At 61.0% G+C, this 57,671-nt stretch carries 31 protein-coding genes (1 of these 31 cut by a window edge); 21 read left to right on the plus strand and 10 right to left on the minus strand.

Translation table 11 applies throughout. From position 1 onward, the window contains the following. Nucleotides 1-304 carry the 5' portion of a decarboxylase gene (locus tag AO388_RS22390; protein WP_058417153.1) on the minus strand. It extends 812 nt beyond the left edge of the window, so 304 of the gene's 1,116 nt are visible here — the first part of the coding sequence; it begins with the start codon at nt 302-304; its stop codon lies beyond the left edge, outside the window. A gap of 554 nt (nt 305-858) precedes the next feature. Here AO388_RS22390 and AO388_RS22395 point away from each other — a divergent pair. The 16 genes from AO388_RS22395 to AO388_RS22470 are packed head-to-tail and all read left to right on the plus strand — an operon-like array spanning nt 859 to nt 16,623. Continuing rightward, complete coding sequence (locus AO388_RS22395) at nt 859-1,929, plus strand: DUF6001 family protein (RefSeq protein WP_058417195.1); 1,071 nt, start codon at nt 859-861, stop codon at nt 1,927-1,929. After that, entirely contained in the window at nt 1,926-2,483 is a 558-nt protein-coding gene (locus AO388_RS22400) for a DUF6031 family protein (protein ID WP_058396942.1), read from the plus strand. Before AO388_RS22395 ends, AO388_RS22400 begins: the two co-directional genes overlap by 4 nt. Further along, nucleotides 2,480-3,733 (plus strand): aspartate aminotransferase family protein, encoded by a 1,254-nt coding sequence (locus AO388_RS22405; RefSeq protein ID WP_058417154.1) that lies wholly within the window; start codon nt 2,480-2,482, stop codon nt 3,731-3,733. Before AO388_RS22400 ends, AO388_RS22405 begins: the two co-directional genes overlap by 4 nt. A gap of 12 nt (nt 3,734-3,745) precedes the next feature. Next, on the plus strand, nt 3,746-4,213 hold the full coding sequence (locus AO388_RS22410; RefSeq protein WP_005732080.1) for a type II toxin-antitoxin system RatA family toxin: 468 nt from the start codon (nt 3,746-3,748) through the stop codon (nt 4,211-4,213). A gap of 1 nt (nt 4,214) precedes the next feature. Continuing rightward, complete coding sequence (locus AO388_RS22415) at nt 4,215-5,324, plus strand: SDR family oxidoreductase (protein ID WP_058417155.1); 1,110 nt, start codon at nt 4,215-4,217, stop codon at nt 5,322-5,324. 34 nt (nt 5,325-5,358) lie between these two features. Continuing rightward, entirely contained in the window at nt 5,359-6,375 is a 1,017-nt protein-coding gene (locus tag AO388_RS22420) for a fatty acid desaturase family protein (protein ID WP_058417156.1), read from the plus strand. Nucleotides 6,376-6,379: 4 nt separating this feature from the next. Continuing rightward, nucleotides 6,380-6,892, plus strand: a complete 513-nt coding sequence (locus AO388_RS22425) for a dCTP deaminase (protein ID WP_004667600.1) — start codon at nt 6,380-6,382, stop codon at nt 6,890-6,892. 2 nt (nt 6,893-6,894) lie between these two features. Further along, nucleotides 6,895-7,572: a dCTP deaminase gene (dcd, locus tag AO388_RS22430; RefSeq protein WP_005732083.1), complete on the plus strand. Its 678-nt coding sequence runs from the start codon at nt 6,895-6,897 to the stop codon at nt 7,570-7,572. After that, the gene (locus AO388_RS22435) at nt 7,562-9,457 is read left to right on the plus strand and encodes a PEP/pyruvate-binding domain-containing protein (protein WP_058417157.1); all 1,896 of its coding nucleotides are present in this window, start codon (nt 7,562-7,564) and stop codon (nt 9,455-9,457) included. The genes dcd and AO388_RS22435 overlap by 11 nt, the downstream gene beginning before the upstream one ends. Beyond that, a complete protein-coding gene (locus AO388_RS22440; RefSeq protein ID WP_058417158.1) occupies nt 9,454-10,632 on the plus strand; it encodes a hypothetical protein in 1,179 nt (392 codons plus the stop codon). Before AO388_RS22435 ends, AO388_RS22440 begins: the two co-directional genes overlap by 4 nt. A 24-nt stretch (nt 10,633-10,656) precedes the next feature. Beyond that, on the plus strand, nt 10,657-11,793 hold the full coding sequence (locus AO388_RS22445) for a hypothetical protein (RefSeq protein WP_058417196.1): 1,137 nt from the start codon (nt 10,657-10,659) through the stop codon (nt 11,791-11,793). After that, nucleotides 11,790-12,836 carry a hypothetical protein gene (locus AO388_RS22450; RefSeq protein ID WP_058417159.1) on the plus strand — a complete coding sequence of 349 codons (1,047 nt, stop codon included), beginning with the start codon at nt 11,790-11,792 and terminating at the stop codon, nt 12,834-12,836. Before AO388_RS22445 ends, AO388_RS22450 begins: the two co-directional genes overlap by 4 nt. A gap of 14 nt (nt 12,837-12,850) precedes the next feature. Next, nucleotides 12,851-13,438, plus strand: a complete 588-nt coding sequence (locus AO388_RS22455; protein WP_058417160.1) for a hypothetical protein — start codon at nt 12,851-12,853, stop codon at nt 13,436-13,438. Continuing rightward, the gene (locus AO388_RS22460; RefSeq protein WP_058417161.1) at nt 13,435-15,018 is read left to right on the plus strand and encodes a hypothetical protein; all 1,584 of its coding nucleotides are present in this window, start codon (nt 13,435-13,437) and stop codon (nt 15,016-15,018) included. The genes AO388_RS22455 and AO388_RS22460 overlap by 4 nt, the downstream gene beginning before the upstream one ends. A 38-nt stretch (nt 15,019-15,056) precedes the next feature. Beyond that, entirely contained in the window at nt 15,057-15,854 is a 798-nt protein-coding gene (locus AO388_RS22465; RefSeq protein WP_058396932.1) for an HAD-IIA family hydrolase, read from the plus strand. A 28-nt stretch (nt 15,855-15,882) separates the two neighbouring features. Then, on the plus strand, nt 15,883-16,623 hold the full coding sequence (locus tag AO388_RS22470; protein ID WP_058417162.1) for a GntR family transcriptional regulator: 741 nt from the start codon (nt 15,883-15,885) through the stop codon (nt 16,621-16,623). 106 nt (nt 16,624-16,729) lie between these two features. Here the strand turns inward: AO388_RS22470 and dhaL are convergent, their stop codons facing one another. The 7 genes from dhaL to AO388_RS22505 all read right to left on the minus strand — a co-directional run bounded on the left by dhaL (nt 16,730) and on the right by AO388_RS22505 (nt 24,049). Next, nucleotides 16,730-17,380, minus strand: coding sequence for a dihydroxyacetone kinase subunit DhaL (gene dhaL, locus AO388_RS22475; RefSeq protein WP_003434015.1), 651 nt, complete (start codon nt 17,378-17,380; stop codon nt 16,730-16,732). Nucleotides 17,381-17,383: 3 nt separating this feature from the next. After that, nucleotides 17,384-18,385 carry a dihydroxyacetone kinase subunit DhaK gene (locus AO388_RS22480; RefSeq protein ID WP_010202455.1) on the minus strand — a complete coding sequence of 334 codons (1,002 nt, stop codon included), beginning with the start codon at nt 18,383-18,385 and terminating at the stop codon, nt 17,384-17,386. Nucleotides 18,386-18,425: 40 nt separating this feature from the next. Beyond that, nucleotides 18,426-19,541 carry an erythritol/L-threitol dehydrogenase gene (locus tag AO388_RS22485; RefSeq protein ID WP_003369582.1) on the minus strand — a complete coding sequence of 372 codons (1,116 nt, stop codon included), beginning with the start codon at nt 19,539-19,541 and terminating at the stop codon, nt 18,426-18,428. Between the two features lie 28 nt (nt 19,542-19,569). After that, entirely contained in the window at nt 19,570-20,325 is a 756-nt protein-coding gene (locus AO388_RS22490; RefSeq protein WP_003369584.1) for an SDR family oxidoreductase, read from the minus strand. Nucleotides 20,326-20,533: 208 nt separating this feature from the next. Further along, nucleotides 20,534-21,544, minus strand: a complete 1,011-nt coding sequence (locus AO388_RS22495) for a substrate-binding domain-containing protein (protein ID WP_003434012.1) — start codon at nt 21,542-21,544, stop codon at nt 20,534-20,536. A gap of 43 nt (nt 21,545-21,587) precedes the next feature. After that, entirely contained in the window at nt 21,588-22,565 is a 978-nt protein-coding gene (locus AO388_RS22500; RefSeq protein ID WP_003369589.1) for an ABC transporter permease, read from the minus strand. Then, the gene (locus tag AO388_RS22505; protein WP_003434011.1) at nt 22,562-24,049 is read right to left on the minus strand and encodes a sugar ABC transporter ATP-binding protein; all 1,488 of its coding nucleotides are present in this window, start codon (nt 24,047-24,049) and stop codon (nt 22,562-22,564) included. Before AO388_RS22505 ends, AO388_RS22500 begins: the two co-directional genes overlap by 4 nt. A gap of 278 nt (nt 24,050-24,327) precedes the next feature. Here AO388_RS22505 and rpiB point away from each other — a divergent pair, with 278 nt between their 5' ends. The 3 genes from rpiB (at nt 24,328) to AO388_RS22520 (ending at nt 28,282) form a co-directional block, all read left to right on the plus strand. Continuing rightward, a complete protein-coding gene (gene rpiB / locus AO388_RS22510; protein WP_003434010.1) occupies nt 24,328-24,789 on the plus strand; it encodes a ribose 5-phosphate isomerase B in 462 nt (153 codons plus the stop codon). A gap of 67 nt (nt 24,790-24,856) precedes the next feature. Continuing rightward, nucleotides 24,857-25,837, plus strand: coding sequence for a sugar-binding transcriptional regulator (locus AO388_RS22515; RefSeq protein WP_003369595.1), 981 nt, complete (start codon nt 24,857-24,859; stop codon nt 25,835-25,837). A gap of 69 nt (nt 25,838-25,906) precedes the next feature. After that, complete coding sequence (locus AO388_RS22520) at nt 25,907-28,282, plus strand: glucose/quinate/shikimate family membrane-bound PQQ-dependent dehydrogenase (protein ID WP_058417163.1); 2,376 nt, start codon at nt 25,907-25,909, stop codon at nt 28,280-28,282. 89 nt (nt 28,283-28,371) lie between these two features. Here AO388_RS22520 and AO388_RS22525 read toward each other — a convergent pair whose 3' ends face one another. Continuing rightward, nucleotides 28,372-29,145: a helix-turn-helix transcriptional regulator gene (locus tag AO388_RS22525; RefSeq protein ID WP_058417164.1), complete on the minus strand. Its 774-nt coding sequence runs from the start codon at nt 29,143-29,145 to the stop codon at nt 28,372-28,374. Nucleotides 29,146-29,434: 289 nt separating this feature from the next. On the opposite strand from AO388_RS22525, the gene AO388_RS22530 reads away from it, so the two are divergent. Continuing rightward, entirely contained in the window at nt 29,435-38,932 is a 9,498-nt protein-coding gene (locus AO388_RS22530) for a non-ribosomal peptide synthetase (RefSeq protein WP_058417165.1), read from the plus strand. After that, nucleotides 38,929-56,709 carry a non-ribosomal peptide synthetase gene (locus AO388_RS22535; RefSeq protein ID WP_058417166.1) on the plus strand — a complete coding sequence of 5,927 codons (17,781 nt, stop codon included), beginning with the start codon at nt 38,929-38,931 and terminating at the stop codon, nt 56,707-56,709. The genes AO388_RS22530 and AO388_RS22535 overlap by 4 nt, the downstream gene beginning before the upstream one ends. Nucleotides 56,710-56,826: 117 nt before the next feature. Here AO388_RS22535 and AO388_RS22540 read toward each other — a convergent pair whose 3' ends face one another. Then, complete coding sequence (locus AO388_RS22540; RefSeq protein ID WP_003434001.1) at nt 56,827-57,495, minus strand: helix-turn-helix transcriptional regulator; 669 nt, start codon at nt 57,493-57,495, stop codon at nt 56,827-56,829. Nucleotides 57,496-57,671 lie beyond the last annotated feature (176 nt).

A 57,671-nucleotide genomic window follows, 5' to 3' on the forward strand; every position in this document is an offset into this window, starting at 1 on the left:
ACCGATAGTAGGCCTCGTGCAGGCAATGGCGGGACTTCACTGGGTTCATCAGGTATTGAACTGCGGTGGGCAGCGTGTTGTGTACCGTCTGCACCTCTGCAAGCGACGCTACGTCAAAATGATTGATACCACCCTGGCTCAAGGCTTCAAGTACTTGCTCAAGTGGATTGGCCTTCATTGCATACAGCACGGTACCTGGAAAACAGCCACTAAATTGCTGCGCATTCCGGGTGATCCAGCGCGGGTCAACGGTATAGAAAGTGTCGTTGGTGTCGTCGGCTAATTGTGCAAGAAGTGTGTCCACGTTGAACTTCCCTGGCTTCGAAGTGTGAGCAGTGCTTGAGCAAGCTTCGTGCCACTGCTTTATCAGGCGGCTGAACAAACTTAACGGCAGTGATTTAATAAACATGTATACAAGACGATAAACCAAAACAGTGCGATTTCGACGCTATCGAGTCGTCGCGGTGCAGTTGCTTACGTGCCCTGAAATAATAAACGTGGATAGCACTTTGCTACTTTTAATAGTGGCTTATACATAATTTGATACATATATTAAAGTTGTCATATTTTGAAAGCTTTCGTAAAAAAATCATTTAATTTAAAGGCTTGCCGATCCTTCAGTCACGCTTCAGGCCAGCGTTGGCGATTATCTGGCACCTTGCCAATACACGATGATCAATAACGGTGGCACGCCACTTGCTGGGTACAACATCGTGAAGTAATGGGGGCTTGTTCCATTGCATCAGCGCTCGCGTTAACGACGACAAAGTAATTCATGGTCATGGATCAGGCAGGGGGTTGCTCGGCAAGCCGAATAGCAGCCCCAATGAAGTCACCGTTATCGAGTGGAAGGTGTACATGGATTTTCGTGCTTTTTATTCAGGCAACGCCCTGCAGTTTCTGGCCTCGCGCCAACTTGCTTTTTCTGAACTGGAAGAGGTTGTGAAACGTCAGTATGCCGATGCACAACTGGCGCTGATCAGCAGCTCTCCCGTTCATGGCATCGCTAATGCGGCCAGTGATATAGACCTGATATGTGTGACCGATGATCGGCAGTCCGATCAATCGATGGCCTCGCAGATTTACCACAATGAACACCATATGGAAGTGGTGGCATTTGCCCGCGAAGAAGTTCACAACGCGTTCTCCCAACTGGCGACGGACGCACACAAAACTACCGCACAGAAACTCGTTGCGTTCAAGCAGTGGGACAAGCAGCAGGCGGTATCGCGAAAGTACCTGGAGCGCTTGGTCTGCGCGGTGTCGACCGATCAGTCGCTTCCTTATCTGGACAGTCAGAAGGACTTGAGTTCGATCTGGTCGGTGGCAGCGTTCGACGACTTCCGCCAGAGCGCCTGCTTTTCAATGCTGGCCTGGCGCAGTGGCGAATACCGCGCGGCCGCCGCCTATGCCTGCAACGCCGCACTGTTTCTGATGAACGCGACGCTGGCCAGCCATGGCTGGGTCAACTCCAATCGCAAGTGGACACTCCTGCGATGGGACCGCGCGCTCAACAGGCACGGCATGCTGAATGACGACGGCCTTGCCCGTGCCATCGGGCAGCTGTGGCAACGCGCCTATCCTGCCTGCCGCAATGGATTGCAGGGGGCAGGCCTCATGCAATTGTGTGAATTGACCCAGCTCGCCGAGCAAACCTTTGCCTGCGAAGCGGACTATGCCGCGTTAAAACCAGGTATCGAGCGTTCCGCCGCCAGTGCGTTTTTGCCGGGGGTCGACTTTGTGCTCACCGACGATCAACAGGCGACGCTATTGGCACGTCTGGATGTGCCAGAGCTGTCCAGCACCCGCCCGATCGATCTTGCCGAGCAATCCCCTGAGGCTGCCGCCTGTCTTCTGCGCGCTGCGCGTGCCGGACTCGTCAGCTTCTCACTCAAGGATCACAACCCGATGCAGGGAGCACACGCATGACTGCAATTTCAGCACAGGCAGCCGGTCGCCAGTGGTTTCCCCGGCTGAGTGGCGGCTATGTATACCCGGCAGGGCCTTACGCGCAAAAGCTGATATCGGTGGCCTGGTTGCTGATGACCGAGCTTGAAGCCTATCTGGAGGACCTCGAAGGCGCGGCGAACGAGCCTCAAGTGGTGGATGCGCTGAGAATCAAGCTGGCTGAATTGATGGTCGACATTGACTGCCGACTCGCCGGTGCCGACACCCCGAACGAGTTGCACCAGTTCGCCTTGTTCAGTGAATACGGGCTCACAGACGTCGTTGCTCACTCCGGGCCAGTCGCCGTCGAATGGCTGGGCGTCCCCACGGATACCGATGCCGACCGCAGTGATGAGGCGAGCCGGTTGATCCAGCTGTTCAAGGAAGTTCTGCAGGCCTTTCCCGGAAAGCTGTTCAACCCGTTGCTGCCGGGTACTCAGGGCCAGGTCCTGCGGACCCTGCGTGACTGGGACCGCTCCTGCCGCCTGGCAGGACGCGATGCTGCCTTTCTGGCTCCTTTGATGAGGTCTCTATGAACAGTCATGTCATGACCGCGCCTGCAGTGCCGGTGCGCAAATCATCGTTTGTCGAGCGTTACGGGGCGGTATTCGGCCGAGAGCAAGGCCTGATGCTGCGAATGGCAGGGCTTACCGCAGCCGAGCACTCGGCCCAGGGTTCGTGGATAACCGATGACACCGGCCGGCGCTGGCTGGACTTTGGTTCGTTCGGCCTGCACTTGCTGGGCCATCGGCACCCCGCGGTGGTTGCTGCTCTAACGCGGCAAGTGACGTCGCTGGGCCTTTCCAGTCGGATATTGGCCAACGAACCCAGCCTCAGCGCAGCCGAGCGCCTGGTGGCCTGTGTCGGTCGGCCGGGCAATGGTGTGCTGTACGGCAACAGCGGTTCGGAGGTCATCGAAGCGGCGCTCAAGCTGGTGCGCATGCAGACCGGCAGGCGGCGAATCATCGCGTTGACTCATGCTTATCACGGGCGCACGAGTGGCGCGCTGGCGGTCAGCTATGGCTACAGGGGCCACGCCTCGCTGATGCATGCCGAAGATGTGGTGTTCATCGATGCCGGTGATCTGGACGCTGCACGCAAGACACTGGCAGAAGGCGATATTGCAGCGGTCATCGCCGAGCCTGTTCAGGGAGAGGGCGGAATCAGGCCGGTGGACCTGAGCTTTCTGGGAGAACTTGCCGGGCTATGCCGCGAGCATGACGCGTTCATGATTCATGACGAGATTCAGTCAGGTCTGGGGCGCAGTGGTTCGTTGGTTTGCGGCGCGCCAGCCGACATCATCGTGTTCGGCAAAACCCTGGGCGGTGGCGTGTTCCCGGTTGCCGCCGCCATTTACGACAGCAGTCGGTTCGGTGCGCCCGCGCGTGATCCTGTCGTGCATGCCTCGTCCTATGCGGGCAGCGCCCTGGCCGGGGCAGTGGTCAACGCGGTGCTCGACGTGGTTAGCGATCCCGCATTCTGCGAACGCGTCAATGAGCTTGGGCAAGTGGCCATGGAAATCCTGCGCAAACGTCTGCAGGACTGCCCGGCAGTGGCTGAAGTACGCGGTAGTGGCCTGATGATCGGTGTGGAGTTCACCTCCAGCAACTATGTGGCGCAGACCCTGATCGAGGCCGCACACCGCAACGTGCTGCTGGCTTTCTGCCTGAGCGCAACCCGGGTACTGCGGGTTTATCCCGACGCGACCATCACCCGGGACGACCTCGAACACGGCATCAACAGTTTCTGTGATGCCGTCGATGCGGCCTATCGTTCCATCCAATGACGGAGAGTTCCTATGCCTGATGTATCAACCAGTGTGCTTCTTGGTGACTTCGAGCCTGGCGAAGTGTGGCCGATCCTCTCGGACTTCGCCCGCTATCCCGACTTCATGAGTGATGTGCTGGAGGTGATCGTTCACCCCCGGCAGAGTGAATATGTCTCCAGTACGTGGCGCGTGCTGATCAATGGCAGCGAGCTGACCTGGACCGAGCAGGACTGGCTCGTGACCAACGAGCGCATCGAGTTCAAGCAGACCGATGGCGACCTTGAGGTCTGGTACGGCGAGTGGCTGCTGATACAACGCGCCGATGGCTTGCATGTGGACCTGAATGTCACCTTCGACCTTGGCATCCCGTCGCTGGCCGAGGTTTTGCACCCCATAGGCGAGCGCGCGATTCGCGCCAATAACATCCAGATGCTCGACGGTATACGCAATCAATTGCTCGCTCGCCGTCATCAGCGGGTTGCGGCAGGGGGCTGTTGATATGCGTTCGACACTGATCATCACCGGTGCCAGCGGCGCACTGGGCTCCTGGTTCGTGCGCGACTGGCTCAGTCAGCATCCGGAGTCGCATGTCATAGCCTTGTGTCGTTCCGGGCAAGCTGCCAGTCGCTGCCTGCAAGACTTGCCAGTGGACAGTCGCTCGCGACTGGAGTGCCGGATCGCCGACCTTACCGACGCAGCTTCCCTGAATGCGCTGGTGGACGCCATGCCAGCCATCGAGTGCGCCACGGCGGTCCACCTCGCTGCCGATGTGGCCTGGGACAAGACGTTCGAGGAGATGCATGAGCTGAATGTCGAAGGTGCGCAGCTGTTCTGCAGTTTTGTTCAGAAACTGGTGCGTAAGCCTCACTTCATCTACGTGTCCACGGCTTTCACGCAGTGTGAGGGCTGGACCTATCGAAACGGTTACGAGGAAAGCAAGGCAGCGGCTGAGCGTGGTTTGCGTGAGACCTTCGGCGCGCACATGCCGATTTCCGTGTTCAGTTGCAGCCTGGTCATCGGCGCTACGAGCGACGGTGCGATCAGCCGTTTTCATGGCCTGTATCCGTTGATTCGCTTCATCAATGCCTTTGCGCCGCCGTTTCTGGTCGGCAATCGCCAGGGGCTGTTCGATCTGGTGCCTATCGACTGGGTGGTCGACGAGTTGATCCACCTGGTCAGTCATTGCGTGGCAGGTGGCGACGCGCGCGAGGTTGTGGCGTCGGCAGGAGATGCGCGGCTGCCTTATGAGCAGGTGATCCGCATCATCGAGTCGCGTGTCGACCGGGCGCGCCAGGCAGCAGGCGTTGCGCCGCTTACCCCGGCACCGATCCTGCGCAGTCGGCAATGGGCGTTCCTCAAGCGCTCGCTGGTTGCATGGCGGCCGGAGGGTATTTCAACCAGAGATTTCCGCTATTTCGAGCGCTTGTTACAGATCTATGGCGTGTACGCCGAAAGCGATCTGGTCAGACCCCCGTTGAATGTCCGGCACCCGGCACCCAGCGCAGAAATATTTTTACCCAGAGCGGTGGATTACTGGCTGGCTCATGCGCCCGATGCGCGGCTCAGCCTCGACAGGCTTGTCGCGAAGTCAGCGGCAATGCACGGCTAGCAGGCCCTTTCAACGATTGAACGGGAGATGGAAGATGGAAGACACAATCGAACTCGACACGATGGACAGTGGCGCTTACGACCGACGCTCGGAGCGCGCCAGGTTGGCACGCGACAACCTGTCACTGACCTCGGATCTCAAGCAACTCAGCAACTGGCGGCAGGCATTGCAGATAGGCGTGCAGTGGGCGGTTATCGTCGCCGCAGTCACGCTGTCTGAAGTCAGCGATTCGACGCTGGTTTGTATTATCGCCGTTGTCGTCATTGCGACGCGACAGCACGCGTTGCTGGTACTCATGCACGACGCGGCGCATTTGCTGATCAGCCGTGGCAAGCGGCGTAACGACCTGATCTCCAACGTCTTTCTGACGTTTCCTCTGACATTGAGCACGTCACGTTATCGGGCTCACCATATTGCCCATCACAAGCACCTTAATACGCCTGCCGACCCGGACTACGCCGATGCGTTCGCACCACCGAGTTCGATGTTGTTCTGGCAGGCCTTGCTGCGCGACATCAGCGGTTTGTCGACCCTGCAATCGTTACGCACGATGGACAGTTTCAGCGTGATCGGGCTTTTCACCAGCCCTTCACCCGCGAACCGCATCGAGCGTTATCAGGCTTTGGCTTTTTATGCCTGTGCAGTGCTGCTCATCAGCGCTTTCAGTGCCTGGCCGGGCGTGCTGTTGTACTGGCTGGCACCGCTGGTGTTCTTTCTTCCGCCGATTCTGCGCATTCGCAGTCTGTCGGAGCATGCCGGGCTCTCGACCCGGAGCGTGAAGCGCGATGCACGCAGCGTCAGCCCGGGCTGGCTGGAACGAGGGTTGTTTGCACCGTGCAATATCAACAGGCACTGGGAGCACCACCTTTTTCAACAGGTGCCCAGCTATCACCTGGGCACCTTGTCGCAACGCCTTGCTCAGCGCCTGCCAGGCTCGGCCGCCGCCTGCAACACCGAAGGCTATCTTTGGGGCGCGCGCAGCATGCGGGCCGAATTGTACGGTGCGAACGGGCAGGCACGCGCCGTGGCGTCTCTGGATCAGGAGGCTTGAACCCATGATGCTGACCGGTTCTGAAATAGTGAAAATGCGCGAGGTCGGCAGTGTCGTCATCGAGCCTTTCGACCCCATTCATGTCGAGGTCAATTCCTACGGCTGTCACCTGGCGGATCTGCTTCTGGAGTACCGCAGCGACCGCATCGATCCTCACGGGGAGCTGGAGGTGGTCGAGCATCATATTCCGCCCGAAGGCTTTGTGTTGTACCCCAACCGCTTTTACCTGGGCGCCACGGCCGAGCAGATCGGCGGTATCGATTTTGCCAGTGAGCTTTACGCCAACGTTTCCACCGCCTCCTGTGGCGTTTTCATTCAGACCAGTGCGCCGCTCGGCCACACCGGCGCGGCCATCAGCTGGACCCTGGAGATCGTCGTTACCCAGCCGGTGCGGGTCTATGCCGGCACCAAAGTGGCCAAGGTCTGCTTCTGGGCAAACTTCGGCCTGACCACCTGTTATGCGGGACGCTACTTGGGCTCCAAGAGCACCGTGCCCTCGAAAATCATTCTGGATTGACCATGATACTGACCGGTAGTGAAATCGAAAATCGTGTGCGTTCGGGTGAAATCGTCATCAGTCCTTTTTCCCATGAGAACGTCAATCCCAACAGTTACAACTTCCGCCTGCATGACCAGATGAAGGTCTACGAAGACGATGTGATCGATGTGCGCACCGAGGCGTCCACCCGAACCATCGAAATCGGCCCGGAAGGCTATGAATTGCAGCCGATGAAGCTGTACCTGGCTTCAACCATAGAAACCATGGGCAGCACCCATTTCGTACCCACTTATGCGGCGCGTTCCTCGATTGCAAGACTGGGAATGTTCATCAACCTGTCGGCCCCACTGGGCGACATTGGTTTCGTCGGACGCTGGACCTTGCAGTTGTATGCGTTGAACCGCATCCGTGTTTACCCCGGCATGAACATCGGTCAGATGATGTTCTGGAACGTCAAAGGCGATATCGAGCTGTATTCCGGGAAGTATCAGGGCGCGACCGAAGCCTTCGCGTCACGCATATTCATGGATTTCGAAAAGACGCCACGCCCACAGCCACTGGTGGTGCCCAATCTTGCGCCGTTTCCGGTTCTGGCAGCCCAGGAGGACGTTGATGCAGTCCCGGATGCACTGGCCAGTGGGCCCGCTCGGAGAGCCACTGACCTTCCACTGATAGCAGGAGGCCGTCGTGTCCAGTAAATACTCAACCCTGCAACAGCTTGCCGATACATTGCCGGTGCCGCCCCTGAGCGCACTGGACGATGCAGACTACCGCGTGCTCTGGCACGACTTCGCAGACCGCAAAAAGGCTATTGAAGACACGCTGAAAACCGTGCGCATCACCGCAGGTGCCTTTCTTGACGAGCACATGGACAGAATCGCCCGGCTGGCCGAGTTTGAATGGAGTGAGGCGGCCGACAGCCATCTCCAGGCGCTGCTTGAGCAAGCGGGCTTTGATGCCGGCAGCGAACTTGCCGTACGTTCTTCGGCGAATATCGAAGATGGTAATCAGCACAGTTTTGCCGGGATTTTCAGCACACACCTTTCGGTGCAGGGTTTGCCAGCGCTCAAGACGGCGGTGCTCAATGTATGGCGCTCCGGAGTTTCCCGGCAGGCCATTCTGGAACGCTTGCGAGCGTCGATGCTGGAAACGCCGGTCGAGATGACGGTGATCGTGCAGCGCATGGTCAAGGCCCGCTTCGCAGGCGTTGCCTTCAGCCATGATCCGCTGAGCGGGGAAGCAGTAACGCTGATTGAAACCGTCGCATCGCTGGGCGAAGCGATGGTCTCCGGGGTAGAGAAGGGCATGTCGGCGCGGGTCAGCGACCAGCAATTGCTGGGTTGTGACCCCGCGCTGGAGCCTCACAAGGCGTTGCTGCTGGAGGTGGCGACACTGGCTGCCAATGCATCTGCGGCGCTGGGGCTGCCCGCCGATATCGAGTGGGCGGCTGATGACCAGCAACTCTGGCTGCTCCAGGCAAGGCCCGTCACCAGCCTGCGCGAAGCACGCAGCCTGGAGCCGGTCCTTGAGTGGGCCGAACTGTATATCGCCAGTGATGATGCGCTGATGGATTTCCGGCCATTGCCTGCCTTTGCGCAGTATTTTCGAAGCAAGCGCCGCCCGCTGGCGTTGTTCGCGCAAACCCACGGCGTTTCTGCGGGCCAGGCGCTGTTGGTCAAGGCAAACCGTCAGGGACTGGTCGAGCCAGCAATGAGCCAGGTGCTTTTGGACCGACTCAATACCGATCAGGTCGTGCTGGACTTCTCCGATCAGGTACGCCAGCAGATCCTCGAGCGCGGCGCATTGCTTGAACGACTGCTTGAGCTCAGTGATGAGCGGGTGGTGTGTTTTGTGGTCCGCGAGTTTCTGAAAGGTGAAACAGGGCTTATCACTCAGGCGTGCGATGACGGCTCCACGACCTGCGAATGGTCATCGGAAGGCTTGCTGGCGATCAATCGCGGCATCGCCGGAACGCAACGCGCCCGGCTGGTAGCGCACGATCCGACTGGCCCGGCAGATGCCCTGCAATTGCACAGCATTACTCACGCCGCCGGCGAACTGTTGGGCTCGGTGCAACTGGAGTGGGTGAGAGCGGGCCAGCAGCTGCACCTGATTGATTTCTCGCCGTTGTCGACGTTCGTTCAGGTAGAGGAGTCAACGGAAATCCGCCTGATTTCGCCAGGTTATGCCGACGGGCCGGTGGTGCTGGTCACGGCGGGGCGACAGCTGGAAGAACTGAGTATCTCGGCCACCGTGTCGATCAATTCGATCCCCACGTCCAGCTCTCTGGGGGCTGAACTGGAGGAGCTTGAGCGGCAACTGCGTGCTCATGACGGACAAGCCATTGTCGTCTCGCCACGCCCTTATGCGGCACTTGCGGCGTTGCTGCCGTTCGCGCGCGGTTTTGTCTTCGAGCAGGCGTCCATGCTTTGTCATCTTTCGATCCTGTTGCGTGAACACGGCATACCTGCCGTGGAGTCCGATGCGCTGTATCAACAGGGTCTTGCCGGACAACGGATCGCTTTCAGTCAGAGCCCGAAGGCGCTGCCTCACGCTGTCAACGAAGTACGGGAGCTACAATGACTACGGATATTTCACTGCTGTTCTTCGATCCGCACACCCTCAACGGCAGCCTTGATTCTGCGCTGGTTGCAATTGTCGACACAGAGGCTGCGCGGGCCCGTCACTCGGACAACGGTCTGTTCATTCCCAGTGGTACGTTGCATGCGCAGTGGCTTTCCAACGCTCATCACACCCATGTGCCGATGCCGATGAAGGACTTCGACTTTCAAGTCTTCAATGCCGGGCAGCGCAAGCGTACGCAAGACAGCCGTTCGCGCATGCATGTGCTGGACCCGACGTTTCACCGCCGGCCGTCCGATCAGGCGCTGATGGCCACTCTGGCGGTGACGCATCACCTCGGTAAATGCAGCGTTTATCACTACGTTCACGAGGGTGAAGCCGGGGCCTTGTTCCTGCACTTGATGGAGGTCGAACCGGTCGAGCGTGCTTCCTGGAGGGCCTGGCAACGTTTGGCCCGATCCGCTGCTGCGCGTGTGGCTGTTTCGCAACCGATGCTGAGTGATGACTGCTGGTACGTGCGCTGGCGTCCGGAAATGGAGCTGGAACGTAAATTCACCTCGTTTCAGATACCTGACATGTGGCAGTTGTCCACCGCGATGCACAAAGCGTTCGGAGAGGGCGCTTTCAAGGACCTGGTGCTGGAAATCGACCGTGACTTTCAAACCTACGATTATGAATCGCACATTTTCGAAGTGACGGGCGACCCGCTCGAAACCGGTTACATCTCGTTCATTCCTCAGGCCGATGGGCTGATGGCGGTCAAACGCAAATGGTTTCTCGAAAACGCCGAATTGCGCCGCGAAGACTTCAATACCGATCAGCCGGTGGCGTTTGCCGATATCGAAACTCACGCCCGCTCGATGACCTCGGCAAATCTGTGTCGGCTCAAGCCGTTCAGGCGCACACGGATCGACATCAATTTCGAATCGCTGAGGACCGGCAATGGTTTTGGCGCGTATTTCGATGTCTGCCGCATGGTCGACGGGAGTGCGGAGTTCGCCCAGGTCGAAGTCGAATATTGCCGCAGCAGGACCCTGCACACGCTGCGCGAGGTGGAGGAAGACTTTGAAACCGTATCCAACGTAATGCGCGACTTTCTGGCGGAGCGGCATCCGCCGTTTCAGCAGGATCTCTATTCGAAACTCGACTTTGCCCGTGAGGCGAGTCGGCTCTGAATTCACTTTGCCGGGGAGATGAGCATGTCGCAATCCACGACCACGCAGACGGCTATTGTGTTCGGTAGCTGGAAAATCCGTCATCAGGAGCCGTTCGGCAGCGATGACCACACGTTGTATGCCATTGCCGCGGACACGGCGTTGCTGGGTGAGCTGACCGCCGTCGCTGACCTGCGAGGCCGCCACCGGGTACTGGCACGTTGGGATGCCGACGGGGCGATGTTCCTTGAGGATTCGCACGGCGCGCTGGGCGATGAAAGCTGCCAAAACCTGTCCGGTGCCGCCATCCCGCTGGCGATCATCCGCTTGCAGGCGGACCGGGTGTACATCAGCCATTTGCTCAATCGCATTGATGTGCATCGTTCGCTGTTCGTACAGCCGCCCCTCGAAATCGAGCAGCCTGCCGTCCCGCAAAACCTGTTGATCTCGCTGCGCAATGCGTTCGAGCGCAACCATCTGGCGATCAACAATTGGGAATGTCGCTACGCCACCAGCGAACAGACCTACGTCGAGTCCATCGAGATGGCACCTGATTGCCATGCGCGGATGCTCGGCGAGGCCTGGTTCGATGCCAGTTTCAGCCCGGCAATGGCGCCGTTCACCAGCCAGTGCGGTGACGAATTTCAGGTCTGGGATCATCAGGTGACCGCCGCCCGTGATGAAGACGGGGGCTATGTGTGGGTCGAGCATTGCAGCCGCAAACGCAAGCTGGCGGTCAATGAGCCCATCGTGCAGTTGTTTCGCAGTGCCCCGGGCAACCTGTCGGGCACCGTAAGGCACCTGTCGCTGGGCTCTCCGACGCTGGAGGCTATGGCCATGAACATTGACAGCACGTTGCAGGCACTTGGTGAGTACCGACGTTATGCGTTCAGTGCCCCGTGTGAATCCGTGGACAGCGGCAACCTCTTCGCGATCACCTTCGAGACCTGCATGCCGCTCGATTCGCAGGCGGGGAGTACGACGCGCGGTGAGGTACGTTTTCTCAAGTGCCGGGGCGCACTGGACTCTCAGTCGATCGATGCCGATCTGCGCAGGCTGATGGAGCATCTGCGGGCATTTCTGAGCGAACGTCGCCAGGAATGCTGGCCCCTGACTGACCGCTTTGCCTTTCTGCATTCGCCATCGCCCTTTATCACCACCCGGGAGAGCCTGTACTCATGAGCCGCTATCTTTGCAATGGACGCTATCGATTCGAACTGGATGATCAGACCTCGGGCTCCGCACTGGCCCAGCGGCTGCGAGTCTTCCTCGCACCTTACTTTGCCGAAGTCGCGGACGACGGCCAGACCACCGTCGACTTAAGGATCCGGCTGCACGACAGCACCGCCTTCAAGCAGGAATGGATTGGCCTCTGCGTGACGCCTGACATCATCCGCGAAACCTACGCCCCCGGCTTTACCCTGCGGGTGTTGCGTGGCCATGACCCGGACACAGGTCTGGATTACGCTTGGGATGCCGATACGCGAGTCGGTTACCGGATTGACCGGGCGCGTCACACTGTGGATTTTCACGGCGACGAAAATGCATTCATCCACTTGATCGAGCTGGTGCGCTACTACGGCCTGCTGGTCGAGCAGGCCAAAGGCAGTGTGATCATGCATGCGTCGGCGGTGGTCGGGCCAGACGGTGGAATCGTTGCAATCGGCGGTGCGAAGGGAGCTGGCAAGACCACTACCATGCTGGATCTGGTGCTGTCCGAGGAGTATCTGTACTTTTCCGGTGACAAGCTGTTGCTGGACTGTATAGACGGCCGGGTTCGTGCCCGTGGCTGGCCGGACTACCCGCATGTCGGTGTCGGCACGCTGCGTACACACCCCGAACTGGCCAAGCGACTCGATCTGGCTGCGGTGGCCGATGACCTGTCGATTGCACACACCGAAAAACGCCTGTGCATGCCTGAAACCATGCGCGCCGCACTCAAGGCCAGTCCTGAAGGCTGTGGCTGGCTGCAAACAGTCGTACTGCCCAATGTCGCGGCGCGGGGTAAGTTGCAGATCCATGCAATGGGCCGCGATGCGATTCTGGAGCAAATCCACTCGCCCACGCTCTTCGAGTGGCCGCACCGTTTCGTGACCTCAACCTGGCACGGCCTGCTTGACGCCACTTCGCTGACCGATACCGTGCCAGCGCAGATCGTCCGGGGGCTGCTCGGCGTGCAATGGCAAAGTCGTGTCGGCGTGGCGCGTGAACTCATCAGCGCCTGAGACAAGGAGATTCCATGAACCACGCTACCCAATTGCGTCTGGCGCTGGTGGCCCCCAGCGGCTCAGGGAAGAGCACAACCGCTCAGTTGCTGCGTGAGCATTTCGAAGAGGCCGGGCTGTCGGTAGAGGTCATCAAGCTGGCCCAGCCACTGTATGAGTTGCAAGGCCTGTTCTACGAACAGGCCGGGGTGGAGCTGGCAAGCGGCAGTCAGAACCAGCGCCTGCTGGAGTGCATCGCGCGCGAACTAAGGGTTCTGGACGGTCAGTCGCTGGTCAAGAACTTCGCACGGCGATTGCTGCAGTCGCGTGCGCAGGTTGTCATCAATGACGACCTGCGCGATGACACCGTCGACTGGCCGTATCTGTATGAGCAAGGCTTTCAGGTAATCAAAGTGCTGGCCGATTCATCCTTGAGGCAATCGCGTCTGGGCCAGCGCGGCGATATCAGTGTGGTGGAAAACAGCGCACTGGATCTGCAGATGCGCCGGATCGAAGCGGATTATGTACTGCCCAACAGCGGTTCTCTCGAACAGTTGAAGCAGCGTGTTGCCGTGGTGGCCCGGTGGGCGTTGGACAACTCTCAACGCCGGATCGCTTCATGAGGGGCGCTGATCCGTTGGTATGGCTGTTGATCGACGGGTTGTCGTGGGAGCTGGTCAAGCGTTACCGGGCACGACAGCCTGGACGGCCCTCGGCGCAGTGGCCGTGTTACCCCTTGCTGCCACTGTCGCCCAATTGCCAGACCCCGCCCTCGCTGTTGTCGATCTTCAGCGGCGCACCGGTCAGCGAGCACGGTTTGACGGGCTATCTCGTGCCTGCGCCAACGCCGCAGGACTGCCTGGCGGTGACGGATGCCTTTGAGGTCTGGCCGCGCCACATCGATATGGTCTGGGATGAATGGGCGCGCCAGGGCATCACCTTCCGCCTGTGTGCCGTGCCCTTTGTCCAGCCCGACAGGCTGGGTGATGCATTGCTTGGGCAAAGCTGCGTCTACCAGGGTTTTTCGCTGCGTCCCGAGGTCATTGAAAACGGTGGCTGCCTGCGTATCGAGGCCCTGGATGTGGTTGCCAGGGTCAGTCTTCAACAGGACGGTGCGGTGCTGGACTGGCCAGAGAACCACGGCCGTGCCCCTTGCCCATTGCCGCTGGGCAGCACGATACACGTGCCGTTGTCGCGGCAGGCCCCGGGCAATGTATGCAAGGCGATTGCAGTGCGCGCGGTGCACATCGAAAACCGTGTTTGTGTGATCAGCTTCGGTTACCGTGAGGTCCAGGCGCTTGATCTGCAGGGCGACGCCGGCAAGGCTTACGTGGCCAATGACCTGACGGTGCTGTATCGCACCGGACAGCTTGGCAAGCGGCTGGATGAGGGCGGGCAGGGCGCTGCGGAATGGCTGCTGCTGGAACTGATGCGCGAGATGCATGAAAGCTTTTGCGACGACATTGTCGGCGCAGTCAGGGCCGGTGACGCACGGCGTGTCATCGGTTATTACCCGGTGGTGGATCTGCTGTCACATCATCTGCTCAAGTACCTCGCGCAAGACTGGGCCAGCGAATTGATGCAAGCAGTTGGGCAACGCCTGTTCGACGAGATAGCGGGGTGGGTCGATGAGCTGATCCTGCGCTGCGTCGATGCCGCGGGTGGCGAAGTACGCTGCGTCGCTCACTCGGATCACGGCATGGCACCTGTCCATCACGATCTTTACCCCAACAGTTTTTTCGAGCAGCAGGGCTGGCTGGTCTATGACGCATCAGGCGTGCCGGATATGCACAAAAGCGCGGCGCTCTTTCATCCGGCCGACAACGGTCTGGTGCTGTTCAACACCGGACGACTGGCGCTGTCCGGACAAGACCCTGGCTCAGTGACCGACGCCTGGCGCAAAAGCCTCGCACAGCCGTTTCGAGATGAGTGGACGATGTTCGAGTGCGCCGGCGGGCAGGTCTTTGCTGAAGGCTGGACGGGCGGCTGCTACTGGCAGGCCCCACGCGGCACGCGACTGCTGGCCGCTCGTTCAGAACACGCCGTTCGCCTCAGCCGAAAAGGTGGCGATCACACGGTATTCGCCAATGACCCGTGGTTGCGTGGCGTGTTGCTGGACGCCAGCAGCACGCCGTTGCCACGGCCTGCCGACGCTGAAATGACATTGCCTGCGATTCGCCAGTGGCTCACAGCCACATTCTGACACCTGACTCGATACTTTCAGCCACAGGGAGCTTATCCATGCGCTTCGACAGCCTGCTTTTCGATATTGACGGCACACTCATGCTCAAGGGACAGCCTCTGCCGGGCGCAGCCGATGCATTGAGCTTCGCGCGCTCGCAGGGGTTAAGGCTGCAATTGCTGACCAACACCACGGCGAAGATGCCGGAGGCGCTGGCAGAGGAGCTTTGCCACGCCGGAATCGAGGTCGTCCCCGACGAAATCCAGACCGCCACCACGGCGTGTCTGGGCTATCTGCAGCAACATCCGCACCTCAAGTGCCATTTGCTGGTCCCCGATTCGATACGGCCGGCGTTCAGCGGCATCGTTACAAACGATAAGAACCCGGACGTAGTGGTCATCAGCGATATCGGCGAAGCCTTCGACTACGCCACGCTGAATCGCTGTTTCCGTATGTTGCGAGGCGGTGCTCGTCTCATTGCGCTGCAAAAAAACCTGTTCTGGTTCGATCGTGACGGGGAGCGCCTCGATTGCGGCGCCTTCATCGTCGGGCTTGAGGCCGCAGCACAGGTACAGGCCTTGGTCATGGGCAAACCGTCACCGATGTTTTTCGAGGCTGCCTTGCGCAAACTCGATACCAGCGCCAGCCGCACACTGGTGGTGGGCGACGACGTTCTGACTGACTGCGCAGGGGCGAAAGCCGTCGGTGCCAGCAGCCTGTTGGTGCGTACCGGAAAATATGACCCGAAGCTATTCGAGGCCCATCGGCAAAACGTGGATGCGGTGATTAACGGGATTGCAGATTTCCCACGCTGGTGGATGTCCGGCAATACCGCAGGTCATCTGCGCCAAGGTTAAGTAACTGGATTACAAGGACGAATCATCAATGCAGACAGCATGCGCCAAAAAATTGAAAGAGCGCTCGGAAACCATGTCCGAGCGGATTTACGCCCTGCTCAAAGAAGACATTTCCGAGTTTCGTCTATTACCCGGCGAGCGATTTACTGAAGGTGAAGTGGCCGAGCGTGTTCAAGCCAGCCGTACACCGGTCAGGCAGGCATTGTTCCGGCTGGAGCAGGAAGGCTATGTGGAGGTTTATTACCGAAGCGGCTGGCAGGTGCGGCCCTTCGACCCTCGTCACTTCGAGGAACTGTATGACGTTCGGGTGGTGCTCGAGCTGACGGCGCTTGCCAGGCTGGGTTTGATGAACCTGAGTGTCGAGCCGCTGATCGACGAACTCATACGCACCTGGCTGGTGCCGAAAAGCGAGCGTTTGAGAGACACCGATCTCTTGGCCGGGCTGGGCGAACGGTTCCATTGTGCGTTGGTCGAGGCAGTGGGTAACCGGGAAATGGCCAGGCTGCATTACGAGATTACCGAGAAGACCCGAACCATCCGGCGTCTCGAATTCAGCGCCTCCAGAATCGATGCAACGTATGAAGAGCATGGCAGTATTCTGAAGGCCCTCCTGCAACGTCGGCCGCGACAGGCGCAGCAATTGCTGGAAGCGCATGTCGAACTCAACAAGGAGGAGGCGCGCAGAGCCACCCAGCATGTCTTGCGGCGCGCGCGTTACTACGCCGAAAAGAACGGCGAGCCCGCCCGGTTGCGTGCGCAGGCGCAGTGAGGGGTTGCTGCTGTATAGATCCTCGCGCAGGATGGCCGGCGAGGCGCTGCCGGAAGCACAGCGCCGCGAGCGGCGGATTCGATTCGAGCTTTGATAGTGCGGTGTTTTAACGGTCTTTCAGCCTCGGCTGCACTGAATCCGCCAGTTGCGTCAGTATCAGGCAGCACGACACCGCGCCTGCATCCAGCACGCCGAGCGAGCGTTCGCCGAGGCGACTCGCCCGGCCTATCTTCGCGATCAGATCGCGGGTGGAATCGCGCCCTTGTGATGCTGCGCTTTTCATTGCATCGAGCGCTGCACTGAATGATTCACCCCGGGCGTGGGCCTGCTCGAAGGCTTCGACGGCCGGAATCAGTGTATCCATCAGGCATTTATCGCCGACGCCGGCTTCGGTGATGTCCTGCAGTGAAGTGAGGCCGCCACGCAGCAGTTTGGCGAAGGCCGCGGCATCGATCTCCTCGCAGCCGCGTACCTGATCGGCCATGCCGATAAACAGGCTGCCATACAGCGGGCCCATGGATCCGCCGATGCCTTCCATCAGGCTCAGGGTCAGCTCATCCAGCGCCTCGGCGAGGCTCAATTGGCGGTCTTCGATGGTACGGCCGCAGTGGGCGAAGCCCTTGGCCATATTGATGCCATGGTCGCCGTCACCGATCGCGCCATCCACTTCGCTGAGGTATTCGCGGTTGGCGACGATCACGCTCACCAGGTCGGCAACGATGGCAGTGCCATGTTGGGTAGAGAATTGCTCGCTCATGGTTCACTCCGCCTGGGTCATGCCGATGGAACGGCAAGGGTGGTCGATCAGGGTTTTCAGTTCGGCGTCCAGGCCAAGCAGCGTCAGGGTTACCCCCATCATCTCCAGCGACGTGAAGTAATTGCCCACGTAGCAACGATGGATTTTCAAGCCCCGAGCCTTCAGCAGACGCTCCACTTCGGCGTAGAACACGTAGAGTTCCATTACCGGTGTTGCTCCGAGGCCTGAAACCAGCACGACTACGCTGTCGTCCACGCTGAAATCCCGGTCGGCCAGAATCGGCGCGAGCATGCGTTCTGCCATGGCCGCCGCAGACTCGATGTCGATGACTTCGATACCCGGTTCGCCATGGTGACCGATGCCCAGCTCCATTTTGCCGTCGGGGATCTGAAAGTTGGGTTTGCCGACCGCCGCGATGGTGCAGGGCGTCAGGCCGATACCGATGGATCGGCATTGATCCACGGCCTTTTGCGCGACACGGATCACACCGTCCAGATCGTAACCGTGCGCGGCCGCAGCGCCGCCGACCTTCCACATGAAAATTTCCCCGGCCACTCCGCGTCGCTTGGCGATATCGGCTTTCGGCGCCGAGGCCACATCGTCGTTGGCTACCACGGTGCGCACTTGCAGGTCTTTGCTGGCGGCCATTTTCATCGCCAGCTTCACGTTCATATTGTCGCCCGCGTAATTGCCGTACAGGCAGGCGATGCCTGCCCCGTGATCGGCCGCGCGAAAGGCGTCGAAAAAGCTCTTGGCAGTAGGCGAGGAAAAAATCTCGCCGACCGCTACCGCATCTACCAGCCCTGGACCGACATAGCCGAGAAAGGCCGGTTCATGACCCGAGCCGCCGCCGGTAACGATACCGACGCGCCCTTGCTCCGAAGGCCGGGTTTTGCTGATGACCCGTGGATTACCGTCACTTTGCGACAGTTCGGGGTGCGCTACCAGAATGCCGCGCAGCATGTCCTCGACCACCTGGTCCGGATCGTTTATCACTCGGTTCATAACGCGATTTCCTGTGTTCTTTTTATAAGGATCGGGCGGATCAGGGTTCCAGAACCACCTTCAATGATTTATCGCCGCGCTCCATGACGGCAAACGCCTCCTTGAACTCCGCCAGGGGAAATTTGTGCGTGACGACGTCGCGCATGTCGATCTTGCGGTTGCCAATAAAATCAATGGCGCGCGGGTACATGTAGGGGCCGAGGTGAGAGCCGAGTACGTCCAGTTCCTTGCGGTCACCGATGATCGACCAGTCCACCGTGGCTTCATCGTTGAATACGCTGAACTCGACAAAGCGTCCGAGTTTGCGCAGCATCGCCAGGCCCTGATTGACGGCCTTGTGGTGTCCGGTGGCCTCTATATAGATGTCGCAGCCGTAGCCGTCGGTTATCTCGCGGATTTTCGCCTGCACGTCGACCTCGGCCGGGTTCCACACCTCATCGGCGCCCATGCGCAGGGCGAGGGCAGCGCGCTCGGGCTTCATGTCGAGAACGATGAGCTTTTTCGGGTTGCGCATGCGTACTGCGCCAATGATCCCGAGGCCCAGTGTGCCGGCACCGGCGACGACTACAATGTCGTCGAAGTCGACATCGGCCCGTTCGGCTGCGTGCAACGAGCAGGCCAGAGGTTCGATGAGAATGGCTTCGTCCGGGGCGATCGAGTCGGGCACCTTGTGAATGATGCCTTCCCTGGTAAAAATCATGTACTGGGCCATGGCACCCTGCACGTTGTTCTGAAAGCCGTAAAGGTCGTGCTTCTGGCACATCCAGTACTGTCCGTGGTTACAGAAGCGGCAGCCCCAGCACGGCACGATCTGTTCGGAGATCACCCGGTCGCCGATCTGCACGCCACGCTTTTCGGCACCAGGGCCGAGCGCCACCACGCGACAGACGAATTCATGGCCGGGAATCATCGGTGGTTTGACGTAGCGAGGCTGCTCGGCATCGCCCCAGAACGAGGGTGCGCCGCGATAGGTCTTGATGTCGCCCATGCAGATGCCACACAGCTCGACCTTGGTCAGGATTTCGTCGGGGCCGGGAGTCGGCACATCCACGGTTTCCAACCGGTAGTCTTCCGGACCGTGGCAGACCACGGCCTGCATGGTTTTCGGGATGACCGGTGAAAGTTGTTCGGCAGTGCGTTCGGTGACGGTGGACATGACGATGAACCTCACGACAGAAAATGAATTACTGGATGCTGTAGCCGCCGTCGATCACTACGTTTTCGCCGGTGATCATGCTGGCGGCGTCGCTGAGCAGGTACAGGGCCAGCCCGGCTATTTCCTCCGGCTGGGCGAAGCGGCCTGCCGGGATCTGCGTTTTGGCCCGTTCTCCGACTTCGCCCGCCCAGGCTTTTTTGCCCAGCGCGGTCTCGACGATGGTGGGCGAGATGGCGTTGACGTTGATGTGCGGCGCCCACTCCATGGCCAGGACTTTGGTCATGCCGACCACTGCGGCCTTGCTCGCGCAGTAGGCGACGTGCCTGTCCAGTCCAATGACCGCGGCCTGCGAGGCAAGGTTGATGATGCGTCCGCTGCCTTGGCCGAGCATATGTCGCGCACAGGCCTGGGCGACGAAGAAACTGGCCTTGAGGTTGATGTCCAGCGTCGTGTCCCAGGCCTCTTCGCTGACGTCAACAGCCTTGTCCAGCAGGGCAACTCCGGCACTGTTGACCAGATAATCGATGCGCTTGAAATGCTCGAAGACGCTGTCGATGGTGCTGTTGACCTGATCGATCCGGCGCAGGTCGACGGCAATACCGAGGTGCCCGCTGCCCAGGCCGGCGGCAACCTCGGCCACTGCCGGGTCACGGTCCAGCAGTGCGACCCGTGCGCCGCGTGCGACCAGCAGGCTGGCACAGGCAAGGCCAATCCCGGCTGCTCCGCCGGTGATGACCGCACAGCGGCCATTGAGATCGAACGCCTTGTTCCAGAATTCAGACATGAAGATGACTCCTGTAGCGCTGTTTTTTTGAAGATTCAAGCACGTTAGCTTTTGATTCTGGCCGAAGGCCGTGGGAGCGAACTTGTTCGCGAAGAGGCCGGTATGACCGCCGAAAATGCGTCGTTTGAAATACCGTCTTCACGAACAAGCGAAGCGTCGCCCGGTTCGCTCCCACGCCCTTCGGGCAGAAGCGGGAATCTCAGACCGGTTACTTGCCACCGCTGACCTGCTTGTACAGCGCGTCGGCGTTGGCATCGGTGACTGGCACCCACGGCAGGATGTAGTTCTTGTCGGTGCCATCGCCCCATTTGACGTCCTTGGCATAGCGCTCCCAGATCACTGACTGCGGCTTGTAATCCTTCCCGGCCAGGGTGCGAAGCGCGACATCGAGGGCACCCTGGGACTGGGCCTGGGCGTCTTGCAGGAAAGTCGTGATTTCGTTTTTCTTCGCCGCCTGGATGGCGTCAGGCATGCCGTCAATGGAGGTGATCGGCACATCGGCAGGCTTCAGATTGCGGGATTTCACCGCTTGCAGGGCGCCGAGAGCCATGTCGTCGTTTTGCGAAATGATCCCGGAAATGCCGCCGTTCTGATGCGCATTGAGCCAGTCTTCAGTCAGGGTCTGAGCTTCGGCCCGGGACCAGTTGGCGGTCTTCTTCTCGATGATCTTCATGTCCGGATGTTTGCTCAGGACCTCCAGTTCGCCTTTTTCCCGATCAATTTGCGCCGATTGGCCAATCGGTCCCTGGATGATCACCACATTGCCTTTGCCCTTGAGCTTGTCGACCATGGCCTGCGCCTGCAGCCGACCACCCTCGACATCGTCGTTGCCGACATAAGGCACCTTGTTGCCGGCAACCCGGGTGTTCGACGCGATGACCGGAATGTCGTTTTCCATTGCCCTGGCCACAGTGCCGACGCCGGCCTTGGTGTCGATGGGCACGAAAATGATCGCATCGTAATGCTGGGTGATCATGGTCTCTATTTGATTGTTCTGGGTCAGCGCATCGTAGTTACCGTCGAACACGGTGATTTTCACGGTGCCGTCCTTGACCGCCGGATGCTCCTTGAGCTCACGCACCCAGTTCTGCATGAACTGGCCCTTGAGGCCATACACCGCCGCGCCGATCTTGTAGGTCTTGCCATCGGCGGCCATGGAGATACTGCTGGCAAGCAGGGAGAACGCCGCGACCGCGGCCAGGGATGTACCGAATTTCATGATGAGAACCTCGTTATTGTTGTAGTCAGTCGTTCATGCCGGTTTAGCGTTTTTTCTTGCGCCACACATCAATCAACACTGCAAACACGATGATCAGGCCCTTGGCGACCTGCTGGTAATAGGAGGACACGCCGAGCAGGTTCAGGCCGTTGTTGATTACGCCGATCAGCAGTGCGCCGAACAGCGTGCCGACGATGCTGCCGGTGCCTCCGGACAGACTGGTGCCGCCGATGACCACTGCTGCGATGGCGTCAAGCTCGTAGGACATGCCAGCCTGGGGCAGGGCGGAGGTGGTTCTGGCGGACAGCACTACACCTGCCAGTCCGGCGAGCAGCCCGGAAACCACGTACACCGAAAACATCACCTTGCGTACGCCGATACCAGAGGTGCGTGCGCTCTTTTCGTTGCCGCCGACGGCGTACACGTAACGGCCGTAGGTGGTGTAGCGCAGTACCATCCAGAAAATCAGCGCGACCACCGCGAAGATAATGATCGGCACACCAATCGGGCCGACGCGGCCGATACCCAGCGCCAGGTATTCTTCGGGCAGGTCGGTCACCGGGCTGCCGTCGTTGAGGATGAAGGTCATGCCGCGGGCAATACTGAGCATGCCCAGGGTGGCTACAAACGGTGGAATCGAAAGATTGGCAACCATGAAGCCATTGACCACGCCGAGCATGGCGCCGGCGAACATGCCCGCACTGACTGCTGCCAGCAAACCATAGCCCTGGGTGGCGACCAAGGCGCTGCACAATCCAGCGAACGCCAGAATCGAACCGACCGAAAGGTCGATGCCCTTGGTCAGGATCACGTAGGTCATGCCGACCGCGAGAATGCCGTTGATCGAGGTCTGGCGCAGGATGTCCATCCAGTTGCGCCAGGTCATGAAATATTCGCTGGCAAACGCCAGTACCAGGCACAACAGAATGAACACCAGCGGCAGCCCGAAACGGTCGAGAGACAGGCGCAGGCGGCTGCGTGGAGACGTGGAGGCTGGGGCAATGATGGTTTTGGCATTCATGAGGCAAGACTCAACAGGACTTCCTGGGAAAGATCGGCATCGCTGCTGATAGTCACCAGCCTGCCACCCTTGAACACGGCGATTCGGTCACTCAGGCGCAGCAGTTCCGGCGCTTCTGAAGAGACCACGATGGCGGCTCCGCCAGCGCGTACGAACTGATCCAGCAGGTGATAGATTTCCTGCTTGGCACCTTCGTCGATGCCCCGGGTCGGCTCGTCGCAGAGCAGGCACACCGGTTCGGTCGACAGGCATTTGGCGAGGACGACCTTCTGTTGGTTGCCGCCGCTCATCGACGCGACGGGCAGATCCAGCGACGTCGTCTTGATCTGCAGGCGCTTGACCATGTCTTCGGCCAGCTTGTGTTCCTTGCGGGCATCGATCAGCGACCAGTTCGACAGCTGCCGGTAAGCCGACAGCGCGATGTTGGACAGGATGCTGCCACTGAGTACCAGGCCGCTGTCCTTGCGGTCTTCGGTAACCAGTGAGACGCCCGCGCGAATGGTCGCTTTGGGCAGTCCGACCGGCATTGGCTTGCCTTGCAGGGTGACGCTGCCGGCGTCAGGGGTGGTCAGGCCGTACAGGCAGTTGAGGAACTCGCTGCGACCCGAGCCCATCAGCCCGTAAATACCGAGAATTTCGCCGTGACGCACTTGCAGGCTGATGTCTTCGAACTCGCCGTTGCGGCTCAGGCCCTCGACCTTCAGGCAGCATTCGACCGCGCATTCTCGGCCGACCTTGTGATCTATACGCTGCAATTCCTGGCCGACGATGCCGCGCACCAGGTGGGCCCGGTCGATATCGGCCATGCGTCCGCTTTCGACAAAGGCGCCGTCTCGAAAGATGCTGTAATCGTCGGCAATCTGTGCCAGTTCGCTGAGGCGGTGGGAAACATAGATGATGCCCGCGCCCCGGGCGGCAAGCCGGCGGATGGCCTTGAACAGTGTTTGCGCCTCACGCTCGCCGATGGCCGAAGTGGGCTCGTCCATGATCATTACCGAACAGTCATGGCTGAAGGCCTTGGCGATTTCCACCAGTTGTATCTGCGCCACACTCAGCAAATGCATGGGGCTGGTGGCGTCGACGTCGAATTCCAGTTCGTCCAGCAGTGCACGGGTGCGTCGGTTCAGTTCCTTGCTGTCGACAATGCACCCGGCCCGACGCGGCTCGCGGCCCAGCCAGATGTTCTCGGCGACGGTCATGAAGGGGATGGGTTCCAGCTCTTGGGTGATCATCGCAATCCCGGCAGCCAGGGCATCGCCGGGGCGATTGAACTGCACTGGCTCGCCGTTGAGCAGGATGGTCCCGGCATCGCGCTGGGTGATGCCCATCAGAATGCTCAGAAAAGTGGACTTGCCCGCGCCATTGCCGCCGCACAGGGCGTGCACGCTTCCGGCTCGCAATGAGAGACGCCCGTCACGCAAGGCGGGGATGCCAGCGTAAGCCTTGGTGACGTGTTCAGCCTGGAGCAGTAATGGCTTGGCCATTGGCGTGTCCTCGTGCTGTGAATTCTTATTAGGTGCTGATGCGTTGCTCAGTGAGCATATGTGTACCAAATGAAATTCTGATCAGTCAATCTGTTTCCTGTAAAAGTTTTCAAGTGTTCGTTTAAAGGCAACCCTGCGGCAGTTCTGAGCTTTTGTTCAGGATTCGTTGGAAAACTTGCTTGACAGAACCAGGCTAATGTTTCAGAAATGACTGATCGGAATTTCACCGATTGAACATTTGGTCAGATAATAAGACCTCGGCAGCGGAGCCTGATGCCATGAACACACCTTTCCCGGTGGCTATCGGATGTGATGAAGCGGGTTATGAACTCAAGGAATTGTTGAAGCGCCATATCGAGTCGCTGGGTTATCCGGTGACCGATTTCGGTACTCATTCCACGGCACCGGTGCTTTACCCGGACATCGCCCTGGCCGTGGCCACAGCCATTAATGCCGGGCAGCAGCGGCTTGGCGTGCTGGTCTGCGGGACCGGAATAGGCATGGCCATCTCCGCCAACAAGGTCTTAGGCATTCGTGCGGCCCAGGCCCACGACACCTACTCGGCTGAGCGGGCGCGCAAGAGCAACGATGCGCAAATTCTTTCCATCGGTGCACGGGTGATCGGCGCGGAACTGGCGAAAAGCATCGTCAAATCGTTCCTGGAGTCGGAGTTCGAAGCCGCGCGCTCCGGCGCCAAGGTCGAGCGCATCAACGCGATAGAGCGTGACGGGCATCAATAGTCAGTGGACGGGACAGGGCGCGAGTAGGGAGAATGTGCCTTTGACGCCGAAACGGAAGCCCGTCCACATGAGTGACAGTACCCAGCGCATGGCCAGCGACATCGATCTGATGACTGAAGTCGCGATGCTCTATTACCTTGAGAACGTCACTCAGGAAGCCATCGCCAAACGCTTTGACCTGTCGCGCGCAAAAGTCAGCCGACTGCTCAAACGCGCACGCGATGAAGGGATTGTCGAAGTACGGGTGCTGCAGCACCCGGCGATGAACAACGAGCTGGAACTGGCGCTGGTCGAACGGTTTCAGCTGGACAGGGCGTTGATTGCAGTCGACCACAGTGACCCGGATACTCAGCGCTCGGCGGTCGCCAGTCTGGTTGCCAACTACCTCAACAAGACCCTTGGTGACGGCATGATCGTCGCCGTGGGCATGGGCCGCAATGTGGGTGCGGTCGCGGACAACGTGTTCCTGCCGGTGACGCGCAACTGCACATTTGTCTGTGCTATTGGCGGCTCGCTCAAGGCGGGCGAGTACATGAACCCCGACCACATTTGCCGCCGTCTGGCGCTGCGGTTCGGTGGCGAAAGCGAAAGCCTGTACGCTCCGGCGCTGGTCGCCAACCCTGAGCTGCGCAGTATTCTGATCAGCAACGACACTGTGCGCTCGACGCTTGACCGCGCACGGCGTGCCGACATGGCGCTGATCGGCATTGGTGACATGAGCGAAAACAGCAACATGGTGCGCATGGGCTGGTTCTCTCCGCAGGAAATCGCTCAGGCCAGGCTGTCCGGCACGGTGGGCGACATGATGGGCTATGACTTCATCGACATTCACGGCCAGCCTGCGGTCAATGCCATACAGGGCAGGGTAATCGGCCTTACCGTGCAGGAATTGTTTCGTATCCCCGATGTAGTGGCCATTGCCAGCGAAAACACCAAGGCCGCCGCCACGCTGGGCGCCTTGCGTTCAGGCGTGATCAACACCCTGGCAACCACCGTCACCAACGCCCACACCATCCTTGCCCTGGATGACGCGACACGCAAAAACTGACACTACGGACGAAATCCGTGGTCGAAAATGTCGCGGCGCAAGATTGAATAACAATAAAGGGCAAGGAAGATGATTCTCAAAGTGACCGGTATCGTGATCGCGATACTCAGCCTCATTCTGCTGTTAATGGGCGCGCAATTGGTGGCTGCTGGCGGTTCACCGGCCTACTCGGTGATTGCCCTGGGTTTGCTGGCCACAGCAACCCTGGTATTCCTGAAAAGAAAATCGGCGCTTACCCTGTATGCCGTGATGATGTGGGGGATTCTGATCTGGATCATCTACGAAGTCGGCCTCGACAAATGGCAGTGGATTCCTCGCGGCGATCTGTTTGGACTGATCGGCCTGTGGCTGGCCATGCCTTGGGTAGTGCGGCCGCTTTATCAGGCGCGCTCAAGTACCGATAACCGTCGTTTTCACCCGTTGCTTGGCGGAACGCTTTGCGCAATGCTGCTGATCGTGATTGCGCTGATGTTTCACGATCCGTACCCGCAGCAGGGGAGGATCGACAACGTGGCGACCACCCGCAGCGCCGACTCGGCAGGCAGTGATTGGGCCGCGTATGGCGGAAGCAACGCGGGCCAGCGTTTCTCCAGCCTCAATCAGATCACCCCGGACAACGTCGGCAAGCTGTCGGTGGCCTGGGAATACCATACCGGCGACCTGCGTGATGAGGACAAGGACGCCGGTGAGTACACCTTTGAAGCCACGCCGCTCAAGATCAACGATCGGGTGTACGTGTGCACGCCTCATAACGAAGTGCATGCACTGAACCCGCAGACCGGGCAACTGGCCTGGAAATACACCCCCGAGAAAAAACGCTCGTACCTGCAGCAGCACCAGACCTGCCGCGGCGTCAGCTACTATTCTGCGGCCTCCAGCCCGGCTGGCCAGCCACAACAGCCTGCTCAATGCGCCAAACGCATCATTACCGCCACCGCAGACGCCAGACTGGTAGCGCTTGATGCCGACACCGGCAACCTGTGCAGCGACTTCGGCAGCGGTGGAGTGATCGACTTGAGCGTCAACATGGGCACCATCCGCCCGCACGCGCTCATGCAGACCTCCGCGCCACTGATTGCGGGCGAACTGATCGTGATCGGCAGTTCGATCATGGATAACGGTTATAACGACGGCAACCCGTCCGGGGTGATTCGCGCCTACGACGTCATCACTGGCAGGCTGGTGTGGAATTTCGATCCGCAAAATCCGAAAAACACCCAACCCATAGCGGCTGACCAGAGCTATCCGCAGGACACGCCGGTCGCCTGGGCAACCCTGAGCGCCGATGTCAAAAACGGTCTGGTGTACGTCCCGTTCGGCAACGCTTCGCCCGACGAAACCGGCACTCGGCGTAACCCTGACAGCAATACCGAGCAGTTTCGCGATGCGCTGGTGGCTCTTGACCTGAAAACCGGTGCGCTGCGCTGGAGATTCCAGACTTCGAACAACGACCTCTGGGATCGCGATAACCCATCACAGCCCTCACTGCTGGACCTGGGAAAGGACGGCAACCGCCAGCCCGCGGTGGTATTACCGACCAAAGTCGGCAATATTTTCGTGCTTGACCGACTGACCGGCGAGCCGATCGTGCCTGTCGATCAGGTCAGTGTGCGCACCGAGGGTGGTGTCGACGGCGAGCGCTTTGCACCCACCCAGCCGGTCTCGCGACTTAACTTCATTCCTCCCGTACTGACCGAGAAGTCCATGTGGGGGGTTACGCCTTTTGACCAGATGGCTTGCCGGATCGCCTACAACACACTTCGTTATGACGGCAATCCGTGGACACCGGCCACCGAGTCGGGATCATTGATCTATCCCGGCAACATAGGCGTGTTCAACTGGGGCTCGGTGGCCGTCGATCCTGACCGCCAGGTGCTGATCGCCGCACCGGTACGTCTGGCGTATGTCTACAACCTGATCAAGCGCCCCGAGCAGGCCCAGGAAAAACGTCTGTTCACTCAGGAAGGCAAACCCTACTGGAACGAGAACTTCGACGGGGACTATGCCATCCGTATTTCCAGATTCGCCTCAAGCCTTGGCATCCCGTGCACAGCGCCACCGTGGGGAACCATGGCCGGGGTCGATCTCACGACCGGCAAGACCCAATGGATGCGCCGGGTCGGCACGACCAAAAACCTCAAGACCAGCTTCATGCAGGAGCGTTTCCCGGTTGGCTTTCCAATGGGCATGGTCGCCCATGGCGGTCCGATGGTGACAGCAGGCGGATTGGCCTTTCACGGTGCAACGGCGGATAACTTTTTCCGCGCCTATGACGTCAATAATGGCGAAATGCTCTGGGAGCATGAGTTGCCCGCAGGCGGACAATCCATTCCTTCGACGTATACCGGCAACGACGGCAAGCAGTACGTGGTCATTGCTGCCGGCGGTCACGGATCGCTCGGTACGACATTGGGCGACAGCGTGATTGCCTTTCGGATTGATTGAAGGCAGAGGCGTATGCGCGAGAAGGGCCTCTAATGGCCCTTTTTTCGTGGGGCGTATCGCTGCCCGTCAGGCACCAGAACATGCGAGCTTCAATCACCCGCCATCCAGCGTGCCAGACCATGTCGTCCGCTGACGCCCAGTTTGGCGGTAGCGCGCTTGAGGTAGGTCTCCACCGAACTGTTCTTGACCTTGAGGCGCTGTGCCATTTCAGCCACGGTGCCGCCGGTCAGCAAGCCCAGGCAGACTTCCTGCTCGCGTGCTGAAAGTGTGACCGAGTCCTGTGCCAGCCTGCCACTGAAGGCCTGATCCAGCGAACCAGGTTCCGGCTCGAGCCGCGCGGCGTTGCTGCTGGACTGAGCAAGACTCTGTGCGTGATGCTCGACCAGTGGCAGCAGCGTGTCGGAGAGACTCTTGAGCAAGGACAGCTCAGTCAGGGAAAACGCCCGCAGCGCGGTCAGCCGATAAAAGCAGATGATCAGTCGACGTTCACCGTGGCTGGACACCAGATTGCACTGGTGGGTGTTGTGCTGAGGGTGTTGCGCGCTCAGCGGGGTCCTGAGCTGGACAAGCAGCGGGGCCTGCATGTTCAGAATGCTCGAGAGCAGAGGATGGCCGGTGTCCTCGCTGTGGGGAGGATCATGCTGCAGGCCCGCGCTGCCCAGCAGATTGATACGACTGATACTGCTCTCGCGCAGGTCCAGCGTCCATTCACTGAGGCCAAGCCCGTGAATGGGCACCAGCGAATCCACCAATTGCAGCATGTGCCCGGCAAAAGTGTCGTCGCCTGTACTGGATACCAGCTTGGCCAGTTGCAGATAAAAGCGTGGGTCGTCGTTGTACTCGAAATGTTGCGCCGTGTTCATCTTGAGCTTTCCTGATTCCGACCGCGCAAAGACGGACCATGTCGACTGCTGCGCGGCAACTACTGATTGCACTTACTGATAAGCCTGATGATGGCACTTGGTCTTTGGGTATTCAGCCTAAGCTTTCATCCTGCGTCTGTAACAAAAAACAGGGACAGGATTGCAATCCGCCGAAAGTGTGTCTGCGCTGGCATTTGGCCGTACGGCACTGTCCGGGTTTAAGGGGCCATACACAGCTGGGACGGCAGTGCTTAATCCGCTGCCTACCTGCCAAGAAGGACCTTGAGTCATGCTCGCCTCCAGCGCCGCAACATTCCCATTGACCGCTGCTCAGCGCGACGTCTGGCTTGATCAGATCAGCCGCGGTGACTCTCCGCTTTATAACATTGGCGGCTATCTGCAACTGTCCGGAGCGGTTGACCCGACAACCCTGCACAAGGCGCTGGAGCAACTGGTTGGTGCACATGAGGCGCTGCGCACGGTGCTGATGCCGGGTGCCGGAGCGGATGGCGTGCCGCTTCAGACTTATGCGGCCTCCATGCCGGTGTCACTGCCATTTTACGACCTCGGCAGCCACCCCGAGCCGGAGCAGGCAGCGCGAGCACTGATCAACGACAGCATGCGCCGCCCGTACGTGCTCGACGGCAGCCCGCTACTCGACTTTAGCCTCATCCGTCTGGCGGATGATCGCCACTGGCTGGCAGGCCAGGCCCACCACCTGATTCTCGATGGCTGGGGTTTCGCACAGTTGTTCAAGTCCCTGGGCGAGCTTTACAGCGCATTGATGGCAGGTAAAGACCTCGAACTGGTTGCACCGGGGTACAGCGACTTCATTGCAGACGATGCCCGGTATCAGGCATCAGAACGCTATTCGCTGGACAGGGCCTATTGGCTGGAGAAATACCGCGATTTGCCGGAGCCGTTGCTGGTGTCGCGCTATCACAACCGCCGGGCGACTGACCCGGCGCCGTCCCATGCCTGGGTGCAGCCGCTTCCCGGTACCTTGCATGCGCGCATGAAACAATTTGCCGAGCACCACAACGCCTCTGCGTTTCATGTACTGCTGGCGGTTCTGCATGTCTATTTCACGCGCACTGCGCAACGCGACGAGTGGATTGTCGGGCTGCCGCTGCTCAACCGCAGCGGCGCGCGCTTCAAGGCGACGCTGGGTCACTTCGCTCAGGTCAGTGCCGTGCGCATGGCTTTCGACGACGGGCTGGACTTCGCTGCCTTGGTGGTCGAGGTGCGTGACGCACTGAAACGTGACTTCCGTCATCAGCGCTTCCCCTTGAGCGAGCTCAATCGCAGTCTCGAATTGTCGCGTGAGGGACGGGCGCAACTGTTCGAAGTTTCGGTGTCCTACGAGCTGGAGGACCACGGTTACTGCTACACCGATGCGCAGGCGCGGACGGTAAAAGTGTCCAATGGTTACGAGGCGACGCCGCTGGCCATCCACTTGCGCAGCAACAGTTGCAACGACGATGCCTCGCTGCACCTGGTTCACCACCGTGCCTGGATCGATGACGACGAGGCCTCGGCGATTGCCGGACGCTTGCTGCACGTTCTGGAACAGGGGCTGGAAAACCCGGCTTTGAAGATTCAGGACTTCCACCTGTCTGCACCTGCCGAGCAATTGCAACTGCAGACCTGGAATCAGACTGAAACGGCTGTGGGCGACGAGCAACTGATTCATCGACGCATCGAACAGCAGGCCCGTACTCGCCCCTATGCCGTGGCGGCGATATTCCAGGGGCAACACCTGACCTACGCGCAACTCAACCGGCAGGCCAATGCCCTGGCTCAGCGTCTGATCTACCAGGGCGTACGCCCTGACGATCGCGTGGCAATCGTTTCGCGCCGTGGCCTGGAAACCCTGGTAGGGCTTTTGGCCATCCTCAAGGCGGGGGCGGCTTATGTGCCCATCGACCCGTCGCACCCGCGTGAACGCCTGCATTATCTGCTCAGTGACAGCGCGCCGGTGGTGGTGCTGACCCTGTCTTCGCTGATCGAGCGTCTGCCGCCGCTGGCAATGCCGCTGATCGAGCTGGACCATTGCACCGGCGGCCAGGGCGCCGAGAATAATCCGCAGGTAGCGGGGCTGGGCAGCGACAATCTGGTCTACGTCATTTACACATCCGGCTCCACAGGCCAGCCCAAAGGCGTGATGGTAGAGCATCGAACCCTGGCCAATCTGGTTGACTGGCACTGTCAGGCTTTCGATGTGAAGGCGGGTAGTCATACTTCTTGCCTGGCCGGCTTCGGTTTTGACGCGATGGCCTGGGAGGTCTGGCCGACCCTGTGTGCTGGTGCAACCCTGCATCTGGCGCCGGTACAGGACGGTGGTGAGGACATTGAAGCCATGCTCGACTGGTGGCGCGCGCAACCGCTGGACGTGAGCTTTCTTCCCACCCCGGTGGCCGAGTACGCCTTCAGCCAGAATCACGACCATCCGACCTTGCGTACGCTGCTGATCGGCGGCGATCGTCTGCGCCAGTTCACTCACAACCGCCGTTATGCCGTCGTCAACAACTATGGTCCGACCGAAACCACCGTTGTCGCCACCTCCGGTCAGGTGCAGGCCAATGGCGCGCTGCACATTGGCGGCCCCATCGCCAACACCCGTGTTTACGTACTCGACAAGCACTTGCAAGCGATGCCCGTCGGAGTACCCGGTGAGCTTTACATTGGCGGTGAGGGTGTTGCGCGGGGCTATCTGAACCAGCCGCAACTCACCGACGAGCGCTTTGTTGCCGACCCGTTCAGCGATGTCGCGCAGGCACGTATGTACCGTAGTGGCGATCTTGTACGCTGGAACGGCGACGGGACTCTGGATTACCTGGGCCGTAACGACGACCAGGTGAAGATTCGAGGCATGCGCATTGAGCTGGGCGAAATCGAGTCGGTGCTGGCCAGTCTGGACGGTGTGAAAGACGCAGTCGTGCTGGTTCGCGATCTCCATCTGCTTGCCTGGTTCACCGAAACCGCCACGGTCGACACCGACACGCTGTCAGCGGCAATGCGCGCACGTCTGCCGGGCTACATGGTGCCGCGTGCCTTTACCCGGCTGGCGTCGCTGCCATTGACGGCCAACGGCAAACTTGACCGTCGTGCGCTGCCCGATCCCGACCCGGCGTACCTGCTCGGCAACGCTTATGAAGCACCACAGGGCGAAGTGGAAATCGCCATGGCGGTCATCTGGGCACAAGTGCTGGGCATCGAGCGCGTAGGGCGGCACGACAACTTTTTCGAACTGGGCGGCCATTCACTGCTGGCCGTCAGTCTGGTAGAGCAACTGCGCAAGGCCGGACTCAAGGCGGATGTGCATGTGCTGCTCAGCCAGCCGACACTGGCCGCTCTGGCGGCATCTCAGACGGACGTCAACACCTTCAAAGTGCCGGCAAACCTTATTCCGGCAGGCTGCAAGCAGATCACTCCGGGCATGTTGAGTCTGGTGGCGCTCGAACAGTCAGCCATTGACCGCATCGTCGCCAGCGTACCGGGCGGTGCTGCCAATGTGCAGGATATCTACCCGCTGGCACCGCTGCAGGAAGGCATTCTCTATCACCACCTGATCGCAGAGCACGGCGATACCTATCTGCTGCAATGGCGCCTGGCGTTCGACACGCCGGAGCGCCTGTACAGTTGGGCCGCGGCCTTGCAGGAGGTTATCGACCGCCACGATATCCTGCGCACCTCAGTGGTATGGCAAGGCCTGGAAAGCCCGCAACAGGTGGTCTGGCGCAATGCCGAGCTGACAGTACAAGCCATCGAGTTCGAGGCCGAAGACCCCGAAACGGCTGTCATCGACCGTCTGCAACGCCAGTTCGACGCTCGTCATCATCGACTGGATCTGACCCAGGCCCCCTTGATGCGTCTGGTGCATGCCCAGCAATCGTCGAGCGGCGAAACCGTCGCCATTCTGCTTTTCCACCACCTGGTGCTGGATAACACGGCGATGGAGATCGTCAGCCGCGAGATGCAAGCGTTGCTGTTCGGCCACCGCTATGACTTGAAAACGCCAGTGCCGTATCGCAACTACGTCGCGCAAGTACGCCTGGCCAACGATGAGGCAAGCCACACAGCGTTTTTCACTGAAATGCTCGGTGACGTCGATGAGCCAACCCTGCCTTTTGGCATACAGGACGTACACGCCGATGGCAGTGGCATCGAGGAGGAGCGACGGGCCCTCGACCCTGAGCTGGCGCTGCGGCTGCGCGAACAGGCACGCCAGCTCGGGGTGAGCGCCGCAAGTCTGATGCACGTCGTATGGGCGCGGGTTCTGGGCGTGCTCGCCAATCGTCGCGACGTGGTGTTCGGCACTGTGTTGCTGGGACGCATGGGCGGTGAGGGCGCTGATCGGGCACTCGGTGTGTTTATCAATACCTTGCCGCTGCGCGTGGATACGGCGCAGGACACTCGTTCAGCCGTCAAAGCGGTTCACACGAAGCTGTCTGCGCTGATCGCCCACGAGCAGGCTTCACTGGTACTCGCCCAGGGCTGCAGTGCGGTGGCATCGGGTTCCCCGCTGTTCAGTGCCTTGCTCAATTATCGCCACAGCGGGGAGGTAAAACCGCAGGACGGCGAAGGGCTCTGGCAAGGCGTGCGGGTGCTCGGTGGCGATGTACGCAGCAACTACCCGCTGACCCTCTGCGTGGACGATCTGGGCGAAGGTTTCGACCTGCATATGCTGGCGCAGCAGGGTATGGGAGCCAAGCGTATCGCTTGCTGGGTGCTCAACACGCTGGAGCATCTGCTGGACACTCTGGAACAGGCACTGCCGCTGCGGCTGGAGAACGTAGCGATTCTCGATGCGGCAGAGCGCAACCATTTGTTGCTCGATTTCAATGGCAGCGAGCAGCCGTTCCCGCAGGACTGCACCGTGAATGCGTTGATCGAAGCGCAGGCTGCCAGCCAGCCAGACAGCCCAGCGGTGATTCAGGGCGGCCATGTCCTGACCTATGCTCAGCTCAACCAGCGCGCCAATCGCCTGGCCCACCATCTGATGGGTCTGGGCGTCAAAACCGATGAACGTGTTGCCCTGTGCCTGCACCGTGGTCCCGAACGCCTGGTTGCCATGTTGGCGGTGCTCAAGGCCGGTGCGGCCTACGTGCCGGTCGACCCGGTCTATCCGGCTGAGCGTATTGCCTACCTCCTACAGGACAGCGCGCCCCGCGTGGTTCTGACTGAAAACTTGACTCATGATCTGGCCGGCGATACTGCCCGGGTGAACATCGAGCAGGCTGACTGGCCTGGTTCTTCCGGCAATAACCCCTGCGTTGCGGACCTTGATGCGCAAAAACTGGCGTACGTCATCTACACCTCCGGCTCCACCGGTCAGCCCAAGGGCGTCATGGTCGAGCACTGCACGCTGGTCAATCTGGTGCACTGGCACTGTCAGGCGTTCGCTCTGCAGGCTGGCAGTCATACGGCGAGCGTGGCCGGTTTCGGCTTCGACGCCATGGCCTGGGAAGTGTGGCCGGCGCTGTGTGCCGGTGCAGTGCTGCATCTGCCACCGGCCGAAGTCGGCAACGAGCACGTCGATGAACTGCTCGACTGGTGGCTGGAACAGCCACTTCAGGTCGGTTTCCTGCCCACCCCGGTGGCCGAGCAGGCCTTCAGACGCCCGCGCCAGCACCCGACGCTGCGTACGTTGCTGATCGGCGGCGACCGTCTTCGCCAGTTCGACAGCGACCCTGGCTTCGCCGTGATCAACAATTACGGCCCGACTGAAACCACTGTGGTGGCGACCTCTGGTGCCATGCAGCCGGGCGGCCCGTTGCATATAGGTGGTCCGATCACCAACACTCGCGTGTATGTGCTGGACGAGCAGTTGCAGCCGGTGCCGGTGGGTGTCGTCGGCGAGCTGTATATCGGTGGCGCGGGGGTTGCCCGTGGCTATCTGAATCGTCCGCAAATGACCGAAGAGCGTTTTATTGCCGACCCGTTCAGTGCCGCAACGCAGGCGCGCCTGTATCGCAGCGGCGATCTGGTGCGCTGGAATGCCGATGGCAGCCTCGACTATCTGGGGCGCAACGACGATCAGGTGAAAATTCGCGGCATGCGCATCGAGCTGGGCGAAGTCGAGTCGGCGCTGGCCAGTCAGGCCGAAGTGCAGGACGCCGTGGTGCTGGTGCGCGGTGACCGTTTGCTAGCCTGGTTCACCGAAAATGCTCCCGTCGAACCCGAAGCGCTGCGCGAGGCGTTGCGTGCACGTCTTCCCGCGCACATGGTGCCGCTGGCCTTCACACGCCTGGACGCGCTGCCGCTGACCAGCCATGGCAAGCTTGACCGCCGTGCCTTGCCGGACCCGGAGCTGGAAGCGCTGACCAGTCAGGCCTACGAGGCACCCGTGGGTGCAACGGAGATCCTTATGGCTGATCTCTGGGCGCACGTGCTTGGCCTGGAAAAAGTCGGCAGGCATGACAACTTCTTTGAACTGGGCGGCCACTCGCTGCTGGCGGTCAGTCTGGTCGAGCGCCTGCGCAACGCCGGACTCAGCGTCGATGTACGTGTCCTGCTCGGCCAGCCGACCGTCGCCGCGCTGGCCGCATCCGTGGGTAAAGGGCGTGAAGTCCCGACCCCGCTCAATCGCGTTCCGGCCGGTTGCACCCACATCACGCCAGAGCTGCTGAGCCTGTCACAGCTCGACCAGACGACCATCGAGCGCATTGTCGCCACGGTGCCTGGCGGTGCGGCCAATATTCAGGAAATCTACCCGCTGGCGCCCCTGCAGGAAGGCATCCTCTATCACCACCTGACTGCCGAGCAGGGCGACCCGTACTTGCTGCAATTGCGCATGAACGTCGACAGCCCGGAGCGTCTGGAGGCAGTGGCCGCTGCCTTGCGCAAGGTCATCGCGCGGCACGACAGTCTGCGCACGGCGATCGTCTGGGAAGGCCTGGAAACGCCGCAACAGGTGGTCTGGCGCCAGGCGGATCTGCTTGTCGAGCGTGTGACAATGGCGCAAATCGACACCCCGGCGGGCGCGGCGCGTATGGACTTGAGCTGTGCGCCGCTGATCCGCCTGGCCTACTGCCCGGACGCGGAAGGCCCAGGCCTGTCGGCAACGCTGCGGTTCCATCACATTGTGGTGGACGCCACTGCACTCGAAGTCATGCGCGAAGAAATGCTCGCCCATCTGCGCGGCGAGCCGGGCCCGACTCAGCCCGCTGTGCCGTATCGCAACTATGTGGCTCAGGCACGCCTGGGTGTCAGCGAGGCGGAGCATGAGGCGTATTTCCGCGAACAACTGGGCGATATAGACGAGCCGACGTTGCCATTCGATCTGCGCGATGTGCAGGGTGACGGCCGTTGCATCGAGGAAGCCCAGCAGGCGCTGCCGGATGCGTTGCTACAGCGCCTGCGCAGTCAGGCGCGACAACTGGGTGTCAGCGTCGCCAGCCTGTTGCATCTGGCCTGGGCGCGGGTTCTGGGCGCGGCCACCGGCAATGACCGCGTGGTATTCGGCACTGTGCTGCTGGGTCGTTTGCAGGGCGGTGCGGGTGCCGACCGTGGTATGGGCATGTTCATCAATACGCTACCGTTGCGGGTCGATCTGGGCAACCTCAGTGTGCGCGACGGCGCACGTGCCACACATGCACGACTGGCGGCACTGCTTGGCCATGAGCACGCATCCCTGGCTCAGGCACAGCGCTGGAGCGGGGTGGCAGCGCCATTGCCGTTGTTCAGTGCAATCCTCAACTATCGACACGCAGCAGGCCAGGCGCGCCAGGATGCGCAGCTCGATGCATGGCAAGGCCTGGAGATTCTGACCAGCGAGAAGCACACCAACTACCCGTTGAGCCTCAACGTCGACGATCTGGGCGACAGCCTGCGTCTGAGCGTTACCGTGCCACCCCGGGTAGGGGCGCAACGTATCTGTGCTTATGTGCAGCAGACGCTGGTGACCATGCTTGACGCCCTTGAAGGCCAGCCGGATCTGCCGGTGCAGCACCTGTCGGTACTCGGCGCTGAAGAGCGGCAGCGTTCGCTGGTCGACTTCAACGCCACGACGATCCACCACGATCTTCAGCAAACCCTGCACGGGCTGTTCGAAGCCCAGGCGGTGCGTACGCCGCAGGCGATAGCCCTGCGCGCCGGACGTGCACAATTGAGCTATCGCCAGCTCAATGAACAGGCCAACAGCCTGGCTCATCACCTGATCGATCTGGGCGTGCGGCCCGATCAACGGGTCGCGATCTGCGTCGAGCGCGGCCTGTCGATGGTGATCGGTCTGCTGGCGATCCTCAAGGCCGGTGGCGCTTACGTACCACTGGACCCCAGCTACCCGCGCGAGCGTTTGCAGTACATGGTCAAGGACAGCACACCGGTCGCCTTGCTGGTACAAGCCGGCACCCGCGATCTGCTCGACGACGAGCACGCCCTGCGGATCGATCTGGACAGCGTGACCTGGGACGCACAGCGTAATCAGAATCCGCGCGTTACCGGCCTGACCGCGGAGCATCTGGCGTATGTGATCTACACCTCGGGCTCCACCGGCACGCCGAAAGGAGTGATGGTCGAGCACCGCAACGTCAGCAACCTGGTGCAGTGGAGCTCGGTATTGTGCCCACCCAGCTCGGACACCGTCTTGCTGCAAAAGACCCCGATCAGCTTCGACGCCTCGGTCTGGGAGATCTTCTGGCCACTGAGCAGTGGTATTGCGCTGGTGCTCGCGCGTCCTGACGGCCAGCGCGATCCTGCCTACCTGGCGCAAGTGATTCAGGAACGCCAGGTCAGCGTGGTGCAGTTCGTTCCTGCGCTGTTACAGCAGTTCCTCGATCTGCCGCAGAGCCGCGCGTGCAGCAGCCTGACCGACGTGGTCTGCGGGGGCGGTGAGCTGACCGTGGAGATGGCCGCGCAGCTACGCAAACGTTTGCCAGAGGTACGCCTGCACAACGTGTACGGCCCGACCGAAACCACCGTCGATTGCAGTGTCTGGACGCTGCGACCCAACGAAGCCGTGCCGGACAGCGCCTTGCCTATCGGGCGTCCGATCAGCAACACGCGGCTTTACGTGCTCGATGCCCATGACCAGCCCGTACCGCAGGGGGTTATCGGCCAGCTGCATATCGGCGGTGCCGGGGTGACGCGTGGCTACCTGAACCTGCCAAAGACCGACGCCGAGCGTTTTATCGACAGCCCCTTCGTGACGGGTGATCGCCTGTACCGCAGTGGCGATCTGGCACGCCAGCGGGCAGACGGTAACCTCGAGTTCCTTGGCCGCAACGACGATCAGGTGAAGATCCACGGATTGCGTATCGAACCGGGCGACATTCAGGCCTGCCTGATCAACCATCCGGGTATCGAACAGGCAATCGTTCTGGTGCGCGACGAGCAACCGGGCGGGCAGCGGCTGGTGGCCTATTACACCGGCACACAGCTGCCGGTCGAGACCTTGCGTGAGGTGCTGCGCGCGCAGTTGCCGGATTACATGGTGCCCGCACTGTTCGTGCATATGGATGCCATGCCCCTGAGCCCCAACGGCAAGCTGGACCGCAAGGCGCTGCCTGCGCCCGGGCAGGATGCGCTCCTGACCCGCCCTTATGAAGCACCGCAAGGCGAAACCGAAGCCTTGCTGGCCAGGCTCTGGAGCGAACTGCTCGGGGTCGGGCAGGTCGGCCGTCATGACAATTTTTTCGAGCTGGGCGGTCATTCGCTGCTGGCGGTGAGTCTGACTGCGCGCCTGCGCCAGGAAGGCATCGAGGCCGATGTACGGGCGCTTTTCGAACAACCTACGCTGGCGGGCTACGCAGCCATCACAGAGAACATGGAGATTACCCTGTGAGCATCAACGAACTCTTGGCGACACTCAAAGCTCACGAAATCCACCTGACGGTCAAGGACGGTCAATTGGTGGTACAGGGCAATCGCCGTGCCTTGACCGAGAACGGGCTACTTGAACATCTGCGTGAGCATAAGCCGGCGCTGATCGAGCTCATCGAACAGGGCGATTATCAGAACGGCAAGCGCGGCGCACCGGCATTGCCAGCCAACGGCATCGAACAGGGTTGCGAGCTAATCACTCCCGCAATGGTGACGCTGGTGGACCTTGATCAGGCGGCTATCGACCTGTTGATGGACGCGATACCGGGAGGTGCCGCGAATGTCCAGGACATCTACCCGCTGGCGCCGCTGCAGCAGGGCATTCTTTACCACCACGTCACCGCCACCCAGGGCGATCCCTATGTCATGCAGGTGCAATTCGCCTTTTCCGATCAGGCACGTCTGAACGCGTTCGCCGAGGCGTTGCAAACCGTCATTACCCGGCATGACATTCTGCGTACGTCGGTGCACTGGAAGGGGCTGGAAACCCCGGTGCAGGTGGTCTGGCGCCACGCTGAACTGAAGGTCGACCGCTCGCCGCTCGCGGCAGACCTGACGATGGACCTGGGCCAGGCGCCGCTGATGCGCCTGGTCTGCCATGCCCCTGCGGCAGGGCAACGGGTCGAAGCTACGCTGCTGTTCCACCACATTGCCATGGACCACAGTGCCCTTGAGGTGGTGCGCCATGAAATACAGGCCTGCCTGTCAGGGCAAGCTGAAATGCTGGGCGTACCGGTACCGTTTCGCAACTATGTCGGACAGGCGCTGCTGGGCGTCAGCGAAGCTCAGCATGAAGCGTTTTTTCGCGAAATGCTGGGTGATCTCGACGAACCGACACTGGCCTACGGCCTGCAGGATTTGAGCGGTGAGGGAGATGCCATCGAAGAGCATAGCGTCACGCTCGATCAGCAGTTGTGTCAGCGCCTGCGCGCTCAGTCGCGAACCCTGGGCATCAGTGTCGCCAGCCTGTTCCATCTGGGCTGGGCACGGGTGCTGGCGGGCCTCGCCGGACAGTCGCGGGTGGTATTCGGCACCGTGCTGATGGGACGCCTGCTGGGTGCCGAAGCCACAGAGCGGGCGCTGGGCATCTTCATCAACACATTGCCGCTGCGCCTCGATCTGGCTGAGCAGGGCGTGCAAGCCGCAGTGCGCGCCACCCATCAGCGCCTGACCGCGCTGATGCGCCACGAACACGCACCGCTGGCACTGGCGCAGCGCTGCAGTGGGGTAAAGGCGCCGACGCCGTTGTTCAACGTGTTGCTCAACTACCGCCACAGTGCGCCGGCGCAGGCGTCCGGTGAAACATGGCAAGGCATTGAAGTGCTACAGGCTCAGGAGCGCAGCAATTATCCGCTGGTACTGAGCGTCGATGATCTGGGTGAAGCCTTTGGCTTGACGGCACAAGCCACCGCAGGCATCGACCCGCAAAGCATTTGCGCCTATATGCAATGGACCATGGAAAGCGTGGTCGATGCGCTGGAGCAGACGCCGCAGATGCCGGTCGAACAGCTTGATATCGTGCCTGCCAGCGAGCGTGCGCGGTTGTTGCTGGACTTCAATGACCGACGTGCCGACTACGAACGCAGGCTGACGATTCATCAGCGTATCGAACAGCTGGCAGAGCAGCAGCCTGACGCCATTGCCGCACAGGTAGGTGCACAAAACCTTAGCTACCGCGAGCTGAACGCGCGGGCCAATGCGCTCGCCGATCATTTGCTCAGTCTTGGCGTACAACCCGATGACCGTGTGGCGGTGGTAGCGCGGCGCAGCCTGGAGACGCTGGTCGGCTTGCTGGCGGTGCTCAAGGCCGGTGCAGGCTATGTGCCGGTCGATCCGGCGCACCCGGACGAGCGCATTGCCTATCTGCTCGGCGACAGCGCGCCGGTTGCGGTATTGGCTCAACCGGCGTTTGTCGAACGCCTGCAAGGGTTGGGCCTGGCGGGATTGAACACCCCGCTGATCGAGCTGGACCTGGCAAACTGGCCGGAGCAGCAAGACAATCCTCATATCGCCACGCTCGATGCGACCCATCTCGCCTATGTGATCTACACCTCGGGCTCGACCGGCCAACCCAAGGGCGTGATGGTCGAACACCGCTCGCTGAACAATCTGATCGACTGGCACCGTGAGGCCTTCGATCTGCACGCGGGCAGTCATACCGCCAGTGTGGCGGGCTTCGGTTTCGACGCCATGGCCTGGGAAATCTGGCCGGCCTTGTGCGCCGGGGCGACGCTGCACCTGCCACCGGCCGAAATCGGCAATGAGCAGCTCGATGCGCTGCTTGACTGGTGGATCGCCCAGCCACTGCAGGTCGCTTTTCTGCCCACTCCGGTGGCCGAATACGCTTTCAGTCGCAATCTGCGTCATCCAACCCTGCGCACGCTGCTGATCGGCGGTGACCGGCTACGCCAGTTCCATCGCGATCCCGGTTTTGCGGTGATCAACAATTATGGCCCCACCGAAACCACGGTGGTCGCCACCTCCGGTCGCTTACTACCCGACGGCAGCCTGGACATCGGCAAACCGGTCGCCAACACCTCGATTTACCTGCTTGATGAACGCCAACAGTTGGTCCCGCTCGGGGTACCGGGCGAGCTGTATATCGGCGGCGACAGTGTCGCCCGCGGTTATCTGAATCAACCGCAACTGACAGCAGAACGCTTTATGCATGACCCGTTCGCCGGGCAACCACAGGCGCGCATGTACCGCACCGGGGATCTGGCGCGCTGGAATGCTGATGGCACCCTGGAATATCTGGGTCGTAATGACGATCAGGTGAAAATTCGCGGGGTGCGCATCGAGCTGGGAGAAATCGAAAACCAGTTCAGCCAATTGCCGGGTATCGAGGAAGCACTGGTACTGGCTCGTGAAGACGAACCGGGGCAACCACGGCTGGTGGGCTACTTCACCGAGCGTGCAGGCGCTGCCGCCAGCAGCGTGGAGCAATTGCGTACCGCGCTGCTGGCCCGTCTACCGGGTTATATGGTGCCCGGCGCATTAGTGCGCCTGGACAGCTGGCCGTTGACGGCCAATGGCAAGGTTGACCGCCGAGCCTTGCCGGTACCCGACCGCGCCGCGCTGTCGACCGGCGAATACCAGGCCCCGCAAGGCGATCTGGAAAGCGCACTGGCCCTGATCTGGAGCGAATTGCTGCAGGTCGAGCGAGTAGGGCGTCATGACCGTTTCTTCGAGCTGGGCGGTCATTCGCTGCTGGCCATGCGCATGGTTTCTCAGGTACGTCAGCGCCTGTCACTGGAACTGGCCCTTGGCGACCTGTTTGCCGACAGTTCGCTGATCGCGGTCGCACACTGCCTGACCGCTGCCGCGCGCAGTCAGTTGCCGGCTATCGAAGTGCAGCCGCGCAATGGTCCTGTACCTTTGTCTTCTGCTCAACAGCGCATCTGGTTCATGGCGCAAATGGAAGATGCCAACAGCGCCTACAACATCTCGCTGGGCCTGAAACTGAGCGGTCCGCTGGACAGTCGAGCATTGACGCGTGCGCTGGAACGTATTGTGGCCCGCCACGACAGCCTGCGCAGCCGCTTCAGCCAGGAAGACGACAATGCCTGGGTACAGGCAGCGCCGGTGACTGAAGTGCCGCGCATCTGCTGGCAGGATTTACGCGATCAGGACCCGCAAGCGCTGCAGGCAGTGATCAGGGAAGAGGCTGCGCAGCCCTTCGACTTGCAACACGACCTGCCGATCCGTGGCCGTTTGCTGTGCCTGGCTGAAGACCGTCACGTCTTGTTGCTGACCGTGCATCACATCGTTGCTGACGGCTGGTCGCTGGGCGTACTGACCCGCGAGCTGACCGCGCTCTACCAGGCGTTCAGTCAAGGGCAGGACGATCCACTGCCCGCGCTGGCGCTGCAATATGGCGATTACGCCGTGTGGCAACGCAACTGGCTGGACGACGAGCGGTTGAGTCATCAGGCCGATTACTGGCAGCAGACCCTGACGGGTGCGCCGGTATTGCTGACCTTGCCCACTGACCGGCCGCGTCCTGCGCATCAGGACTACACCGGGGCCAGCGTCGCGCTGGATCTCGATCCGCGTCTGAGCAACGACCTCAGAGCCTTCTGCCAGGCACAGTCGATGACACCGTTCATGCTGTTCATGGGCGCATGGGCCGTATTGCTGGCGCGGCTGTCCGGGCAGGAAGAGGTGGTCGTCGGCATGCCGGTTGCCAACCGCCGTCGTGCTGAAATCGAAGGCTTGATCGGTCTGTTCGTCAACACCCTGGCCGTGCGTGTCGACACGTCGGGCGAGCCGGATGTGGTGACGCTGCTGGAGCGCATCAAGGCCCGCGTAGTGGAAGCGCAGGACCATCAGGACCTGCCTTTCGAACAAGTGGTGGAGCGCCTGCGGCCGCCGCGCAGCCTCGCGCACAGCCCGTTATTCCAGGCATCGCTGACCTGGGACGGCAGCCAGGGGCTGGAATTGCAACTGGGCGATATGCAGCTCGAACCGCTGGATGAACAGGCCGCTTTTGCGAAATTCGACCTGGCGCTGAGCGTCAGCGATGGCCCCGACCATTTCCGCTGCATCGTGGAATATGCCACGGCTTTGTTTGACCACGACACCATCGAACGCTATCTGGGGTATGTGGAGGCGATACTGCGCGCCATGGTGGCTGACAGCCAGACGGTTGTGAGCCACATTCCGCTGCTGTCGGAGGCCGAGCGTCTGCAATTGACCGAAGGTTTCAATGCACCCGATGCGGTTTATCCGCAAGAGCAGACGCTGCACAGTCAGTTTGAAGCGCAAGCGCAGCGCACGCCGGATGCGATTGCCGTCAGCTATGAAGAGGAGTCGTGGAGCTACGCGACACTTAACGCCCAGGCCAACAGGATCGCGCATCGCCTGATTGGCATGGGCATTGGTGCGGACGACCGAGTCGCCATCTGCACGCCTCGCGGCCTGCAGATGATCGCCGGCCTGCTGGGGATCCTCAAAGCCGGTGCCGCCTACGTGCCACTGGACCCGGCTTATCCGCTTGAACGTCTGGCTTATACCCTCGAGGACAGCGCACCGGTGGCGTTGTTGAGTCAGCGGTCAGTGCAGGGCACCTTGCCGGTCTCGGAAGTGCCGGTAATCAGTCTCGACGACGACTTGCAGGACGAATCCGTCTGCAATCCGCAGGTGCTGGTAAAGCCCGGCAACCTGGCTTATGTGATCTACACCTCCGGCTCTACCGGTAAGCCCAAAGGCGTGATGATCGAACACCGCAACGTTGCGCGGCTGTTCTCGGCCACCGAAGCTTGGTTCGGTTTCAACCAGCAGGATGTCTGGGCGCTGTTCCATTCGTTCGCCTTCGACTTTTCGGTCTGGGAAATCTGGGGCGCGTTGCTGCATGGCGGGCATTTGGTGATCGTGCCGCAACTGGTCAGCCGCTCGCCCGAAGACTTCTATACGTTGCTGTGCCGCGCCGGGGTGACGGTGCTCAACCAGACGCCGAGTGCGTTCCGTCAGTTGATTGCTGCACAGGGCGAGAACGGCCAGGCGCATGCGTTGCGCAAGGTGATCTTTGGCGGTGAAGCGCTGGACACAGTCATACTCAAGCCGTGGTATGCCCGCAACGTGAATGCCGGCACACAACTGGTGAACATGTACGGCATCACTGAAACCACCGTGCATGTGACCTATTATCCGTTGCAGCCCGAAGACGCCCAGCGCCTCGGTGCCAGCCCGATTGGCAGGCGCATTCCCGACTTGCAGCTGTATGTCCTCGATGCCCGCGGCGAGCCGGTGCCGATGGGCGTGGTTGGCGAACTGTATGTCGGCGGCGCCGGTGTGGCACGCGGCTACCTGAACCGTGAAGCACTGACGGCCGAACGTTTCCTCGACAACCCGTTCAGCCACGCCCCTGATGCGCGTATGTACCGTACCGGTGACCTGGGCCGCTGGCTGGCCGATGGCAGCCTGGAATACATGGGCCGTAATGACGAACAGGTCAAGATTCGTGGTTTCCGTATCGAACTGGGTGAGATCGCCGCTCGCCTGAACGATCATCCAGATGTTCTCGACGCTGTGGTGGTGGCGCGCGAGGATGTGCCGGGTGACAAACGACTGGTTGGCTATTACACCTCGGGTGAAGGTAAACCCGGGCTGGATATCGAACAGTTGCGTGCCTGGCTGTCGGGCCTGCTCCCCGATTACATGGTGCCTGCGGCCTATGTACGGCTGGCCAGCCTGCCGGTGACGGCGAACGGCAAACTGGACCGCAAGAGCCTGCCGGCACCGGATCGCGACAGCATTGCCAGCCGCGCCTATGAAGCGCCGCAAGGGGCGATCGAAATCGCCCTGGCGAGCCTCTGGGCCGAGCTGCTGCATGTGGAGCAGGTCGGTCGTCAGGATAATTTCTTTGAACTGGGCGGCCACTCGTTGCTGGCCGTGACCCTGATTGCGCGCATGCGTCGTCTGGACATGCGTGCGGACATTCGCGTTCTGTTTGTCCAGCCTACGCTGGCGGCGCTGGCTGCGGCCGTAGGTTGCGACACTGAAATCAATGTGCCAGCCAACCTGATCGATGCGCACTGTCAGCGCATCACCCCTGAACTGCTGCCGCTGGTGGCGCTGGATCAGCCCGCCATCGACCGTATCGTGGCGCGGGTGCCGGGCGGTGCTGCGAATGTGCAGGATATCTACCCGCTGGGCCCGTTGCAGACCGGTATTCTTTATCACCACCTGACAGCCGGGGACCGCGATCCTTATTTGCTGCAGCCGCAGTTCGCCTTTGCCGACGCCTCGCGTCTCGACGCTTTTTGCCATGCCTTGCAGCGCGTGATCGAGCGCAACGATATTCTGCGCACCGGGTTGTTCTGGGAGGGTTTGCAAGCGCCGGTGCAGGTGGTCTGGCGTCAGGCGCCATTGCGGGTTGAAGAGACCGCCTTGCAGGACCTTTTCAATGCACCACGCGTGGACCTGACGCAGGCGCCGCTGTTGCAGCTGGTTTATGCCCATGATCCAGCCAACAAAAGGATCGCAGCAGTGCTGCGCTACCACCATGTGATCATGGACCATATCGGCCTCGATATATTGAGCCATGAGTTGCAGGCCATACTGCTGGACAACGAAGCGCAGCTCGCAGCGCCCGTGCCTTACCGGAACTACATCGCCCACGTTGTGCAAGGGCCTGGCGACGACGCTCATGAAGCGTTCTTCCGCGAGCAGTTAGGCGATATCGATGAGCCGACCTTGCCTTACGGCCTGTTAACGGCATCCGCAGAGCAGATTCCTGGCGAAGCCCGTCTCACGCTGGACGGCGGCCTGTGCCGTCAGGTTCGCGACCAGGCAAGGCAGTTGGGGGTCAGCGCTGCCACGTTGATGCACCTTGCCTGGGCGAAGGTACTGGGCCAGTTGTCCGGGCGTGACAGCGTGGTATTCGGCACCGTGCTGCTTGGACGGTTACGCGGCGGTGAAGGCGGTGAGCGCGCCCTGGGTGTGTTCATCAATACCTTGCCATTGCGCATGGATCTGGGCGGGCATTGCGCGCGCAGTGCGGTGCTCGACCTTCATGGTCGTCTGGTCGGGATGCTTGCCCACGAGCACGCTCAGTTGGCTCTGACCCAGCGCTGCAGTGCCTTGCCGGCTGGCGCGCCACTGTTCAATACGCTGCTCAATTACCGCCACAGTGCTGTGCCTGAGGTCGATGACCAGGCGAACAACACGGCATGGCAGGGGATTGAGGTGGTGCATGCAGAGGAGCGCAGCAACTACCCGCTGACCTTGAGTATCGATGACTTCGGCGATGGTTTCAGCCTGACAGCCCAGGCTGCGCCGGGCATTGATCCGCAACGGATTTGCGCCTACGTACAACAAGCCCTTGTCCACCTGGTGCAGGCCCTAGAGCAGCAATCGGCAGCAGCCCTGATCGAATCGTCAGTGGTGCCGGAGGCAGAACGCGAGCGTCTGTCGGTAACGTTCAACGATACCCGGCGTGACTACCCCCGCGAACAGCCCGTGCACCTTCTGTTCGAACGCCGCGCTGCACTTCACCCGCATGCAGTGGCTGCCGTACATGGCCGTCGTTCACTCACTTACGGTGAGTTGAACGAACGCGCCAACCACTTGGCTCACTACCTGCTGGGACAAGGTGTGCGGCCGAACGAACACGTGGCAATCCTGCTGCCGCGCTCGCTGGAGCTGCTCATCAGCCAGTTGGCGATCTGCAAGTGCGCAGCGACCTACGTGCCGCTGGACGTCAACGCGCCTGCCGAGCGCCAGCATTACATGCTCGATGACTGCCAGGCGAAATGTGTGCTGACACAGAGCGCCATCTCGATGGGCTCGACGGTGCAGCGCATCGATCTGGACCGGTTGAACCTTGATGACCAGCCTGCGCATGATCCGGGCCTGCCACAGGCGTCCGACACAGCGGCTTACGTCATGTATACCTCCGGTTCGACGGGCGCCCCGAAAGGCGTCCGCGTGGCCCATCGCGGCATTGCCAGGCTGGTATTGAACAACGGTTATGCCGACTTCAACGAGCAGGACAGCATCGCCTTTGCCTCCAACCCGGCATTCGATGCCAGCACCATGGAAGTCTGGGGTGCCTTGCTCAACGGCGGGCAACTGTTGGTGATCGAACACACCACGCTGATCGACCCGACGCGTTTCAGTGCAGCCCTGCGTCAGGGCAATGTCAGCGTGCTGTTTTTGACCAGCGCGCTGTTCAACCAGTACGTGCAACTGATCCCCGAGGCACTCGCCGGCCTTCGGCTGTTGCTTTCCGGCGGTGAGCGTGCCGACACAGCGAGCTTCCGCACGCTGCTTGCCCAGGCTCCGGGCCTGCACTTGTTGAATGTGTATGGCCCCACAGAAACGACTACCTTCGCGACCGCCAGCGATGTACGAACGCTGGACGATAATGCCGAATCAATACCGATCGGCAGGCCTATCGGTAACACGACGGTCTACGTACTCGATGCTCATCAGCACCTGACGCCGTTGGGCGCGATTGGCGAGCTTTACATTGGTGGTGACGGTGTAGCGCTGGGCTATCTGAATCGTCCGGACCTGACCGCAGAGAAGTTTATCGCCGACCCGTTCAGCGATCAGCCCGGCGCGGTGATGTACCGCACCGGCGATCTGGGCCGCTGGCTGGAGGACGGCCAGCTGGAATGTCTGGGACGCAACGACGATCAAGTGAAAATCCGCGGTTTCCGTATCGAGCTGGGCGAGATCGTCAATTGCCTGCACCAGTTGCCGGGCATCAGGGAGGCTGTCGTTCTGGCGCGCGAGGATGAGCCGGGCAATGTGCGTCTGGTTGCCTATTTCACCAGCCGACTGGACGCCGAAGCGCCTGCACCAGAGCAAATGCGGGCTCACTTGCAGGCCAACCTGCCGGAATACATGGTGCCTGGAGCCTTTGTCGAACTGACCGCTCTGCCGCTGACGGCCAACGGTAAGCTGGACAGCCGTGCACTGCCCAAACCGGATCATTCGTCGCTGTTGGGGCTGGCCTATGAGCCACCGCAGGGCGAGATTGAAATCGCTCTGGCGCAGATCTGGGCTGAAGTTCTGCAGCTCGAGCGGGTCGGTCGCCACGATCACTTTTTCGATCTGGGTGGGCACTCCCTGCTGGCCATGCGCATGGTGTCGCAGGTGCGTCAGCAGATGGTGATGGAATTGCCATTGGGCGAACTCTTCGCGCTGGGCGAACTGGCAGCCGTGGCCAGTGCGCTGGCTGGTACCGGACGCAGTGAACTGTCACTGATCCTGCCTGCGCCGCGTGATCAGTCGCTACCGCTGTCGTTTGCTCAGCAGCGTTTGTGGTTTCTGGCACAAATGGAGGGCGGCAATCAGGCCTACAACATCCCGCTGGCCCTCAGTCTGCAAGGATCGCTGGATGTGGCAGCGTTGACGGCCGCGCTTGGGCGGATCGTCGAGCGCCACGAAACCCTGCGCAGCCGCTTCATCGCCCGCGAGGAGGGTGCCGAAGTGGTGTTTACACCTCCGACGGCCATGTCGTTCCTGCCTATCGAAGACCTGCGTCAACACCCGCACACCCTGACCGAACGCGTCGTAACAGAGGCCACCGCAGCGTTCGATCTGACGCGTGGGCCGCTGATCCGTGGCTGCCTGCTACAGGTGGAGGACGAGCGGCACGTGTTGTTGCTGACCGTGCACCACATCGTCTCCGATGGTTGGTCGATGGGAGTTCTGACCCGCGAATTACTGGCGTTGTACCCGGCGCTGCGTCGCGGCGAGGCCGATCCACTTCCAGCTCTGAGCATCCAGTACGCCGACTATGCGGTCTGGCAGCAGGGCTGGATGAGCGGCGAACGTCTGCAACATCAGGCTGCCTATTGGCGGCAGGCGCTGGAAGGCGCACCGACACTGCTGACCCTGCCTGCAGACCGGCCGCGTCCGGCGCAGCAGGATTTCGCCGGTGCCAGCCTCAACGTGCGGCTGGATGGGCAACTGACCGCAGGTCTGCGTGCGCTGGCACAGCGGCAAGGTGTCACGCTGTACATGACCTTGCTGACTGCGTGGGGCGCACTGCTGTCGCGTCTTTCCGGTCAGGCCGAGGTGGTGATCGGCAGCCCGATCGCGGGCCGTGGTCGGGCCGAGCTGGAAGGGCTGATCGGTCTGTTCGTCAATACGCTGGCCATACGCATCGACACGGCATCGGCACCCACCGGTGAGGCGCTGCTGGCACAGGTCAGGACGCGAGTACTGGAGGCTCAGGACCATCAGGATCTGCCGTTCGAGCAGGTCGTGGAAATCGTCCGCCCGACACGCAGTCTGGCCCACGGTCCATTGTTCCAGACGACGCTGAACTGGCTGGCCGGGGAAACGACGTTACCGGAGATGGACGGGCTGTTGCTGACGACGGTTGGGCAGCAGAGTCAGGTCTCCAAGTTCGATCTGTCGCTTAACCTCGGCGAGCAGGGTGATGCTTTGTTCGGCACGCTGGACTACGCCACTGCACTGTTCGACGAGGCAACAGTGCAGCGTTATTGCGGTTATTTCGAACAGTTGCTGCGCACGCTGGTGAATAACCAGCAGGTGGTGCTTGCTGATATCCCGCTGGTGGGCCAGCAGGAACGCGAGTATCTGCTCGAAAGCCTCAACGCCAGCGCGGTGAATCTGCCGCAAGGTCAGACCATTCATGCCCTGATAGAAGCACGCGCCGAAGGCACGCCCGAAGCCGTTGCCGCCAGGGTCGGCGAGCAGTCACTGAGCTACGCGCAGCTGAACCGTCAGGCGAACAGCCTTGCCCATCATCTGATCAGCCTGGGCGTGCGCCCGGATGATCGCGTCGCGGTGGTGGCGCGTCGTGGGCTGGACACGCTGGTGAGCCTGCTGGCCGTGCTCAAGTCCGGTGCCTGCTATGTGCCGGTGGATCCGGCGCACCCCGATGAGCGCATAAGCTACCTGCTGACCGACAGCGCGCCAGCAGTGGTGCTCGCGGAACAGGCGTTCATGGCGCGCCTGCCTGCACTGACAGTGCCGCTGCTCGCGCTTGATCGACCTCAATGGCCTGAGCAACCGGCAAATCCGCTGGTGTCGGGGCTGACGCCCGGCGATCTGGCGTATGTGATTTACACCTCCGGCTCGACCGGGCAACCGAAAGGCGTGATGGTCGAACACCGCACGCTGGCCAATCTCGTCCACTGGCATTGCCAGGCGTTCGCTTTGCACGCCGGCAGTCACACGGCCACGGTGGCCGGTTTCGGTTTTGATGCCATGGCCTGGGAAGTCTGGCCGGCGCTGTGTGCAGGGGCAACGCTGCATATCCCGCCCGCCGAGATCAGCAATGAACAGCTCGATCTGCTGCTCGACTGGTGGCTCACGCAGCCGCTGCACGTGGCGTTTCTGCCGACACCGGTGGCTGAATATGCGTTCAGCCGCGAGCTCTATCACCCAACGCTGCACACGCTGCTGATCGGTGGCGACCGCCTGCGGCAGTTCCACTGCGAGCCAGGTTTCGCAGTGATCAACAACTATGGCCCGACCGAAACCACGGTGGTCGCCACTTCCGGTCGTCTGTTGCCTGACGGCAGCCTCGACATCGGCAAGCCGATCGCCAACACCCGCGTGTACCTGCTGGATGAGCACCAGCAACTGGTGCCGACCGGTGTTGCTGGCGAGTTGTACATCGGCGGAGACGGCGTAGCGCGCGGTTATCTGAATCAGCCGCAACTCACTGCCGAGCGCTTCCTCAGCGATCCGTTCTGTGAGCACCCGCAGGCGCGCATGTACCGCACCGGTGATCTGGCACGCTGGAATGCCGACGGCACGCTGGACTATCTGGGGCGTAACGACGATCAGGTGAAAATCCGCGGTATGCGCATCGAACTGGGCGAAATCGAGGCGCAACTGACCTCGTTGCCGGGTATCGAGGAATCGCTGGTGGTCGCGCGCGAGGACGAACCTGGACAGTCACGTCTGGTGGCGTATTTCATTGAACAAGGCCCGCACCCGGCGCTTGATATCGCCAGGCTGCGTGCCGACATGCTGGACCGCCTGCCGGGCTACATGGTGCCGAGTGCATTCGTGCGCCTTGATGCCTGGCCACTGACCGCCAACGGCAAGGTCGATCGACGTGCTTTGCCGGTGCCGGATCGCGACGCCATGCCAGGGCGCGAATACGAGCCGCCGCAAGGCGAGCTGGAAATGGCCCTGGCCGACATCTGGAGCGAGCTGCTGCAAGTCGAGCAAATAGGGCGCAACGATCATTTCTTCGAGCTCGGCGGCCATTCACTGCTCGCCGTTACCCTGATCGCGCGCATGCGTCGCCGTGGCATGGATGCCGATATCCGCGTGTTGTTTGCCCAGCCGACCCTGGCCGCCCTGGCGCGTGCCGTCGGCAGCGGCGCTCAGGTGAAGATTCCGGCCAACCTGATCGGTGTGGATTGCACATCAATCACCCCGGACCTGTTGCCGCTGGTGAAACTGGATCAGGCAGGGATTGATCGCATTGTCGCGAGCGTTACCGGGGGGGCGAGCAATATTCAGGACATCTACCCGCTGGGGCCTCTGCAGGCGGGCATTTTCTATCACTACCTGTCCGCCGCTGAGGATGATCCCTATCGCTTGCAGGCACGCTTCGCCTTTGCCGACCGCTCGCGACTGGATGCCTTCAGCCAGGCGCTGCAACAGGTCATCGCCCGCAACGACGTGTTGCGGACTTCGCTGTGCTGGGAAGGTCTGGAAACGCCTGTGCAAGTGGTTTGGCGGCATGCCGATCTGCCGGTGATCGAGGTGCCGCTGGCGGCGCTGGATGCGCCCGAGCCGCTGGAGCTCGTGCGTGCACCGCTGTTGCGTCTGGTTCATGCCGATGACCCGGAAAACGGGCGTATCGTCGCGGTCCTGCTGTTCCATCACCTGATCATGGACCACGTTGCCCTGGACCTGCTGAGCCAGGAATTGCAGGCGGTACTGCTCGATCAGGCAGCGCAACTGCCTGCGCCAGTGCCTTACCGCAACTACATCGCGCAGACCTTGCTGGGGGCGGGGGACGACACGCACGAAGCGTTCTTCCGCGAGCAATTGGGCGATCTGGATGAGCCGACCCTGGCGTACGCTCAGACCTGGTTGCCAGGGCCGGAGGTTGCAGGCGAGGCCCGAGTGCGTCTGGATGCGGACCTGAGCAGGCGGCTACGCCATCAGGTGCGGCAGCTGGGTGTCAGTCCTGCCAGCCTGATGCACCTGGCGTGGGCGCAGGTACTGGGCCGATTGTCCGGGCGTGACAGCGTGGTGTTCGGCACCGTACTGCTGGGTCGCTTGAATGGCAGCGAGGGTGCAGAACGTACACTCGGGGTATTCATCAACACCTTGCCGCTGCGCATCGACCTGGCCGATCAGAGTGCACGCGATGCTCTGTCCCAGACTCACCGCCGCCTGACCGGATTGCTTGCCCACGAACAGGCCTCTCTGGCAATCGCTCAGCGTTGCAGCGCCTTGCCTGCGGGCGTACCGCTGTTCAGTGCGCTGTTGAATTACCGCCACAGCGCGGTGCCCAGTGAGGTAAACGAGGCTACCGGCGAGGCCTGGCAGGGTATCGAGCTGTTGCAGTCCGGCGAGCGCAGCAGCTATCCGTTGACGCTCAGCGTCGATGATCTGGGCGAAGCGTTCGACCTGACGGCGCTGACCTCGACAGGTATCGATGCCCGACGTATTTGTGCGTACCTTTCCAGTGCCGTGAACGGGCTGGTCGATGCCCTCGAGCAGTCACCGGCGGAACCGATTCAAACACTGAATATTCTGCCCGGCACCGAGCGAACCGAACTGCTCGATGGCTTCAATGCCGATCGCCTTACGGCGGAGTACCCGCTGCCCGTTCACGTACGTATCGAACAGCAGGCGCTTGACCAGCCGAACGCACTGGCTGCTCAGGCGGGCGACCAGCATTTGAGCTACGGCGAGTTGAATGCCCGTGCCAACGCATTGGCCCATCATCTGATCGGACTGGGCGTACGTCCTGACGACCGGGTGGCGGTGATCGCGCGGCGCGGTCTGGAGACGCTGACGGGGCTGCTGGCAGTGCTGAAAGCCGGGGCGAGCTACGTACCGGTCGATCCGGCCCACCCGGATGAACGCATCAGCTATCTGCTGGAGAACAGCGCGCCCGTGGTGGTGTTGGCTCAATTCGACCTGCTGACGCGTCTGCCCGAACTGCAGGTGCCGGTGATCGCGCTTGATCGCCCGGACTGGTCACAGCGCACCGACAACCCGTCCGTGCCGGAAATGACCACGCACCATCTGGCTTACGTGATTTACACCTCGGGGTCCACCGGGCTGCCCAAGGGCGTGATGGTCGAGCACCGCACGCTGAACAATCTGGTGGATTGGCACTGTGAAGCGTTCAACCTGCGTGCCGGCAGTCATACCGCCAGCGTTGCCGGGTTTGGTTTCGACGCCATGGCCTGGGAAGTCTGGCCTGCGCTGTGTGCCGGTGCGGTGCTGCACCTGCCCCCAGCTGAGATTGGCAACGAACAGCTCGATGTGCTGCTCGACTGGTGGCTGGCTCAGCCGCTGCAGGTGGCGTTTCTGCCGACCCCGGTGGCCGAATACGCCTTCAGCCGTGAATTACACCATCCAACGCTGCAGACTTTGTTGATTGGCGGTGATCGTTTACGCCATTTCAACCGTGATCCAGGTTTCGCCGTGGTCAACAACTATGGCCCGACAGAGACCACGGTGGTGGCCAGCTCTGGCCGGATGCAGCCGGGCAAGGTGCTGCACATCGGCAAGCCGGTTTCCCATGCCCGACTGTATGTACTGGATTCGCGTGGACAGCCAGTGCCACTCGGGGTGCCCGGCGAGTTGTACATCGGCGGCACAGGCGTGGCTCGCGGCTATCTGAACCGTGCGGACCTGACCGCAGAACGCTTCCTCGACGATCCGTTCAGCGACAGCCCCGGCGCCCGAATGTATCGCTCCGGCGATCTGGTGCGCTGGCTGTCCGACGGGACGCTTGAATACCTGGGCCGCAACGATGATCAGGTGAAGATCCGTGGCGTGCGTATCGAGCCGGGCGAGATCGAACAGCACCTGGCGCAATGCCCGGGCGTCGGCGAAGCGGTGGTGACCACCCAGCGTCTGGACGATGGTTCGTTGCGTCTGGTGGGCTACTTCACCCGTCGCGATGCATCGCTCGACAGTGCCGCCTTGCGTGCGCATCTGTTGGGGCAGCTCCCGGAATACATGGTGCCTGCGGTATTTGTAGGTCTTGATACGCTGCCATTGACCCAGAACGGCAAGGTCGACCGCAAGGCGTTGCCTGCGCCGGACCTGGCCGCTCTTGCGAACCTCGCCTACCAAGCGCCTTCGACAGCGCTGGAAGAGCGTCTGGCGGAGGTGTGGGCCGAGGTTCTTGAAGTCGGAAAAATAGGCAGGCACGACAGCTTCTTCGAATTGGGCGGCCATTCGCTATCGGCCATCCGTCTGGTCAGCCTGCTGCAAAAAGCAGGCGTGTCACTGACGCTGGCCGAGCTGTTTCAGCACCCTAGCGTCGCAGCACTGGCAGGGTTGCTCGACCAGCGTCCAGGATCACCGGACGAAGCTCGTGAGGTGATCACAGTGCGTGCCGGTGGCAGCGAGTCACCGTTGTTTCTGCTCCACGATTTCACAGGGCTGGATGCTTATTTCCCTGTGCTTGGGCAACATCTTCAGGGCGACTTTCCGATTTACGGCTTGCCGGGCATTGGCCTTGGGCAGCAGCAATTACGCACCATGGAGTGCCTGGCTGCGCGGATGGTGGAGCGCATTCGTCAGGTCCAGCCGCGCGGTCCGTATCGGTTGGCCGGCTGGTCGTTTGGTGGGGTTCTGGCCTACGAAGTGGCTACTCAACTGCTGGGCATGGACGAGGCCGTCACATTCCTCGGCCTGATCGACAGCTATGTGCCACGCCTGACCGATCAGGGCAAGGCACGCTGGCAGGGACCTGACTTGCTTGAGCGGCAATTGCTCTCGCACTGCACTGCGCACTGGCAAGCCCAGGCGGGTGAGGGTGCCGCCAGGTTGGCGCGCCTCACCTCATTGAGCGAGCAAGCACCGCTGCCGGACTTCGCGACGCTGTTGCAACTGTGCCGCGACGAAGGTCTGTTGTACGAGGAGCTGGCGCTGGCGAGCGATCAGCAGTTGCACCATTACCTGGACCGGGAAGTGGCGCATGGTCAGGCCCTGGCGCATTACCAGCTGGAACCGCTCAGCCTGCCGATCCATTTGTTCCGCGCCGAACAGCGTCCAATGGCGCCGATCGGAAGCAGTTCGACCCTGGGCTGGGGTGAGATTCTCTCCAGAAATCAACTGCAGTGCGTCGATGTCCCGGGGGACCACATGACGATGATGCAGGCACCGCACGTGGCCGTGCTCGGTCGGAGCATCGTTCAGGCGTTGCACAGCGTGCCCGCCACGCCACCGCCGGCACCGGCTCATCAGTCGCTGCTGGCGATCCAGAGCGGGCGTGACGGGCATGCGCCAGTGTTTTGTGTACCGGGCGCCGGTGACAGCGTCACCAGCTTCATTGGCCTGGCAGAGGCGCTGGGGCCGGACTGGCCGATCCACGGCCTGCAACCGCGCGGCCTGGACGGTCGCAGTGTTCCGCACAGCAGGGTGGAAGCGGCAGCGCAGAGCCATGTGCAAGCCATCGAAGCGCTGTATCCGAAAGGCCCGCTGCATCTGGTTGGGCATTCGTTCGGAGGCTGGGCGGCGCACGCCATGGCGGTCAAGCTTCAGGCCCGAGGCCGCGAGGTTGTCTCGTTGACCTTGATCGACAGCGAGGCGCCTGGCGGCGAGGGTCTGAGCAGCAAGCCTTATACCGCCACCGCCGTGCTGGAACGCCTGATCGAGGCGCTGCAGCTGTCCAGTGGAAGAAGCCTGGAGCTCGACCCACTGGCGTTTGCCGACAGCGACACGGTCGCGCAAATGCACCTGCTTCAGCAGGCCATGGTGCGCGTCGGGTTATTGCCGCCACGTCTGGCGGCACAGGCCCTGCAAGGGATCGTCCGCACGTTTGCCAGCGCCTTGCGCACGGTCTATCGACCTGAGCCGGGAGGCTACAGCGGCAGGGCAAGTCTGGTACTGGTGAATGACCCGCATCTGGATGCGCTGGACAATCAACTCGAACATGCCGCTTGCGCAAGCCAATGGCAGCATTTGCTGCCGCAACTTTCGCTCTGGGAGGGGCCGGGTAACCACTTCAGCGTCCTGAAAGCTCCGGACGTCTACAGCCTGGCGGCCTGGTGGTATGACGGATTGACAGTCGGTGTGGGGGAAACGCAATGACTTGGTGGGTATTGATAAAGCGTGATTGCAGGCGCAGGGAGGTCTTGCATCGGAGGCGGTGAGGGTGGATCCGGGAGGGGCGATCGGTATCGCCCCGTCCGTTGCATCGACTGGCGGTCAGCAGGTTGAAAAAACGCCCGCTGATGAGCCATACATCCAGCGCATCAGTGAATTACGACCGCTGATGCCCAGTTTGATCGCCGCACGGCGCTGGTAACTGCCCACGGTATTGACCTTGAGTGCGAGCCGCTCGGCCTGCTCAAGCGCGGTATGACCGGCGAGCAGCCCAAGGCACACCTGGGTTTCGCGTTCGGACAACGTCAGACCCGTTTCGCGCAGTCGTTCCTGGAAGCGCTTCTCAATGCTTTCGGGCTTTTTATGCTCGATGCCGGGCATTGCCGATTGCAGAGCATTGACATGTTTTTCAAGTATCGAAAACAGCAGAGGGGAAATGTCGCCCAGCTGCCGGCGTTCCTTTTCTGAGAATTCGTGCGCGGGAAGCGCCCGAAATACCGTTATTTTACAACTAAAGCTTTCCGAGGCCTGATCAGGGTAAAGATGAATGGAGTCACTGAGCAACAGCGTGCCCCGCGATGATGTGACGGTCTCGTTAAAGACCGTTGGTGCAGAGGCAGGCGGCGTTTGCCAGGGCTGCGGCAGTGATGAGAGGTGCGTGGCATCTACGGCAAGCTGAGTATCGATCAGCTTGTGGAACATGCTGGAAAAATTCCCGCTACCGATGCTGGCGATGGCCCTGCCAATCTGCGGAAGTAGTGTGTGAGGCATTTAGTCATCCATGAGTTTAGAACTGCTGACAATGTTATAGACGCTGTAAGCATGGCGCAGTCACATCAACTTAGTCGCTGGTGTCTTCGGCGCGAGATCAGCGTTAGATGCCCACTAGATCATCTCTAATGGAGTACAGCAAAGAGTATCGTCCTGAGGTTACCTAAATACTTCAC

The sequence above is a fragment of the Pseudomonas sp. ICMP 10191 genome, from assembly GCF_001467335.1.
GTDB classification, from domain to species: domain Bacteria; phylum Pseudomonadota; class Gammaproteobacteria; order Pseudomonadales; family Pseudomonadaceae; genus Aquipseudomonas; species Aquipseudomonas cerasi.

Bases quoted from the DNA above. Each gene is read 5' to 3' on its own strand.
- AO388_RS22495 (WP_003434012.1), bottom strand. From the start codon at position 21,544: ATGAAATTCGGTACATCCCTGGCCGCGGTCGCGGCGTTCTCCCTGCTT.
- AO388_RS22530 (WP_058417165.1), top strand. From the start codon at position 29,435: ATGCTCGCCTCCAGCGCCGCAACATTCCCATTGACCGCTGCTCAGCGC.
- AO388_RS22450 (WP_058417159.1), top strand. From the start codon at position 11,790: ATGAGCCGCTATCTTTGCAATGGACGCTATCGATTCGAACTGGATGAT.
- AO388_RS22400 (WP_058396942.1), top strand. From the start codon at position 1,926: ATGACTGCAATTTCAGCACAGGCAGCCGGTCGCCAGTGGTTTCCCCGG.
- AO388_RS22485 (WP_003369582.1), bottom strand. From the start codon at position 19,541: ATGTCCACCGTCACCGAACGCACTGCCGAACAACTTTCACCGGTCATC.
- AO388_RS22465 (WP_058396932.1), top strand. From the start codon at position 15,057: ATGCGCTTCGACAGCCTGCTTTTCGATATTGACGGCACACTCATGCTC.
- rpiB (WP_003434010.1), top strand. From the start codon at position 24,328: ATGAACACACCTTTCCCGGTGGCTATCGGATGTGATGAAGCGGGTTAT.
- AO388_RS22445 (WP_058417196.1), top strand. From the start codon at position 10,657: ATGTCGCAATCCACGACCACGCAGACGGCTATTGTGTTCGGTAGCTGG.
- AO388_RS22480 (WP_010202455.1), bottom strand. From the start codon at position 18,385: ATGAACCGAGTGATAAACGATCCGGACCAGGTGGTCGAGGACATGCTG.
- AO388_RS22405 (WP_058417154.1), top strand. From the start codon at position 2,480: ATGAACAGTCATGTCATGACCGCGCCTGCAGTGCCGGTGCGCAAATCA.
- AO388_RS22470 (WP_058417162.1), top strand. From the start codon at position 15,883: ATGCAGACAGCATGCGCCAAAAAATTGAAAGAGCGCTCGGAAACCATG.
- AO388_RS22525 (WP_058417164.1), bottom strand. From the start codon at position 29,145: ATGAACACGGCGCAACATTTCGAGTACAACGACGACCCACGCTTTTAT.
- AO388_RS22410 (WP_005732080.1), top strand. From the start codon at position 3,746: ATGCCTGATGTATCAACCAGTGTGCTTCTTGGTGACTTCGAGCCTGGC.
- dhaL (WP_003434015.1), bottom strand. From the start codon at position 17,380: ATGAGCGAGCAATTCTCTACCCAACATGGCACTGCCATCGTTGCCGAC.
- AO388_RS22395 (WP_058417195.1), top strand. From the start codon at position 859: ATGGATTTTCGTGCTTTTTATTCAGGCAACGCCCTGCAGTTTCTGGCC.
- AO388_RS22440 (WP_058417158.1), top strand. From the start codon at position 9,454: ATGACTACGGATATTTCACTGCTGTTCTTCGATCCGCACACCCTCAAC.
- AO388_RS22500 (WP_003369589.1), bottom strand. From the start codon at position 22,565: ATGAATGCCAAAACCATCATTGCCCCAGCCTCCACGTCTCCACGCAGC.
- AO388_RS22415 (WP_058417155.1), top strand. From the start codon at position 4,215: ATGCGTTCGACACTGATCATCACCGGTGCCAGCGGCGCACTGGGCTCC.
- AO388_RS22420 (WP_058417156.1), top strand. From the start codon at position 5,359: ATGGAAGACACAATCGAACTCGACACGATGGACAGTGGCGCTTACGAC.
- AO388_RS22460 (WP_058417161.1), top strand. From the start codon at position 13,435: ATGAGGGGCGCTGATCCGTTGGTATGGCTGTTGATCGACGGGTTGTCG.
- AO388_RS22515 (WP_003369595.1), top strand. From the start codon at position 24,857: ATGAGTGACAGTACCCAGCGCATGGCCAGCGACATCGATCTGATGACT.
- AO388_RS22520 (WP_058417163.1), top strand. From the start codon at position 25,907: ATGATTCTCAAAGTGACCGGTATCGTGATCGCGATACTCAGCCTCATT.
- dcd (WP_005732083.1), top strand. From the start codon at position 6,895: ATGATACTGACCGGTAGTGAAATCGAAAATCGTGTGCGTTCGGGTGAA.
- AO388_RS22540 (WP_003434001.1), bottom strand. From the start codon at position 57,495: ATGCCTCACACACTACTTCCGCAGATTGGCAGGGCCATCGCCAGCATC.
- AO388_RS22505 (WP_003434011.1), bottom strand. From the start codon at position 24,049: ATGGCCAAGCCATTACTGCTCCAGGCTGAACACGTCACCAAGGCTTAC.
- AO388_RS22490 (WP_003369584.1), bottom strand. From the start codon at position 20,325: ATGTCTGAATTCTGGAACAAGGCGTTCGATCTCAATGGCCGCTGTGCG.
- AO388_RS22425 (WP_004667600.1), top strand. From the start codon at position 6,380: ATGATGCTGACCGGTTCTGAAATAGTGAAAATGCGCGAGGTCGGCAGT.
- AO388_RS22455 (WP_058417160.1), top strand. From the start codon at position 12,851: ATGAACCACGCTACCCAATTGCGTCTGGCGCTGGTGGCCCCCAGCGGC.